This is a genomic window from Scytonema millei VB511283, assembly GCF_000817735.3.
In the GTDB taxonomy this organism is placed as follows: Bacteria; Cyanobacteriota; Cyanobacteriia; order Cyanobacteriales; family Chroococcidiopsidaceae; genus Chroococcidiopsis; species Chroococcidiopsis millei_B.
Genome location: NZ_JTJC03000002.1, coordinates 1 through 57,398 on the forward strand (window position 1 = coordinate 1; position 57,398 = coordinate 57,398).

Annotated in this window: 59 protein-coding genes and 2 pseudogenes (1 of these 61 running past the window's edge); 24 read left to right on the forward strand and 37 right to left on the reverse strand. The window is 43.2% G+C overall.

What is annotated here, in order from left to right; all coding sequences use genetic code 11:
- Nucleotides 1-94: 94 nt before the first annotated feature.
- From arsB to QH73_RS07650, 6 genes and pseudogenes are all read right to left on the reverse strand, one after another.
- Nucleotides 95-979, reverse strand: a pseudogene (gene arsB, locus QH73_RS07625) (ACR3 family arsenite efflux transporter); the annotation flags it as partial.
- Nucleotides 980-1,127: 148 nt separating this feature from the next.
- The gene (gene arsJ / locus QH73_RS07630) at nt 1,128-2,387 is read right to left on the reverse strand and encodes an organoarsenical effux MFS transporter ArsJ (protein ID WP_039716894.1); all 1,260 of its coding nucleotides are present in this window, start codon (nt 2,385-2,387) and stop codon (nt 1,128-1,130) included.
- A 15-nt stretch (nt 2,388-2,402) separates the two neighbouring features.
- Nucleotides 2,403-3,410 carry an ArsJ-associated glyceraldehyde-3-phosphate dehydrogenase gene (locus tag QH73_RS07635; protein WP_039716893.1) on the reverse strand — a complete coding sequence of 336 codons (1,008 nt, stop codon included), beginning with the start codon at nt 3,408-3,410 and terminating at the stop codon, nt 2,403-2,405.
- A gap of 18 nt (nt 3,411-3,428) precedes the next feature.
- Nucleotides 3,429-4,490: a PstS family phosphate ABC transporter substrate-binding protein gene (locus tag QH73_RS07640; RefSeq protein ID WP_039716892.1), complete on the reverse strand. Its 1,062-nt coding sequence runs from the start codon at nt 4,488-4,490 to the stop codon at nt 3,429-3,431.
- Between the two features lie 96 nt (nt 4,491-4,586).
- Complete coding sequence (locus QH73_RS07645) at nt 4,587-4,922, reverse strand: ArsR/SmtB family transcription factor (RefSeq protein WP_039716891.1); 336 nt, start codon at nt 4,920-4,922, stop codon at nt 4,587-4,589.
- A gap of 33 nt (nt 4,923-4,955) precedes the next feature.
- Nucleotides 4,956-5,108 (reverse strand): hypothetical protein, encoded by a 153-nt coding sequence (locus QH73_RS07650; RefSeq protein WP_165587638.1) that lies wholly within the window; start codon nt 5,106-5,108, stop codon nt 4,956-4,958.
- A gap of 344 nt (nt 5,109-5,452) precedes the next feature.
- Between QH73_RS07650 and QH73_RS07655 the strand changes: the two genes are divergently transcribed.
- On the forward strand, nt 5,453-5,824 hold the full coding sequence (locus QH73_RS07655; protein ID WP_309476460.1) for a hypothetical protein: 372 nt from the start codon (nt 5,453-5,455) through the stop codon (nt 5,822-5,824).
- A 96-nt stretch (nt 5,825-5,920) separates the two neighbouring features.
- On the opposite strand, the gene QH73_RS07660 is transcribed toward QH73_RS07655, so the two are convergent.
- From QH73_RS07660 to QH73_RS07670, 4 genes are all read right to left on the reverse strand, one after another.
- Nucleotides 5,921-6,553, reverse strand: a complete 633-nt coding sequence (locus QH73_RS07660; RefSeq protein ID WP_039716889.1) for a TenA family protein — start codon at nt 6,551-6,553, stop codon at nt 5,921-5,923.
- On the reverse strand, nt 6,522-6,656 hold the full coding sequence (locus QH73_RS28690; protein WP_286194071.1) for a hypothetical protein: 135 nt from the start codon (nt 6,654-6,656) through the stop codon (nt 6,522-6,524). The genes QH73_RS07660 and QH73_RS28690 overlap by 32 nt, the downstream gene beginning before the upstream one ends.
- 15 nt (nt 6,657-6,671) lie before the next feature.
- Nucleotides 6,672-7,436: a pentapeptide repeat-containing protein gene (locus tag QH73_RS07665; protein ID WP_039716888.1), complete on the reverse strand. Its 765-nt coding sequence runs from the start codon at nt 7,434-7,436 to the stop codon at nt 6,672-6,674.
- 91 nt (nt 7,437-7,527) lie between these two features.
- Nucleotides 7,528-8,775, reverse strand: coding sequence for a hypothetical protein (locus QH73_RS07670; protein ID WP_132866794.1), 1,248 nt, complete (start codon nt 8,773-8,775; stop codon nt 7,528-7,530).
- 66 nt (nt 8,776-8,841) lie between these two features.
- Between QH73_RS07670 and QH73_RS07675 the strand changes: the two genes are divergently transcribed.
- Nucleotides 8,842-9,093 carry a hypothetical protein gene (locus tag QH73_RS07675; protein ID WP_132866796.1) on the forward strand — a complete coding sequence of 84 codons (252 nt, stop codon included), beginning with the start codon at nt 8,842-8,844 and terminating at the stop codon, nt 9,091-9,093.
- An 88-nt stretch (nt 9,094-9,181) separates the two neighbouring features.
- On the opposite strand, the gene QH73_RS07680 is transcribed toward QH73_RS07675, so the two are convergent.
- Nucleotides 9,182-9,466, reverse strand: a complete 285-nt coding sequence (locus tag QH73_RS07680) for a DUF427 domain-containing protein (RefSeq protein ID WP_039716886.1) — start codon at nt 9,464-9,466, stop codon at nt 9,182-9,184.
- Between the two features lie 121 nt (nt 9,467-9,587).
- Between QH73_RS07680 and QH73_RS07685 the strand changes: the two genes are divergently transcribed.
- Entirely contained in the window at nt 9,588-9,815 is a 228-nt protein-coding gene (locus QH73_RS07685) for a hypothetical protein (protein WP_132866797.1), read from the forward strand.
- Here the strand turns inward: QH73_RS07685 and QH73_RS07690 are convergent.
- From QH73_RS07690 to QH73_RS07700, 3 genes are all read right to left on the reverse strand, one after another.
- Nucleotides 9,775-10,356 carry a hypothetical protein gene (locus tag QH73_RS07690; protein WP_052290196.1) on the reverse strand — a complete coding sequence of 194 codons (582 nt, stop codon included), beginning with the start codon at nt 10,354-10,356 and terminating at the stop codon, nt 9,775-9,777. The genes QH73_RS07685 and QH73_RS07690 overlap by 41 nt on opposite strands.
- Nucleotides 10,310-10,660 carry a YtxH domain-containing protein gene (locus QH73_RS07695; protein WP_039716885.1) on the reverse strand — a complete coding sequence of 117 codons (351 nt, stop codon included), beginning with the start codon at nt 10,658-10,660 and terminating at the stop codon, nt 10,310-10,312. Before QH73_RS07695 ends, QH73_RS07690 begins: the two co-directional genes overlap by 47 nt.
- A 186-nt stretch (nt 10,661-10,846) precedes the next feature.
- Nucleotides 10,847-12,349 (reverse strand): phenylacetate--CoA ligase family protein, encoded by a 1,503-nt coding sequence (locus QH73_RS07700; RefSeq protein ID WP_039716884.1) that lies wholly within the window; start codon nt 12,347-12,349, stop codon nt 10,847-10,849.
- Nucleotides 12,350-12,661: 312 nt separating this feature from the next.
- On the opposite strand from QH73_RS07700, the gene msrA reads away from it, so the two are divergent.
- From msrA to QH73_RS07725, 5 genes are all read left to right on the forward strand, one after another.
- Entirely contained in the window at nt 12,662-13,318 is a 657-nt protein-coding gene (gene msrA / locus QH73_RS07705; RefSeq protein WP_039717720.1) for a peptide-methionine (S)-S-oxide reductase MsrA, read from the forward strand.
- Between the two features lie 604 nt (nt 13,319-13,922).
- Nucleotides 13,923-14,720, forward strand: a complete 798-nt coding sequence (gene crtW, locus QH73_RS07710) for a beta-carotene ketolase CrtW (RefSeq protein ID WP_039716883.1) — start codon at nt 13,923-13,925, stop codon at nt 14,718-14,720.
- Nucleotides 14,721-14,797: 77 nt separating this feature from the next.
- Entirely contained in the window at nt 14,798-15,634 is an 837-nt protein-coding gene (thiD, locus tag QH73_RS07715) for a bifunctional hydroxymethylpyrimidine kinase/phosphomethylpyrimidine kinase (RefSeq protein ID WP_039716882.1), read from the forward strand.
- Nucleotides 15,635-15,769: 135 nt separating this feature from the next.
- On the forward strand, nt 15,770-16,297 hold the full coding sequence (locus QH73_RS07720; RefSeq protein ID WP_132866799.1) for a hypothetical protein: 528 nt from the start codon (nt 15,770-15,772) through the stop codon (nt 16,295-16,297).
- 252 nt (nt 16,298-16,549) lie between these two features.
- On the forward strand, nt 16,550-16,888 hold the full coding sequence (locus tag QH73_RS07725) for a P-II family nitrogen regulator (protein ID WP_039717719.1): 339 nt from the start codon (nt 16,550-16,552) through the stop codon (nt 16,886-16,888).
- A gap of 68 nt (nt 16,889-16,956) precedes the next feature.
- On the opposite strand, the gene rdgB is transcribed toward QH73_RS07725, so the two are convergent.
- The 3 genes from rdgB to QH73_RS07740 form a co-directional block, all read right to left on the reverse strand.
- A complete protein-coding gene (rdgB, locus tag QH73_RS07730; RefSeq protein ID WP_039716880.1) occupies nt 16,957-17,568 on the reverse strand; it encodes an RdgB/HAM1 family non-canonical purine NTP pyrophosphatase in 612 nt (203 codons plus the stop codon).
- A gap of 14 nt (nt 17,569-17,582) precedes the next feature.
- On the reverse strand, nt 17,583-17,810 hold the full coding sequence (gene nrtS / locus QH73_RS07735) for a nitrate/nitrite transporter NrtS (RefSeq protein WP_039716879.1): 228 nt from the start codon (nt 17,808-17,810) through the stop codon (nt 17,583-17,585).
- 180 nt (nt 17,811-17,990) lie between these two features.
- The gene (locus QH73_RS07740; protein WP_039716878.1) at nt 17,991-19,427 is read right to left on the reverse strand and encodes a phosphoglucomutase/phosphomannomutase family protein; all 1,437 of its coding nucleotides are present in this window, start codon (nt 19,425-19,427) and stop codon (nt 17,991-17,993) included.
- 106 nt (nt 19,428-19,533) lie between these two features.
- On the opposite strand from QH73_RS07740, the gene QH73_RS07745 reads away from it, so the two are divergent.
- Together QH73_RS07745 and QH73_RS07750 are read left to right on the forward strand one after the other, a co-directional pair.
- The gene (locus tag QH73_RS07745; RefSeq protein WP_039716877.1) at nt 19,534-20,118 is read left to right on the forward strand and encodes an LOG family protein; all 585 of its coding nucleotides are present in this window, start codon (nt 19,534-19,536) and stop codon (nt 20,116-20,118) included.
- 127 nt (nt 20,119-20,245) lie between these two features.
- Entirely contained in the window at nt 20,246-20,818 is a 573-nt protein-coding gene (locus QH73_RS07750; protein WP_132866801.1) for a GNAT family N-acetyltransferase, read from the forward strand.
- 43 nt (nt 20,819-20,861) lie between these two features.
- Here QH73_RS07750 and QH73_RS07755 read toward each other — a convergent pair whose 3' ends face one another.
- From QH73_RS07755 to QH73_RS07765, 3 genes are all read right to left on the reverse strand, one after another.
- Nucleotides 20,862-21,533: a haloacid dehalogenase type II gene (locus QH73_RS07755; RefSeq protein WP_039716875.1), complete on the reverse strand. Its 672-nt coding sequence runs from the start codon at nt 21,531-21,533 to the stop codon at nt 20,862-20,864.
- Between the two features lie 90 nt (nt 21,534-21,623).
- Nucleotides 21,624-22,310, reverse strand: coding sequence for a GntR family transcriptional regulator (locus QH73_RS07760; protein ID WP_063777350.1), 687 nt, complete (start codon nt 22,308-22,310; stop codon nt 21,624-21,626).
- Between the two features lie 183 nt (nt 22,311-22,493).
- Complete coding sequence (locus tag QH73_RS07765; protein WP_039716874.1) at nt 22,494-23,618, reverse strand: hypothetical protein; 1,125 nt, start codon at nt 23,616-23,618, stop codon at nt 22,494-22,496.
- A gap of 184 nt (nt 23,619-23,802) precedes the next feature.
- Between QH73_RS07765 and mnmG the strand changes: the two genes are divergently transcribed.
- From mnmG to QH73_RS07780, 3 genes are all read left to right on the forward strand, one after another.
- Complete coding sequence (mnmG, locus tag QH73_RS07770; protein ID WP_039716873.1) at nt 23,803-25,725, forward strand: tRNA uridine-5-carboxymethylaminomethyl(34) synthesis enzyme MnmG; 1,923 nt, start codon at nt 23,803-23,805, stop codon at nt 25,723-25,725.
- Nucleotides 25,726-25,740: 15 nt separating this feature from the next.
- Nucleotides 25,741-26,346 (forward strand): TIGR04376 family protein, encoded by a 606-nt coding sequence (locus QH73_RS07775; RefSeq protein WP_132866803.1) that lies wholly within the window; start codon nt 25,741-25,743, stop codon nt 26,344-26,346.
- Between the two features lie 315 nt (nt 26,347-26,661).
- Nucleotides 26,662-26,979 (forward strand): hypothetical protein, encoded by a 318-nt coding sequence (locus QH73_RS07780; protein WP_039716871.1) that lies wholly within the window; start codon nt 26,662-26,664, stop codon nt 26,977-26,979.
- Between the two features lie 99 nt (nt 26,980-27,078).
- Here the strand turns inward: QH73_RS07780 and QH73_RS07785 are convergent, their stop codons facing one another.
- Entirely contained in the window at nt 27,079-27,324 is a 246-nt protein-coding gene (locus QH73_RS07785; RefSeq protein WP_039716870.1) for a hypothetical protein, read from the reverse strand.
- A 455-nt stretch (nt 27,325-27,779) separates the two neighbouring features.
- Here QH73_RS07785 and QH73_RS07790 point away from each other — a divergent pair, with 455 nt between their 5' ends.
- Entirely contained in the window at nt 27,780-30,194 is a 2,415-nt protein-coding gene (locus QH73_RS07790; protein ID WP_052290195.1) for an ATP-binding protein, read from the forward strand.
- 84 nt (nt 30,195-30,278) lie between these two features.
- Here the strand turns inward: QH73_RS07790 and QH73_RS07795 are convergent, their stop codons facing one another.
- The gene (locus QH73_RS07795) at nt 30,279-31,538 is read right to left on the reverse strand and encodes a glycerophosphodiester phosphodiesterase (RefSeq protein WP_201278045.1); all 1,260 of its coding nucleotides are present in this window, start codon (nt 31,536-31,538) and stop codon (nt 30,279-30,281) included.
- A 450-nt stretch (nt 31,539-31,988) separates the two neighbouring features.
- On the opposite strand from QH73_RS07795, the gene ligA reads away from it, so the two are divergent.
- The 5 genes and pseudogenes from ligA to QH73_RS07820 all read left to right on the forward strand — a co-directional run bounded on the left by ligA (nt 31,989) and on the right by QH73_RS07820 (nt 37,598).
- Nucleotides 31,989-34,097 (forward strand): NAD-dependent DNA ligase LigA, encoded by a 2,109-nt coding sequence (gene ligA, locus QH73_RS07800; protein WP_374189017.1) that lies wholly within the window; start codon nt 31,989-31,991, stop codon nt 34,095-34,097.
- Nucleotides 34,098-34,354: 257 nt separating this feature from the next.
- The gene (locus tag QH73_RS07805) at nt 34,355-34,570 is read left to right on the forward strand and encodes a hypothetical protein (RefSeq protein WP_132866805.1); all 216 of its coding nucleotides are present in this window, start codon (nt 34,355-34,357) and stop codon (nt 34,568-34,570) included.
- A 31-nt stretch (nt 34,571-34,601) separates the two neighbouring features.
- Nucleotides 34,602-35,528, forward strand: a pseudogene (locus tag QH73_RS07810) (LysR family transcriptional regulator); the annotation flags it as partial.
- Between the two features lie 202 nt (nt 35,529-35,730).
- A complete protein-coding gene (locus QH73_RS07815; protein WP_039716867.1) occupies nt 35,731-36,831 on the forward strand; it encodes an anthranilate phosphoribosyltransferase family protein in 1,101 nt (366 codons plus the stop codon).
- Between the two features lie 155 nt (nt 36,832-36,986).
- Nucleotides 36,987-37,598 (forward strand): hypothetical protein, encoded by a 612-nt coding sequence (locus QH73_RS07820; protein ID WP_039716866.1) that lies wholly within the window; start codon nt 36,987-36,989, stop codon nt 37,596-37,598.
- Nucleotides 37,599-37,620: 22 nt separating this feature from the next.
- Here the strand turns inward: QH73_RS07820 and QH73_RS07825 are convergent, their stop codons facing one another.
- Complete coding sequence (locus QH73_RS07825) at nt 37,621-38,457, reverse strand: carbonic anhydrase (RefSeq protein ID WP_039716865.1); 837 nt, start codon at nt 38,455-38,457, stop codon at nt 37,621-37,623.
- Between the two features lie 6 nt (nt 38,458-38,463).
- Here QH73_RS07825 and QH73_RS28695 point away from each other — a divergent pair, with 6 nt between their 5' ends.
- Nucleotides 38,464-38,592, forward strand: a complete 129-nt coding sequence (locus QH73_RS28695; protein ID WP_286194072.1) for a hypothetical protein — start codon at nt 38,464-38,466, stop codon at nt 38,590-38,592.
- 125 nt (nt 38,593-38,717) lie between these two features.
- Here the strand turns inward: QH73_RS28695 and panD are convergent, their stop codons facing one another.
- From panD to QH73_RS07845, 4 genes are all read right to left on the reverse strand, one after another.
- Nucleotides 38,718-39,104, reverse strand: a complete 387-nt coding sequence (gene panD, locus QH73_RS07830; protein WP_039716864.1) for an aspartate 1-decarboxylase — start codon at nt 39,102-39,104, stop codon at nt 38,718-38,720.
- Nucleotides 39,105-39,162: 58 nt separating this feature from the next.
- Nucleotides 39,163-39,705 carry an inorganic diphosphatase gene (locus QH73_RS07835; RefSeq protein ID WP_039716863.1) on the reverse strand — a complete coding sequence of 181 codons (543 nt, stop codon included), beginning with the start codon at nt 39,703-39,705 and terminating at the stop codon, nt 39,163-39,165.
- Nucleotides 39,706-39,886: 181 nt separating this feature from the next.
- Nucleotides 39,887-40,075, reverse strand: coding sequence for a TLTLP motif-containing protein (locus QH73_RS07840; RefSeq protein ID WP_132866807.1), 189 nt, complete (start codon nt 40,073-40,075; stop codon nt 39,887-39,889).
- A gap of 141 nt (nt 40,076-40,216) precedes the next feature.
- The gene (locus QH73_RS07845; protein WP_309476461.1) at nt 40,217-40,711 is read right to left on the reverse strand and encodes a MarR family winged helix-turn-helix transcriptional regulator; all 495 of its coding nucleotides are present in this window, start codon (nt 40,709-40,711) and stop codon (nt 40,217-40,219) included.
- A 127-nt stretch (nt 40,712-40,838) separates the two neighbouring features.
- Here QH73_RS07845 and QH73_RS07850 point away from each other — a divergent pair, with 127 nt between their 5' ends.
- Nucleotides 40,839-41,078 (forward strand): hypothetical protein, encoded by a 240-nt coding sequence (locus QH73_RS07850; RefSeq protein ID WP_015154818.1) that lies wholly within the window; start codon nt 40,839-40,841, stop codon nt 41,076-41,078.
- A 727-nt stretch (nt 41,079-41,805) separates the two neighbouring features.
- A complete protein-coding gene (locus QH73_RS07855) occupies nt 41,806-43,062 on the forward strand; it encodes a glycoside hydrolase family 16 protein (RefSeq protein ID WP_165587639.1) in 1,257 nt (418 codons plus the stop codon).
- A 126-nt stretch (nt 43,063-43,188) separates the two neighbouring features.
- On the opposite strand, the gene QH73_RS07860 is transcribed toward QH73_RS07855, so the two are convergent.
- A complete protein-coding gene (locus QH73_RS07860) occupies nt 43,189-43,956 on the reverse strand; it encodes a WecB/TagA/CpsF family glycosyltransferase (protein WP_039716861.1) in 768 nt (255 codons plus the stop codon).
- A gap of 1,158 nt (nt 43,957-45,114) precedes the next feature.
- Between QH73_RS07860 and QH73_RS07865 the strand changes: the two genes are divergently transcribed.
- Together QH73_RS07865 and QH73_RS07870 are read left to right on the forward strand one after the other, a co-directional pair.
- Nucleotides 45,115-46,281 carry a glycosyltransferase family 4 protein gene (locus QH73_RS07865; RefSeq protein ID WP_039716860.1) on the forward strand — a complete coding sequence of 389 codons (1,167 nt, stop codon included), beginning with the start codon at nt 45,115-45,117 and terminating at the stop codon, nt 46,279-46,281.
- A gap of 63 nt (nt 46,282-46,344) precedes the next feature.
- Nucleotides 46,345-47,511, forward strand: a complete 1,167-nt coding sequence (locus QH73_RS07870) for a glycosyltransferase family 4 protein (protein ID WP_039716859.1) — start codon at nt 46,345-46,347, stop codon at nt 47,509-47,511.
- Here the strand turns inward: QH73_RS07870 and QH73_RS07875 are convergent.
- From QH73_RS07875 to QH73_RS07915, 9 genes are all read right to left on the reverse strand, one after another.
- The gene (locus tag QH73_RS07875; protein WP_039716858.1) at nt 47,504-48,478 is read right to left on the reverse strand and encodes an RsmB/NOP family class I SAM-dependent RNA methyltransferase; all 975 of its coding nucleotides are present in this window, start codon (nt 48,476-48,478) and stop codon (nt 47,504-47,506) included. The two genes, QH73_RS07870 and QH73_RS07875, sit on opposite strands and share 8 nt — an antisense overlap.
- A 181-nt stretch (nt 48,479-48,659) precedes the next feature.
- Nucleotides 48,660-49,463 carry a glycoside hydrolase family 16 protein gene (locus tag QH73_RS07880; RefSeq protein WP_052290193.1) on the reverse strand — a complete coding sequence of 268 codons (804 nt, stop codon included), beginning with the start codon at nt 49,461-49,463 and terminating at the stop codon, nt 48,660-48,662.
- A 549-nt stretch (nt 49,464-50,012) separates the two neighbouring features.
- Nucleotides 50,013-51,575, reverse strand: coding sequence for a glycosyltransferase family 39 protein (locus tag QH73_RS07885; protein WP_039716857.1), 1,563 nt, complete (start codon nt 51,573-51,575; stop codon nt 50,013-50,015).
- On the reverse strand, nt 51,541-51,747 hold the full coding sequence (locus tag QH73_RS07890) for a hypothetical protein (protein WP_132866811.1): 207 nt from the start codon (nt 51,745-51,747) through the stop codon (nt 51,541-51,543). Before QH73_RS07890 ends, QH73_RS07885 begins: the two co-directional genes overlap by 35 nt.
- On the reverse strand, nt 51,737-52,783 hold the full coding sequence (locus tag QH73_RS07895; RefSeq protein WP_039716856.1) for a glycosyltransferase family 2 protein: 1,047 nt from the start codon (nt 52,781-52,783) through the stop codon (nt 51,737-51,739). Before QH73_RS07895 ends, QH73_RS07890 begins: the two co-directional genes overlap by 11 nt.
- 95 nt (nt 52,784-52,878) lie before the next feature.
- Nucleotides 52,879-53,904, reverse strand: coding sequence for a glycosyltransferase family 2 protein (locus QH73_RS07900; protein ID WP_039716855.1), 1,026 nt, complete (start codon nt 53,902-53,904; stop codon nt 52,879-52,881).
- A 93-nt stretch (nt 53,905-53,997) separates the two neighbouring features.
- Nucleotides 53,998-55,275, reverse strand: a complete 1,278-nt coding sequence (locus QH73_RS07905; RefSeq protein ID WP_039716854.1) for a lipopolysaccharide biosynthesis protein — start codon at nt 55,273-55,275, stop codon at nt 53,998-54,000.
- A gap of 286 nt (nt 55,276-55,561) precedes the next feature.
- A complete protein-coding gene (locus tag QH73_RS07910) occupies nt 55,562-56,536 on the reverse strand; it encodes a glycosyltransferase family 2 protein (RefSeq protein ID WP_039716853.1) in 975 nt (324 codons plus the stop codon).
- A 3-nt stretch (nt 56,537-56,539) separates the two neighbouring features.
- A protein-coding gene (locus QH73_RS07915) for an O-antigen ligase family protein (RefSeq protein ID WP_039716852.1) crosses the window boundary here: on the reverse strand, nt 56,540-57,398 show its 3' portion. Its footprint extends 446 nt past the window's final position; the window shows 859 of its 1,305 coding nt (coding positions 447-1,305); its start codon lies beyond the right edge, outside the window — the gene reads right to left on this strand; it ends in the stop codon at nt 56,540-56,542.

Below are 57,398 nucleotides of genomic sequence, written 5' to 3' on the forward strand. Positions count from 1 at the left end.
TTTACTCATGTCGCTCTCTCGGTGCTGTGTACTAGTTATTCGCAGCTTACACCGAGTGAGCTTTTTTACTACCCAACCCACTTTTCAAACACCCTCTTAGTGCTGCTACGTAAGAAATGAGAAAAATAAAATTTGTTTGGATAAATAATGGCACGGCAATTAAGACAATATGCAGGGGATTGTTGACAATTAGCTCTCCTTTAAAGGCAAACAGAAGCACGAGAGTAATTAAAAGTGCAGCGATCGCAACGGGACTGAGATATTTCAAAAACCGCCGTTCAAACCACTCTCTGCCCTTATGTTTCAGTATCCAATAACGACTGTACATTCCCGCAGCTAAAGGTAAGCCGACATAAATCAGCACCGATAATACAATGGTTTCCCAAGGTACGCTGAGATCGTTTGCTGCTAACAACCATCTTCCTAGTGGCGCATATAAAAACAGCATGGCTAGAGAATTGACTGCTACCATCACCAGTGTATGTCCTTGGTTGCCATAAGAGAGATAACCCCACATTAAAACCATTGCCGTACAAGGTGCTATGCCTAGTAAGATTGCCCCAGCAATGTAGGAATTCGCCAACACAATTTCGCTACCTCGGATAATTTCCGTACCAGATAGCAAAGGACGAAATAACCATCCCAAAAAAAACTGCGCGAAGACTACCATCGTAAATGGTTTAATTAACCAATTCACTACCAAAGTGAGAATTACGGGTTTGGGCGATCGCATTGCATTTGTTGCCTGAGTGAAGTCGATTTTCACCATGATTGGGTACATCATGAAAAATAGGCAAATAGCGATCGGAATCGACACCTGATAAATACTCATGGCATCAAGAGCCACTGCTACACCAGGAAATAACCTACCCAAAAGAATTCCGGCAATAATACACAGAAAAACCCAGACAGTCAGGTATTTTTCAAAAAAACTCAGACGGTTGACAATCGGCTTTGATGCAGAACGATTAATACTCATTTTTGCTTTAACAAAATCACTGCTTCTTGGGTAAAAACCGAAATTCCTGTAAGGGCGGGTTTATTGAGATCTTGGTATGGAAGTAAAGTTTGTTGGTGAACCCGCCCCTACGGTGCGTGACGAATGACAAATGACCAATGGCAAATAACTAATCATCTCCAGCTTTCCAGGCGATCGCTTTTTGGGGTTGCGGATCGGGTAATTTTAAGGAAATTGCCCCAGCAGCAAGTACGAACGCCATCGACACCCACAGACATCCTACTAAGCCAAACAACTGAAATATCAAACCAGATAGCACTGTACCCGCTAAGCGCCCACCAGAGTTAGCCATATAGTAGAAGCCAACATTTAATGCCACCTTGTCATCATCGGTGTAGGCAAGGACGAGATAGGAATGAATTGCTGAATTGAAGGCAAAGATAACCCCAAAAATTGCTAGTCCTACCACAATTGTTGAAGCTGGAGATACCCTAAGTTGAAGGGAAAGGGCGATCGCGGCGGGAATCCCACTCAGCACAAACGTCCAAATTTGAATCGTCCTTCCTTGGGGAGCCGCTCCCGAACCCAGCCAGCGCAGCAGATTGGGCGCTAAAAACTGTACTGTTCCGTAGCCAATCACCCAGCAAGCCATGAATCCCCCTACCTGCTCGAACGTCCAGCCAAGCGTGCTGTAGAGAAACACGGGGAGGGCAACTACAAACCAAACATCCCTCGCACCGAAGAGAAAGAAACGAGCCGCAGAGAGAATGTTAATCTCCCTACTTTTAGAAAAGAGTTGGGTAAATTTAACTTTCGCCTTAATCTTACCCATGCCTTGCGGCAGTAGTATACCCGTACCTAGAATGAGGCAAAGCCCACCTGCCATTATCAGTAGGGCATTGACAAAGCCAAATTGAGCCAGCAAAACGCTACCAACAAAAAAGCCAACTCCTTTCAAGGCATTTTTGGAGCCAGTTAATATAGCCACCCATTTAAATAGTGACGACTGTGCTTCCTGGGGTACGACTAAGCGGATCGCGCTCTTAGAACTCATCTTGGTTAAGTCCTTGGCAATCCCAGAAAAGGCTTGGGCGACCATAACGTAGGTGACTTGCATCCACACAGCCCATTCTGGATTGAGCAGCGCTAGCATAGCTAAAGCAAAAACTTGTAACCCGATCCCGCCGTAGAGAGTTAGCTTCAGACCAAATTGAGAACCGATCCAGCCTCCGAACAAATTGGTGACAACGCCAAAAATTTCGTAAAACAGAAACAGCATGGCGATTTGCAAAGGAGTGTAGCCCAGCAGATGAAAGTGCAGTAGCACCAACATCCGCAACGCTCCATCGGTAATCGTAAAGCCCCAGTAGGCAGCAGTCACGAGGGCGTAGTTACGCAAATTAGCTTTATTTCCAGCAGTGGAAGTCATGGTTGTTATGTGAAGTTAATAGCAACGGGCAATCTTGCGGGCAAGTTCAACCATGCGATTTGCATAGCCCCATTCGTTGTCATACCAGGCTAAAACTTTGACTTGTGTTTCATCGACGACCATTGTTGATAGTGCATCCACAACAGCCGATCGCGGGTCGTCTTTGTAATCTACAGAAACTAAGGGGCGTTCTTCGTAGCCGAGAATGCCTTTAAGTTCTCCTTCAGCCGCAGTTTTGAGCAAACCGTTAATTTCTTCTACTGTGGTGGGACGCGCGACTTCAAACACGCAATCGGTGAGGGAAGCATTTAATAACGGCACTCGCACTGCCAAACCGTTGAGCTTACCTTGCAGTTCGGGATAAATTAACCCGATTGCTGTAGCGGAACCCGTTGTCGTTGGAATTAAAGATAAACCCGTCGCTCGCGCCCGTCGCAAGTCTTTATGCGGCGCGTCTACGATTGTCTGCGTGTTGGTGTGGTCGTGGACTGTGGTAATGACTCCATGTCGAATTCCCAATCCTTCATGGATGACTTTTACAACTGGAGCCAGACAGTTTGTGGTACAGGAAGCCGCTGTGAGTAAGTGGTGCTTGTCATGTTCGTAGAGGCGATCGTTGATTCCCATAACGATGTTTAATGCCTCTTCCTTAACGGGTGCAGCCACGATGACTTTTTGCACTCCCCGCTTAAAATAAGATTCGAGTAAAGTTGGGGTGCGGAATTTACCAGAACACTCCAATACGAGATCGACTCCCAACTCATCCCACGGGACTTCTCCTGGTGTGGGGGACTCGCTGAAACTCAAATACTTGCCGTCAACGGAAATGCGATCGCCCTCTGCTGCTACTTCTGGTGTCCAACGACCGTGAACCGAATCAAATTTAAGTAAATGGGCAGCAGCGACTGCACCACCTTTAATTTCGTTGATATGTACGAAGTCTAGTTCCGACCATCCCCAGGCAGCCCTTAATGCTAATCGCCCAATTCTTCCAAAACCGTTGATGCCAACTCGAATTCCCATTACTTTACCTGGTTGTAGTTAAAATTTTGCTTGTCTGCGTAATAACTGCCCAATTGTCAAACCAATTTGGGATTTGCCTTCAAAGACAGTTCCCACTTTGCCTCGATTGAAGTAGATATAAGTCAGGCGATAGCCTTCCGCAGGTAAAGGGATGTAACCCACGGAGCTAACTAAAGTTGGCGCACGTTGAATATAGAAATCGACAAAACGCCGCACCGTAGGTTTAAGCTGAGCAGATCTGGCATTGACGTAGATAAACAAAGGTCGAGACAGAGGTTCGTACTGTGCCTTTTCTACTGCCTGTCGCGATGGTGAAACCGCACCTCTACCGCTATCTACCGCTAGAGCCTTCAGCTTATTCTGGTTTGCCTCATAATAAGCAAAGCCAAAGTATCCCAAAGCATTTGGATCTTTACTAATCCCTGCTACTAGTTCATCGTCATTTTCACTAGCTGTATAATCCTGGCGGCTGGCTCTGGCTTTACCGACTACTGCTTCAGTAAAATAATCAAACGTACCAGAATCTTTTCCAGCACCGTATAACTTTAAAGGGCGATCGCTCCATGCAGACCTGATTTGCTGCCAATTCGTAATTTTTCCCTCTGCCACTGGCTCCCACATCTTTTTCAGTTCGGCTACAGTAATATCTTTAGCCCAGGTATTTTGAGGATTAACAGCGATCGTCAGCGCGTCGTAGGCAACGGGTAGTTCGATATATCTAATTTTGTTGTTGTTGCAAGCTTCCATCTCGTCAGTGCGGATCGGTCTGGAAGCATCGCTAATATCTGTTTCTCCGGCACAAAACTTTTTAAACCCAGCACTCGTACCAGAAAAATTCACGAGCATCTGTGCGTTTTGACCCGCCTCAGTGGTTTTAAACTCCTCTGCTATCGCTTTGGTGATGGGGTAAACCGTGCTAGAACCATCTGTCTTAACTGTAGCTGCGGGTTCTGAATTATTCGCTTGAGCTAGCCTTAGCGGTTGTTTGGTTGGACTGACTGCGTTGGGCATTGCCATAGCAGTTGCGATCGCAACACCAAATCCTGCCAGGAAAATAGAAATACTGGCTATCGTTTTCATATGCCTCACCCCTACACTTGAAATCAATTTGCGATAGGGGAGTCTACCTTTCTATCATTTCAAAAAAAATTGATTTGTCAAGAGGGGTTATTTAACTCAAGCTGAGGGTGTATCCTCGCAGGGACGGGCAGGGAGCAATTGACTGAAGCGGCGATATTCTGATAAATATTGTTCTAATGCAACGAACTGCGATAAATTCAAGCTGTAGTAAATCCAGCGTCCTTCCTGACGCGATCGCACCAAATTTGCTTCCTTTAAGGTTTTGAGGTGAAAAGATAGCTTAGATTGAGCAATTCCCAGTGCCTCCGACAATTCACACACGCAAAGCTCTGAGGAGCGTAAAAGTTCTAGTATCCGAATGCGTAACGGCTCAGACAAGGCATGAAAACCAGATGCGATCGCGTCGGAGGTGACTGAGAAAGAAACTTGCATCAAATTTTATTGAAATTTACGTCTGATTATATGCTATTCTCTTTCGCGCAACACAGCTAGCATTTGTTGCTTAACGGCTCTTGCCCACAAGTCAAAGTTAAAATCTTCTCTATCGGCGATCGCTTGGTTGGCTAGACGATCGCGGTCTTTCTGGTGGTACTTGGCTTCGACTTTTGTATCTTTCATGATGGCAAACAAAATTGTAGTTTTATGAGTAATTTTACTTATGCATAAATTACTGTAATAAATCTTTACTGAAATGTAATTTATGCATTAGCATTGGTAAAAATAAACTATCAATGCCTTGGCGAAAAAACTTCTCTCCCTTGGCTGAGATCGCTGCTAGTATTATCAAATACAAAGTTATTGAGATCGACTGCTAACTCTCAAATTCCACTTTTAAGAAATTGCCTTTGCTCAATCAATGTAAAAAAAACTATAAAAACAATTGTTAATATTTTCTCCCAATACGTAGAACATTCAAATAATCAAAAATCAAAATAAATTATTTTGCAAAACATGAACTTATTGTGTCATCAACCCATACAGCTTTGAGCCTCATGGTTACGATTGTTGTTGCCATAAATTTGATTTTATCTGTGCTGCTTTGCTATCTAGCGCGACGAATTTGGCAAATTCGCTGCAAATTAGCACGGACGGCTGATACACTAATCGCGATCGAGCGTTGCACTCGTACCGTACTGCGCGACGCACCAGAAATAATTTATTGCGGACAAGACAGTATTTATCGCTTGAGGCAGAGTGGCGAACCATTGCAAATACAACTACAACAACTCAGGCAATTGATATCACTCTCGGTTATCGGATGGCAAACTTGGGCTAGAGTTCGGAATTCGGAATATCCCTTTGGAGCAGCAAGCTACAAAATTCGGAAGTCATAAATGCTTATTTATTAAACTTACTCATTGAGCCAAAGTAAGAACTTCATCGTACAGCATTTCACCCCAGCAGTGGCAAGAAAACCCAACAAACGATTGTTATGGTCGATCGCCCGATTCCCAAGCTGCTTGAAAGAAATCTCGTTCGCACAACATAGCATAGCGATAAGTTTTTTGTACGGTATCGGAGTTGCTAGTGTAGCGATCGCTCAATTTTTCGAGTTGTTGCGCTAGCTGCTCGAATTCTGGGCTGTTGTAGGTCCGAATCCAATCGCTGTACTGATGTGTGAGAATACTCTTAGTTGCCAACTTCTGTCCCAAATAAGCATAAAGTCTCATACAAGGTGACATAGCCACAGCCGTTAAACCCACATCTTGACTCCAAGCAGTAGCCGACAAAAAATCGATATAGCGACGAGTGGCTGTACCTGGTTCGACAGAATTAATATTGACTCCCCACGTGGCTGCATACCCTGCATGAAGCTGAAGTTCTTGCAGTACGCCCCCAGCTAAGCCGTGAAACAAATTAAATCCTTCCCAATCAGGTGCTTTAGCAGCGGCGATACTGTAGGCACGGGCAAAGGCTTCAAGGAAAAATGCATCTTGCCCGACATAGTAAGCAAACTTTTCTCGCTCCAAGCTTCCATCGGCTATACCCTGAACAAATGGATGATTTAGACAACCTTGAGCTAAATCCTCATTAATTTGCCACAATTCGCTGGATAGAGACATATAGGGAAGTTGTAAGTCGTAAGTTAGCGGTGATGGTAGTTGGTTGACAGTTGACGGTTGATGGTTGACGGTTGACGGTTGATGGTTGATGGTTGATGGTCACTGGTCACTAGTTAGGTTACAACAAAAACCTTAATAAAACTGAAGTTACACCACCGAGGAAGTTAAAGAAATTGGGTTTGCTCTTGGGTGTTTCTGTTTGCGGTGCTTGCAGTTGGTTTACAAAAGCTTGGGCGGTGTCATAGCCTTCATTATTTCTCTGTCGTAAAAATAACCATTTGGCGCGTTGAGCATCCTGCATCGCTCCCATTCGGTCTAGAAGTTGGTAGCGGGCAATACCTCGCGCCATGTAAGCTGGGGCGTATTTGTCGTTTAAGCTCAGAGCTTGATTGAAATAGCCAATTGCGCCTTTGGGGTCGCCTTTTTGTCCTTGAGCAATACCCCAGCGATAAAATTCTTCAGGCTTTGCTGCTTGGGTAGGAATGGCGATCGCTCCCTGCAAACTAGTACCGCTAAGATTAGCTGTCTCCAAGTCTACATTAGCTAAATAGGCATCGCGCAGATCGGCTCCACTCAAATCGGTTTGCTCCAACTTAGCACCACTCAGATTTGCGCCATACAGAGAAGCACCACTAAGGTTTGCACCGCTTAAGTCAGCTTCGCTCAAATTCGCCCGACTCAAATTAGCACCACTTAAATTTGCCCCCCGCAGATTCGCCCGACTTAAATTAGCTAAGACCAGACCCTCACCACTAAGATCGCATTCCTCGCACTGTTTTGTTGCCAGAAGTTGTCTAGTATGTTCTAGATCTCCCGCACGAGCTGGAGGCGCAAGGTGCAAAGCAGTCAAAACAGCAGTTATAGCGATGAGTTTAGCTTTCATAAGCAAAGGGATAGCGGAGCACAAGAGCGATCGCAGATGGACAATACATCTTAACCGAGAAATTCCCACACTCCACACTCCACACTCCTCACTACCCATTACCCCTTTTCAAAGTTTTCAAACTCAGCGTATAACAGCCCAGTCTACCTGGAATGCGCTGCCATCGTCCTTGGGTTGCTCCTCCCCAGAGGGTTTTACCAATCCGGTCTTTAGCTTTGACCAAGGCGCGTCCGTCAATGTCATCGCCGTATAACACTTTGGCAACTTTCTCAGTGGTAATCACTTCACCAGGATGCTCGTTCACCACCACTTCCACAGCCGCAGTCAAACTGAGATGATTGTATCGAGGCAGCATATCATCGCTTCTACCATGCCGCGACGGTCGCCGACGAGAACTTACGGGTAAGCGGGAGGTGTTAGCCGTGGCAGATTCGGAATCTGCTGTAGGTTCTACTAGGCTCAACTTGTAGGTATAGCAGGCTGGTTGATCTGGGACTTTTTCCCAAATCCCTTTATCCGTACCTTGTCCGAGGGTATCGTAGATCCTGGGTTTTTCTGCTTTGACTGCTTCTGCATCCATGTCACCATACAATGACCAGATGATATACTCTACAGTTAAAATCTTGCCCTGGTTTTCCTGCAACAGCTTTTCCACTGCTTGAATTTTCGTCAGATTCTGATATTCTGCCTTCATTGGAGTTTTAATAGCCGAGGGAGATCTGGCAGTATCCTCGCTCGTCTCTCCTACTTCCAGAGGTGTTTCGGCAACTTCTGTTTGGGGCTGTGGTTGGGCAAGTTCAGCTTCTGTTTGGGGCTGTGGTTGGGCAAGTTCAGCTTCTGCTTGGGGCTGTGGTTGGGTAAGTTCAGCTTCTGCTTGGGGCTGTGGTTGGGTAAGTTCAGCTTCTGCTTGGGGCTGTGGTTGGGTAAGGTCGGATAGAGGCTGGGAGAATGATTCGGGTTCGGGTGCAGTTATACCAGATAGGGTTTGCCGTGGCTGTTCTTCAAAAGCAGTCGTTGGCAGCTCAAATGCATGTTGCATTGGAGGTAAGCTCACTTGGTCTGCGAGGAGAGCATTAACGTGAGTTATTTGTTCTCTGGCGTGGGCTGCTTGGCGTTGGTTCGCTTCTAGTTGAGCATGACATTGCGATCGCATATTGACTAGGCTTTGTACAAACTGTTGATTTTCTACCAACTGTGCTACTAGTAACCCGTTGACATGCGACAATTGCTCTTTGAAGCGAGCTACCTGTTTCTCAGACTCTACGAGCTGGGTGTGGTAAAGCTCTTTCAGAGCAATTAAGTTTTCGATTAAGTGTTGAAGTTGTCTATGAAGAGGCATTTTTTTCAGTATTGAACTCCTTTCTAGTTAGCATATTGGATACACCATAGCCAGGTTTTGTTTGTCATGCCATCCAAAAAGGTTTTTGTTCGAGAGTACACTGTCCGCGCCCACGAACGTACAATTCATACTCGGTTATATAAATTCATCTGCCAGCAATGCAGTCAACCCACGGAACGGGAGAGTTATGGTCCTAGACCTCTGTATTGTGAAACTTGCCGTCCTCCCATGTCTCGTATGGTGGAAGACCCGAAACACAAAAAGAAAAAACCCAGACCCGTTCTGGTTAAGCAGGCAAAAAAAGCTCGGGCTAGGTAGTTATCAGTTGTCAGTTATCAGTTGTCAGTTGTCAGTTGTCAGTTGTTGATTTTCGACTAACTCCTAACTACTGACAACTAACCGCTAACTATGATTCGACTTTGACTCCACGCCAGAAAGCAATGTAACCCTCAATATTTTTTGCCTTCTCTTTGGCTGTGGGATAGTACCAAGCAGCATCTTTGTTGACCTGTCCATCAACGACAACATTGTAGTAACTGGCGGTTCCTTTCCAAGGGCAAGTCGTATGGGTGGAAGATTCTTGAAAATACTGCTTGTCGATCGCATCGGGAGGGAAGTAGTGGTTGCCCTCAACGATCTCTGTTTTGGAGCTTTCAGCTAAGACAGCTCCATTCCAAGTTGCTTTTGCCATAGTTAATTATTTTGCTTCAATTCACAAACTCTTCAGATCTCATTATGACTCCATTGAGAACGGTTATCAGGGAGTAGGGAGTAGGGAGTAGGGAAGCAGGGAGGAAGAGAGAGTCGCCCAGATGAGGGAGCGATCGGGAGCTGAGGGAGCAAGACAATTCACGCATTCACGCATTAATTCCGAATTCCGAATTCCGAATTCTCTCCACTACACCCCACACCCTACACCCTTTCTTCACTGTCAACCGTCAACTGTCAACCGTCAACTATCAACCGTCAACTGTCAACCGTCAACTAACAACCAACAATTCATTCCTCTTCGTCATCGAAATAAAAAGGAGGTGATTTGAGACGATTTTCTTCTGGGATGACTGTATCTTTGTTGAAGTCGCTATCTGAATTTTTGTTGAAGTATGTGGGTAATGGCTGTCTTGATTCTGCTGGAAGGCGATCGCGACTATGGCGATTAGGGGTGCTACGGGTGAAATTTTTCCAGGCTGCTTTTACACCTGTGAAGACGCTACGAGTATTCACCTCAACGCTTCTTGCTTGTTCCTTGGCTCGATCTAAACTGCGATCGACTTGTTTTGCAATTTGTGCCGCACTTTTTACCCCGTCACTCACATCATCGGTTAAATCGCTAATTTCTAACCCTGTCAAGCGAATGGCTTCTAAAGTTGGAGGCAAATCTCGTTTGAGCGTATCGAAGAGTTTTTCGGCACTGCGGGCTGCCCGTGCTAATTCATGAAAAGCTGGCACGGCTGCCACCAAAACTGCTGTAAGGCTAATAGCAACTAGCAGTAGTGACAGTCCGAGCCAAAATAGAGGATCGATCGCAGTAGCACTACGGGCGATCTGTATAAGCAGTACGGGAATCGGAAGTAATCTCATTATTTTGCCGTTTGATGGCTTGACGCTCTTGCTGACTGGCTTCAACCCCAGCCGCGATCGCCTCTCGCAATCGTTCTAATGTATCATCCCAACTACGTAATGCCGATCCTGAAAGACGGTCTGCCTGGAGTTGCACGCTAGTCGATAAGTCTTCTGCTAGTTCTGGGATAGCATTAGCAGATTTTTTCAACAACTGTCGCGCTTCTCGTCCGCTACGTGGGGCGATTAACATTCCAGTTAAAGTGCCGACGGCAGCACCTAATAAAAAACCGCCGATAAAGACTCCTGAACGGTTGTTAGGCATATATGAGGGTTTTCTCTCTACACTCATTGTAAGGTCAGTTGTCAGTTGTCAGTTGTCAGTTATCAGTTATCAGTTGTCAGTGGAGAGTGACTAGTAGCTAGAATTGCTCCGCGACTCTCCCTCAGCCTCCTCAGCTGGGCGACTCTCTCTTCTTCCCCTCACTCCTCACTTCTCACTCCTTGCCCCTCATCTCGTATATCGATGCTTGACTCCTATAGGGAAGTACTCTGGATCTCCGGTGGGGGCGAGGGAGATTTGGGGGATTTGATATTCAGGGGGGACGTAGTTAGCAAATTCGCTGTTGAGTCGGAGCAATTGCGCGTGAATTGAAGTGGCGATCGCATTTCTTTTTGCTTCATTTCCCTCTACTCCTGGTGCTAACTCTACCACTATAGAGAAGAAACGGTTTCGATCGGCATCTTCCTTAATTTCCATGACGAATTTACCTGTCACCCATTCTTGAATCTGCGGTTGTTCTAAGCCAACGATGACATTTTCGGGATAGATATTTGCGCCAAAGTAAGAAATAGTAAAATTGGCACGCCCAAACACGTAGACGAAAGGTAGAGCATGGATGCCTCTCGTTCCTTGTTGCTGTAAAGTAGCGATCGGGTCGAATCCGTGCGATCGCAAAAATTCCAGCATGGCATCGTAAGCAATGATTCCACCTGTATCGGCAATGTGATATCGCACGAGGGGAATGCCATTATCGCCTGAAAATAGCAGCGTGCCGTCCTGTACTTCAAAAAAGCGGCTGAGCGGATCGTATTGTACTAAGGTGGGTAAGCGGGATTCGCCAAATAATGTACGGGCTACTTCTGGATTCTCTGCTAAAAATCGGCGGATGCAGATACTCAAAGGTGTTTCATTTCCTAACACGCCAGCATCAGCCGTGCCGTAGAGTGAAGCAGAATCATAGTAGGGATTGTTTGCTCCCACTCGCTCCCCTACTAAACTCCGCCACTCTTCGCTGAAGACTTCTCCTGCTAGAACTAATTTGATTTGGTAGCGCTGCCACTCTATGCCGTTAGCTTTGCCAGTATCAATCACATCTTTGAGAAAGGGCGGATATCCCAACAATACTACTTGCTCGAATAAACTACCCAGTTCTTGCACGACACGGCAGATTTCTGTTTTGTTATTCCCTGGAGTGACAACAGTGATGGGATAACCCTTACTTGCCAAGTGGCGACAGCAATCAGTTGTAAACATCCCACCTACCCAAGTTCCCAACGTAAAACAGACAACTGCTAGAGTGGGGCGGGTGTCAGCAGAAAAGCTATCGTGGAATATTTGTTCAAAGCGGGTAGCAATTTGCAATTCGTCGGTTAGGTATCGCAACCAATACGTTGGTTTCCCCGTAGAACCCGATGACGCGGCTACCATATCGCATCTTTCTAGTTGTCCGTGCCGACAAAAACTTGGTAGGGAATGACAGCGCAGGTAGTTATCTTTTGTCAGTAGTGGCAGTTGTTGAAAGTCTGCCAAAGTTTGAATTGCTGTTGGCTCGATTCCCCGTCCCGTCAAAAAAGTTTTGTATGCTGGTACAGTTGCAGCCACATCGCGAAATAACTCTAAGGCAGCAGCTTGAGGAGAAACTTGTTGATGCTTGCTTAGTTTCGTTGCTAGAGGTGTAGTGAAAAACTCTTGCAAGGCGGTTAATACGCGATCGCTTTGTTCTTGCTGCATTACCTGTGATTGTTTTTGACCAACCGGATTGGGACGATCTTATCAAGACTATTGGATCAAAGTCGATTTAATCGATCTTGCTCTGTTATAGCGGTTTTCAATTGGGTAAAACACGCAATCTGTAGGGGGCGCACAGCTAGCTGTGCGCCCCCTACAAACGTCACGCACGCAATCGAGAATTGCTATGATTCTATTCTCGCTGCTGTTCTATACCTGTCTACCTCTCTAACTGGTAATGTTGTTCCTTACCAAAATCTCTACAATGTTAAGTAAGGTAAAGCTGTTGTTTAGAGATTGAGAGTTAGGAAAACAATAATGATATTCGGATTTGGTAAAAAAATCGCTATGCCTTCTCCCCAGGAGGCTTTACCCGGACGGTCGCAAGCAATGCCCGTGCCTCAGACTCACTACACAAATGGAAATCCTCTCAAGCCGCCATATCCTGCTGGTATGGAGACAGCAATGTTCGGTATGGGCTGTTTTTGGGGTGCAGAACGCAAGTTTTGGCAGCTAGATGGCGTTTTTATCACTGCTGTTGGCTACGCGGCTGGCTACACGCCCAACCCCACTTATAAAGAAGTTTGTTCGGGGATGACGGGTCACAATGAAGTTGTGTTTGTCGTCTACGATCCCAAAGTCATCAGTTACGAACAATTGCTGAAAGTTTTTTGGGAAAACCACGACCCAACTCAGGGTATGCGACAAGGAAATGATGTCGGAACCCAATACCGTTCGGGAATTTACGTCTATTCTGACGAACAGAAAGAATTAGCGATCGCAACGCGAGATACTTATCAGCAAGCCTTGACTCAGGCGGGATATGACAAGATAACCACTGAAATTATCGATGCTCCTGAGTTTTATTGGGCAGAGGAATATCATCAACAATACTTGGCAAAGAATCCAGGTGGCTATTGTGGTTTAGGTGGTACGAACGTGGCTTGTCCAGTGGGATTGATGGCAGGTTAGTACAACATAGGGGTGCGTTAGTAACGCACCCTATCTATAGAGAATCTTTATAGAAATATCTAAAAATAAAGTTAATAAGTACTCAACTAATTTTATTTTTCTTGACGCGATCGCAATAAATATCTTTAAAGTTTCATTTCAATAACAGATAAAGTTTTTCTTAAAATTTCTTGACTCCGCTCTCTACCCTTAGGTCTTTGTTCGTAAAGCTTTTTACCAACAAGTAATCTATCGCGAGTTAGATGAGAATTTTTCCCCTTCTCGTTTGAATTGCAATAGTCAAAGACTTCCACTGTCTGAATAATAGCAATTCTCGATTGCGTGCGTGACGTTTGTAGGGGGCGCACATCTGTGCGCCCCCTACTACGGATCGTGTGTTTTACCCAATTAAAAAACGCTATAAAAACTAATTTCACACAGACCTTGCTGCACGAATAACTATTTCAAATCTAACCATAGAGCTATTTTATATTTACTGAAAACACATCTATCTTTGGAGGATTAACAAAAATTAACAAACTCGTATATGATAAGGGAGGTTTGCTTAAAATGCCCTCAAGTTTGGCTTGTCTACTTCTACGTTTGCTAAGGATTCTACTCTGACATGGTTGCATCGATTCCGAACCCTTTACAACAAAGTGCTTTAAACCAAAGTGAAACGGGATTGAATATTAGTTATTCATATAACTACAAGGGAATTGTAATTGCCTTAACGATTATCGTGACTTGGATAGCTAGCTTAGGCTTTCTCCTCTCAAGTCATCTAGAAAAACTGGGAATCTGGGGAATTCTATTGGCTATAGTTTGGCAAACATTTTTGTATACAGGCTTATTTATTACCGCCCATGATGCCATGCATGGACTAGTCGCTCCAAATCATCTCCACATAAATCGCTGGTTTGGTAGAGTAGCTGTAAATTTATATGCTTTATTTCCTTACAATCGATTGCTGCAAAAACACTGGGCGCATCACCGACATCCAGCCAGTCAACTCGATCCCGATTTTCACAACGGCAAGCAGAAAAACTTTTTTGCTTGGTACTTATACTTTATTAAAAATTATTGGTCCTGGAGACAGATCGTTGGATTAACCATCCTTTTTCACAGCGCGAACGTATTTTTAAATATATCTAGAACCCACCTCATTTTATTTTGGGCGTTACCAGCAATTCTCAGTTCGGTACAGTTGTTTTACTTTGGTACGTTCTTAACTCACAGAGAACCAAGAGCAGGCTACGAAAATATTCATCGCGCCCAATCAACTCATATAGTGCCTTTCTGGTCGTTTCTTGCTTGCTACCACTTCGGATATCACGAAGAACATCACGAATATCCCCAAGTTCCTTGGTGGAAATTACCAGAAGTCTATAGGATGAAAAGAGAAGAATCAGTTGTCAGTTAACAGTTATCAGTTATCAGTTACTAGTGACTGGTGATTGGATAAGGGTTGAGCTCTCATCGCCACTATCTAGATTGCTTATGACCACGCACCACGCACCATGCACCACTCACCACGCGCCAGTGGCGCTGACAATTGCTGGATCGGATAGCGGTGGCGGGGCTGGAATTCAAGCAGATCTGAAAACTTTCGCCTTCCATTGCGTACACGGTACGAGTGCGATTACTTGTATCACGGCTCAAAATACTCTGGGTGTTACGCGAGTTGATGCTTTACCTCCTGCTGCTGTTGTCGCTCAAATTCAGGCGGTGGTTGAGGATATCGGGGTTCAAGGTGTAAAAACTGGGATGTTGCTCAACCGGGAAATTATTACAGCTGTATCTCAGCAAGTTGAGAGCTTAAGTATAGACAAATTGGTTGTCGATCCCGTAATGGTGTCGCGCACGGGAGCGCAGTTAATTGACGATGCAGCGGTAACAAGTTTGCGATCGCAACTCATTCCTCTAGCAACCATAGTTACCCCTAACCGCTATGAAGCACAAATTTTGAGCGGGAGAGAAATTCATAGCTTAGACGATATGAAAGCTGCGGCTGAGGACATTTTTCGCCGGACGGGAGCAAAGGCTGTGTTAGTTAAGGGTGGAGGAATGTTAGGAGAGGCGCGCGGGGTTGATGTTTGGTTTGATGGCGATCGCTTGGAGATCATCACGACAACCCAAGTCGATACAAAGAACACCCACGGTACGGGTTGTACCCTAGCCGCCGCGATCGCCGCCAATCTCGCTTTGGGGAAAGAGCCATTAGCCGCTGTACGACAAGCAAAAGAATACGTTACCACAGCCTTGAAACACGCCCTCAACATTGGCAAGGGACAAGGACCTGTCGGGCATTTCTTTCCCCTGAAGGAGAATTGGTAATTGGTAAGTCGTAAGTCGTAAGTCGGAATTAACTGACAACTGATAACTGATAACTGAAAAATATTACAAATTAGCTGTGAAAGTAGCAAAATCTGGCTAAACTGGTGGCGAATATTTCTTTTGACGGCGCTAACCATGCGATCTAGCTCCAGCTCTGCTCATCATCATCCAACATCTCATAACTATATGCCCTCTGTGCCACTTTCGGTCTATCGGGAATTGGCATTGGAGTTGCAAGCTACCCAGGAGACAATTGACGCTCTCAAGTCGCAAAATCAGCAGCTAGCCAGACAAAATCAACACCTCCGCCAAGAAATTGAAAAAGTCGTACAGCACGTTTCCTATCTACAACAAGTGGTTGATACGACTGTGGCGAACCAAATAGAAAACGATCGCCCCGAACGAGAGGAGCGAGTCAAACCAAAGCGATCGCCGTCTGGTCGTGCCGGACACCAAGGCGGTGTAACAATGAAAACTGGCGGCGGACATGCTTCAGAATTTGTCGCAGTTGAAGAAGTTGACGCGGATAATCACTATCACCGTTCCCAATCGGACGCAGCTCGAATGAATGGCTGGGGATTAGCGATCGCAGTTTCAATCGTAGTCGTGACAGCATTTAGTACTGGATTTCTCCTGGTTCGCCCTCTAACATCCAATCGTTGAGCGATCGCACTGACTGCCTTCTTCTAAAAAATGTATTAATTAATACGATACTTCACACTAGAGGATGATACGACAAATAAGTTCCAGCTATTGCATTTGGGATCGATCGAGTGTAGAAAAACAGGATGGAGGCAATCTACGCAGCAATTCAAACAGTGCGATCGCACTCAAACTAAGAGATAATTTTCCTTTGGTGAATCACAGCAGTAAAACACACCAATATAAAACGATAAACAAACGGGAGTGAGAAAATTGAAAAAGGTAGAAGCAATTATCCGACCCTTTAAACTCGATGAAGTGAAAATTGCCCTGGTTAACGCTGGTATTGTGGGCATGACGGTTTCAGAAGTCCGAGGCTTTGGACGACAAAAAGGACAAACAGAACGCTATCGCGGTTCCGAGTATACGGTAGAGTTTCTGCAAAAACTCAAAGTAGAGATCGTCATCGAAGACGCACAGGTAGACATGGTAGTAGACAAAATCATCGCCGCCGCCCGTACAGGGGAGATTGGCGATGGCAAGATCTTTATCAGCCCTGTAGAAGAAGTTGTCCGCATTCGGACGGGTGAAAAGAATCTGGAGGCAGTTTAGGCAGTTATCAGTTATCAGTTATCAGTGACTAGTGGCTAGTGGCTAGTGACTAGAAAAGAGTCTAGCCGCTAGTCACTATCCACGCACCACTCTTGCAACTGGGGAATCAGGGCTTGAAAGGCTCGTCCGCGATGGCTGATTTCGTGTTTCAGTTGGGGTGGCATTTCGGCAAATGTCATTTGCCGCTCGGGAACGTAGAAAATCGGATCGTAGCCAAAGCCTCCTATCCCCCGTGGTGCAGTCAAAATTTCACCGCGACAAATGCCTTCGGCTTGCAGGACGATCGCACCATCGGGACGGGCGATCGCGATCGCGCAGACAAATTGCGCCTGTCTATTTGTCGCTTCTCCTAGCTCCTGTAGAACCCGTTCGATCCTCTCGGCATCGGTTTTAGCATAACGGGCAGAGTAGATCCCAGGAGCGCCACCTAAAGCATCGACTTGTAAACCAGAATCGTCAGCGATCGCCCATTTTCCAGTTGCTTTTGCTACCTGAGAAGCTTTTAAGCAGGCGTTGGCGACAAAAGTATCGCCTGTCTCCTCAACTTCTAGATCTTGCGGTTTGAGGGTCAATTCCCAGTCTAAATCGGTCAGGTAAGCTTGCATTTCTTTTAACTTACCTGGATTACCAGTTGCAACTACTAGGGATTTTAAATTTTGGATTTTGGATTTTGGATTCATTTACTTTTATCCGTCTATAGCCTACGGCGAGCGATGTATTGACCGTGGACGTTGACGCAATAAGGCATTAGGTAGGTCAGCACTCCAGACATCCAGCGTTCTCGATCCATTTCTCCACGCAGCAATGCTCCGCCATGATTAATCGTAAACAAGATCGTGCCTACAAATAGAGCCGTCTTCAAACCCGTAAAGACAAATTTCCGATCGAACAAACTGCGGAGGTATCCTGCGATCGCTTTCATGGGAAAGTAGCGAATGACTAGTGAGGGAATTTTAAATTGAAGGGTGAAGAGTGAAGAGTGGCGAATGCAACCATTTTGAATTGATAATTGGTAAAAGGCGAGAGGTAAGTTCTCCCTCTGCTCCCCTGCTCCCTCTGCTCCCTCAACTCTCTCTTCCCCCAGCTCCCGACTCCCGACTCCCTATCCTTCCGCCCAATCTTTCGCCCAATTCAGGGTTTGATGCACCTGTTCGATTGTCGGTGCTTCGCAGTATAGTCTTAAAACAGGTTCCGTACCGCTAAAGCGAATCATCAGCCAGCTATCATCATTTAAGCGGAATTTGTAGCCGTCAATGGTTTGACAATTGACTACGGCTTTTCCAGCAATTTCTTTGAGGGGCTGAGTTTGCAACTGTTCCAGCAAGCGCGATCGCACTTCCATACTTGCTAAGGGTAAATCGATGCGATCGTAGGCAGAATGAAAGTTAGTTTTTGACTGGAGTTGCTGGTAGAGGGCGCTTAAATCTAGTCCAGATTGAGTCACCGCCTCCAGCACATATAAAGCAGAAAGTAAAGCGTCTCGTTCGGGAATATGCGTTCCGTAACCGATCCCGCCTGACTCTTCCCCCCCAAGCAAAACTTGAGTTTCCAACATGCGATCGGCAATATATTTGTATCCTACCGGAGTTTCGGAAACTGGGATTTGGTGTAAAGCTGCAACGCGGGGCATTAAGTCAGAACCGCTGACAGTTTTGACAAGTTCGCCTGTCATACCGCGATTTACTGCCAAGTGTTCGATCAAAATGGGAATCAAGACTTGGGAACTGAGAAAATTACCTTGTCCGTCTACAGCCGCAATCCGATCGCTATCGCCATCAAAGACTAAGCCTACAGCCAAATTGCCTTTTTCAGCACTATGGGTACGGATGGTTTCAAATAAACCAGCAAGGTATTTTGGTAATGGTTCTGGCGCACCGCCGCCAAATAATGGATCGCGATCGCTGTTTAGTTCGTTTACTGGTACTTCTAATATTTGTGCTAATCCCCCTGCGGCTGCACCGTGCATCACATCAGCGAAGACTGTCAGTTTACCTTGAGTAATATACGAGCGAATGCGATCGAGATCGACTTTTGCCCGTAAAGTTTTGCAATAACTAGACCAAGGATTGAATGTTTCAATTTTCCCAGGATTGGCACTGGTAGGGGGCGGATAATCTAATAAAGATTCAATATTCTTTGTCACCTCGGGCGGGACAGAACCGCCAAAAGCGCCTTTAACTTTCAAGCCTGAATAGCTCCCTGGGTTGTGACTAGCAGTAATGACTAAAGCACCCAGAGCATTATGCTGTTTTGCCGCTAGACTAAAAGCTGGAGTGGGAGCGTAAGTTTCTGATAACAGTACATCAAACCCCACCGCTGTCACGGCTTGGGCGGTTGCGCGGGCAAAATCTTCTGACATGAAGCGGCGATCGTAGCCCACAATAATCGTATTACTACCTGTAGTATTACCGTACGTTCGTGCTAAAACTTGAGCGGCGATCGGTGCAACTAAGGCTAAGCGTTCAAATGTGAACTCATCGGCAATGATACCGCGCCAACCATCCGTACCAAACTTGATTTTGTTGCCAATTCCTGGCATGGTATTTACCCCAGAACCCTAACGCTGGATCTTAACATCTCTGGTTTAATAAGCAATGAAGAAGTTTGCGCCTCTGGATTACGTTTGATGAATGTGAGGAACTTTTATGGAATCTATATGCATATTTTGCGGTTCCAGTACGGGTAATCGTTCTATCTACCAAGAAGCTGCCCAAGCAATGGGTGAGGCGATCGCGCGTCGAGGATTAAGCTTGGTTTATGGTGGTGGTAATGTAGGTTTAATGGGTATGGTAGCCGATGCCGCTTTAGCCGCAGGTGGTGAGGTAATTGGGGTCATTCCCAAGTTTTTGGTTGACAAGGAAATTGCGCACAATGGATTGACACAACTACATGTTGTCGATTCCATGCACGATCGCAAAGCTTTAATGACAGAATTAGCTGACGCATTTATTGCCTTACCTGGGGGATATGGCACGTTGGAGGAATTTTGTGAGATTCTCACCTGGGCGCAGTTGGGATTGCATCAAAAACCCCAAGGTTTATTAAATGTTGAAGGCTATTATAATCCGCTATTACAGTTATTCGATCGCGCCGTCACGGAAGAGTTTTTAAAATCGGAATTACGTTCTTTGGTACTAGAATCATCGGTTCCAGAAGACTTACTTAATTTATTAGCTAGCTATCAACCGATAACTGTTGAAAAGTGGTTGAGGCAAGATACTGAGGCATAACCTTTCTATTCAACGATACATATCTTAAATTATTGCTAAAGTCTGTTCGATATAAGTGTAGTAAGTCATTGAGTATTGGATGAATAAAATTCGCGTCTACACAAACTAAGTCCGCCTGCGCGGACTCATGGAAAATATGTTTTCTCTTATAGAAATTCAGACATCTCGTCTCAAATTGCGTCCTTACGTAGAAGAAGATTTAGAGGCATTACACCGCATTTTCATCGATCCTCAAGTCAGAAGATACTTATGCGACGATAAAATAATGCCGCGAGAGTGGGTTGCATCAGAAATTGAAAATAATACCAAGTGTTTTGAACAACACGGTTTTGGTCAGTGGAGTATTTTTTTTAAAGACAATTCAGAATTAATTGGGTTCTGTGGCTTCCGATTTTTCTACGACAATCCCCCAGAATTACAACTAATCTATGGTTTATCACCGCAATATTGGGGTCAAGGACTAGCAACAGAAGCTGCAACAGCCATGATTCAATATGGGTTTACAGAACATAAATTTCAGCAGATTATTACTAATACTGATGTTGAAAATATTGCTTCGGTGCGAGTCATGGAAAGAATAGGTATGAGATTTGTTCAGCGCGTTAATAAAGAAGGATTAGACGTGCTGTATTATGCTATCTCTCGCGAAGAATATCAATTCGATCGCTCTTTGTATAGCCTGCATATAAAAACTGTATAAAATTAAATTTATTCTTAATAATAGGGTGGCATTGTCCACCCTACTAACTAACAATACTAGCTAGGGTTTTCAAATCCGGTACTTCTAAATCTGCGCCAGAATCTTGCTTAACTCCGCGCCGATTTACCCACACCGCAGTCATACCAAGAGCTTTGGCGGGTACAATATCATGATACACGCTAGCTGCGACGTGTAAAATTTTCTCTTTCGGTAAACCGATTCTATCAAATGCTGCGTAGAAATTATTATGAGAGGGCTTGTAACTTTTTAGCTGTTCTGCTGTAATGACATAATCAAAATTAACTTGTAAATGTTTCACTGTTTCAGCAAACAAATCGTTGTCCACGTTAGAAATTACAGCTAGTTTAAATTTCTGTTTTAAGACTTTTAGCGCCTCTACACTATCAGAAAAGGGTTGCCAACTAGTTAAAGACTTGGCTAGCGCATCTACTTCTGTAGGATTTGGTATAAAGTTGAAGCGATCGCCCATTTTTTTGACAACATTTCTCAGCACTTCTCGGTACTTAATATATTCGCCCGCTTCTATTTCATTTTCGATTTCACCAAAAGCATCAAATATTTGTGCGTTAGTTAGTTGTATATTATGGTTAGAAAGAATGGGGGCGATCGCAGTTAAAACTCCAGTTTCCCAATCAATCATCGTACCGTAACAGTCAAAGGTTAAGACTTCATAGTTGTTGAAATCGATTGTCATGATGGCTCCTTACACTTAATCTTCGCGTTGTGTGGGGGCGGGTTTAGATAGATTTTTTGTTTTTCATTGATTTTGCTAGTGAACCCGCCCCTACGAATCTTGGGTTTCTAATTTTTGTAAATGTTTAATTAATTCTTCACCGTCTGCATTATGTTCCTTAGCAATTTGTTCGGCAATAACTGTGTTTCCAGAACAAATTGCTTCAATTAATGACCTATGTTGCTTGATAATCTCTTCGACATCGGGAATTAATGTATTACAAGAGGCAATATACAAGCGAATTTGTTGCCCGACAATTTGATATTGTTGTTGCAATCTTTGATGCCCTGATAACTGGACGATCGCTTGATGCAAGGCAAAGTCTGCATCTGCAACTTTACCACGGCGATCGCTTTTTGTTGCTTCAATCAGTTGTTTTAAACTACTATTTAAAATTTCAGCTTTATCGGCTGTCATTGCAGCAGCAGCTAATTTGGCGGCTAAACCTTCTAATGTACTGCGTAATGTATACAATTCCCAAGCATCTTGAGAACTCAGTTCTAATACAGCACAACCTTTGTAGGGAATTTGTACCACCAAACCCTCGTAAGTCAGCTGTTGTAATGCAGAACGGATCGTTCCCCGGCTGAGATTGAGTTGTTCTGATAGCGGAATTTCTAGCAGGCGCGAACCAGGTGGAAATCCACCGCTAAGAATTTGTTCTCGAATCGCCTCAGCTGCTTGAATGTCCAAACTTTTGGCGACTATTGCCAGGTTCGAGTGTCTGCGTTCCACCACTTCGTACCTCTTCGTACCTCAAAGGGTTAGCACTAAGAAGAATAATAGATTGTAGATTGTAGATTGTCAACAATCTACAATTTGTAGTCACAGTCACGGAATCTTGCCCCACCATAACTTGTAGGGGCGCACAGCTGTGCGCCCCTACAATGTATACCTACAACGTAAACATATAATATACACTTACTTGGAAATGCGATCGCCAATTTCTCCCGCCCAAGTTGCTAATTCATCTGTGTTAGCTGGGGGGATGGTAGCTGGATTCTCAGAATGGCGTTGCTGCTGATCGATTTCTATACGTAACTGGGTAATCCTAGCTGATAAACTACTCAAAATTGCTTGCGTTTGTTTGCGTAAAGAGCTAACTTCTTTAGCAAGACGCTGAGTCATTTCAACATTTTGCTCGTAGCTTGCTTGTCGTTCTGAAGATGGCTGGCGATCGCAATTTTCAGTTTGTGCAGTTGAGGCTGTGGCAATTATACATTGAAGTTTTTGACTGACCGATTCAACCTCTCCTTTCAAAGATTTTGTGACACGCTTAGATTCTGTTAAACTATTTTTAACTTGTTCGTTAAGTTCTTCTAGTTGTGCTATCCGATTTAAGAATTCAATAAATGGTAAACCATTAAACTGTCGTTCTAACTTTTGAACTTTTTCATTAATTTGCGACTGTTGAATTCGCTCTTCAGCTTGAATATCTGAGTAATTTGTTACCTGATAACTTAAATCTTGAATCTGCCGATCCAACGTCAGAAGGCGATCTTGAAAGTCGTCGTGGGCTGGTGCATAGTTGGAATTTTCTGATAATTGTTCCTCTACATGATTAATTTGTTCTTGTAAAATCATCTGCATTTCTAATATTTTACTCTGAGTGTACTGTCGCTCTGTTCTTTTAATATTTGCTTCTAGACCGTTTAGAAGTTGCTGCAAATTTAAGTTTTGAGCATTAATTCTGTATGGTTTTAAAAAATCTTCTATAAGAATAAATCGCTGTTGAATTTGAGAGAACTCTAAATATAGCTTATCAATTTCGGATAATGTAGCTTGGATGTCAGCAAGATTGGCATCGCGAGATAAGACGAGCTGTTCTAGTTGAAAAACTCGATCTTGTGACTGACGGCTTTCATTTGACTGCTTGTGTTTGGATATATTAGCGTGCAGAGATAAGAATAAAAAAATCGGCGTTAGAATAGTAAAATTATTATTGCCTGAGAAAGAAGCAATAAAACTAAGAATAGAAATTGCTATGAGTAAGTATTCTAATTTACTCAACCATTTGCGATAGAGAAGACTGAAAACACCAGACATAAGTGAACTTTTGTCAGATTCCGAGCTATTCACATCTAAATTAGAGTATTCTCTCAGCAAACTTCCTCAGTAAAACTGCTGGATAGTCGGCAAATAAAGTGTGAAGCGATCGCCAAAATTTCGGAGACGGTCGAAACGGTTACAATCGAGATTGGTAACTACTGCTTTCAAGTCAAGCAAGACCATGCGATCGCACACCTCCGTTCAATTTCTCGATGCCTATGATGTCGTTGTCGTCGGCGCAGGGCATTCTGGTTGTGAAGCTGCCCTAGCTGCGGCACGCCTGGGTTGTAAAACTTTGCTGCTGACGCTGAATCTCGATAAAATTGCTTGGCAACCTTGCAATCCCGCAGTCGGAGGTCCCGCTAAATCCCAACTCGTCCATGAAGTGGATGCTTTGGGTGGAGAAATTGGCAAAATGGCAGATCGCACGTATCTACAAAAGCGGATACTGAATGCTTCTAGAGGACCTGCTGTCTGGGCGCTACGGGCGCAGACAGATAAGCGGGAATATGCGGCTGTGATGAAGCGCATCGTAGAAAATCAGGAGAATTTGACGATCCGCGAAGGGATGGTGACGGATTTAGTCCTGGGTGCGAACGATGAAGTTATTGGGGTAGAAACTTACTTTGGCGTGGCGTTTGAGTGCAAAGCTGTTGTACTGACAACAGGGACGTTCCTCGGCGGGCGGATTTGGGTAGGTAATAAGTCTATGCCAGCTGGACGCGCCGGAGAATTTGCCGCAGAAGGATTGACGGATACTTTAAATAAGTTGGGTTTTGAAACTGGACGATTGAAGACAGGAACCCCCGCCAGAGTAGACAAGCGATCGGTAGACTATAGTAATTTAGAAATTCAGCCAGGGGATGAACAAGTCGGCTGGTTTAGTTTCGATCCTCAAGTGTGGGTAGAACGGGAACAAGTGCCTTGCTACCTGACTCGCACGACGGCAGAAACCCATAGAATTATTCGGGAAAACTTACACATGTCGCCCGTGTATGGCGGTTGGGTGGATGCGAAGGGACCTCGCTATTGTCCCAGTATTGAAGATAAGATCGTCCGGTTTGCCGATAAGGAAAGCCACCAAATCTTTATCGAACCGGAAGGGCGGGATATTCCCGAACTTTATATTCAAGGCTTTTCTACGGGACTACCAGAAGCGATTCAGTTACAAATGCTGCGATCGCTACCTGGTTTGGAAAACTGTGCTATGCTGCGTCCTGCATATGCGGTGGAATACGATTATTTACCCGCAACGCAGTGCTATCCCACATTGATGACAAAGAAAATTGAAGGCTTATTCTGTGCGGGACAAATTAACGGGACGACGGGTTACGAAGAAGCCGCCGCCCAAGGTTTTGTCGCCGGGGTAAATGCAGCGCGATTTGTCCGTCACCAAGAATTTATCGTATTTCCCCGCGAACAGAGTTATATCGGCACGTTAGTTGATGACTTGTGTACCAAAGACTTACGCGAACCATATCGGATGCTGACCAGTCGCTCGGAATATCGGTTATTGTTGCGATCGGATAATGCCGATCGCCGCTTGACTCCCATCGGTAGGGAAATCGGCTTAATTGACGATCGCCGTTGGGAATTGTTTACGCGCAAGCAAGCAAATATCGCCGCTGAAAAAGAACGGTTGCATACGACACGGCTGAAGGAACACGACGAGATCGGCATTGCGATCGCCACTGCAACTCAACAAGCAATTAAAGGTTCGATTACTTTAGCCGATCTGTTGCGTCGTCCTGGTTTCCACTACACCAATTTAGAAACTCACGGATTGGGCAATACTCATCTAAGTCTGGTAGAAAAAACAGCGGCGGAGATTGAAATTAAGTATTCTGGCTATTTACAACGCCAGCAAAATCAAATCGACCAAATCGCCCGTCAAGCAAATCGTCCCTTACCTCCAGATTTAGATTATGGGGCAATTGACACCCTCTCGAAAGAAGCGCGGGAAAAACTGGCTAAAGTCAGACCATTGACGATCGGACAAGCAGCGCGAATTGGTGGCGTAAACCCAGCGGATGTCAACGCACTGCTGATTTACTTGGAGGTGCGTTCTCGTCGTACCTCTACTGAGGTGACAGTATTAGCATAGACAGTAGGGTGGGCAATGCCCACTCTACATTTATTATTTGGAGTTCTCACAGTGGGTTTATTTGACGATTTCAGCCGTTTTTTAGAAAGCCGTTTAGAAGAATTCTTGCGGAACAATCCCCATCTAGAAATAGAAGCGCTATCGGAACAGTTGCGGCAACAAGAGGAAGATACTTTAAAGTTAATTGCAGAACTCCAGTTACAAGAAAAGCGATCGCAAGACGAAATTCTCACTACAGCACAAGAAATTCAAAAATGGCACATTCGGATTGAGAAAGCAAAAGCGGCTAATCGGCTTGACTTAGCAGAACCAGCACAGCAACGAGAAGCAGCGTTATTGCGCGAAGGAAATCAACGCTGGGGACAAATGCAAGGAATTAAGGAACGGATTAATCAAGCGAAAGAATTACTCAAAAAAGTGCAGCAACGCCGTCAGGAGGTACAAGCAAAAGCCGCGCAAGTGCAGGCTAATCGTACTACTCAGGCTTCTCAACGCTTTGATACGGCTGGCTGGAATCAAAGTCGCAGCTTCTCCAGCGGTGCAGACGATTTGGATGCAGCTTTTCGCCGTTGGGAAACTGACGATGAGTTGGAAAAGCTGAAGCGAAATATGGGTAAATGAGCAAGGCAAAAGTTAAAAGGCAAAAGTCAAAATATTGACAACAAGATTTTTCAGATTCGAGCGTTAAACTCGGTTACTGATGTGGTGAGAGTCAATGTCTCTTGCCCAACAGTAAACAAATTTTGAGGTGATATCTTTGACGTGCGATCGCGAAAGCATTTTGTCTTAAGAGCGGTCAAATGAATGGTAAAATAATGCCGTTTGGTAATTAACAGATGTATTATTGTCAAAGTCGTGGATTTTATCTTATTAACTTAAGCTGTCAAAATTTGGTTGCAAGCGAAGATGAGAATATAGTTAAAGAGTATTGTAAAAATGAAAACTAAAAAAAGATTCAATCAACAAGAATTTCAAAAAATCCTCTCTGGATTATTTTTTCTACTAGGAATTCACCTAGCTATTTTAACAGTATTAAAAGTTGCAGCATTTTTTATTAGTACGTTTAATACTCTGTTAGCTGCCAATACTATTTTAGTTGGTTTTTACATAGGGATATGGCAATTATTTTATGCGATTCCTATTATTCTGTGGTTAAAACGCACGCAACAATGGGGCAGAATGAAAGGAGTCATTATTGGTACTGTAGTTACATTTATGACAAATATTTCTATTTTTCTGAGTTTTTTAAACTGATAGAGACAGCGAGTAACAAGCCAAAGAGTGGTGTGTGGTACGTAGCTGAATTCTTAGTATCTAGTCACCAGCCACCAGCCACTAGTCACTAACAACTGATTACGATTTCGTTTCATCCAAAAAACGATCGCCACTATCCGATCCCGATCGATCGCTAGGATAGCCAGCACCAGCTAGTAGATCGTCAATAACTTTACCAAAAATGCTTTTATTGGAATTTGAGCCGATCGCTAAAAACAAGCCGCCTAATATATAAATAGGCAATGGTAAGGACAAGTGTTTCATCCAGTCGAATAACTGAGCGATCGCAAATAGGATAAAAAAGCAGGCGATCCAGATTCTCATCTTCACTTCCTCACAATTGTGGCTAGATAGAGGATAATCGATTTATCACATAAATGACAGCTTTTATAGCGATCGCGTCCAGAGTAGTAATATTTACTGAGTATAATGTCACGCAAAGACGCAGAGGCGCAAAGGAAACTTCACATCTTGGGGCGATCGCCAGATTCATTTAGCATTGTTCCATTTTGATTCAATAAATGTCATTTTTTATACAAAATATTGCAAAATCTTGACGTTATCAGAATTTTATCCATTACACGCCAAGAGAAATGATTACTTAATGTAATATTAACTAGTGTAATAAAATATATGTTAAGAAAACTACTGTTTCTATAATTATTATCAGTCTAGTTATCAACTGTAAATCTTAAGAAGAGTAAGTCAGCAATGCAATTGTGAATGAGGATCGCCACAGCGCGATCGCGGCTTCGATCCGGCAACCAGCCTAGAAACCTATGCGATTTCTGTATAAATTCCCTACCCAAGTCTTAGGTAAGACTTCTTTACAAAATCTACTTCTAACTGCTTTTGTGTTGCAAGTTATTGCAGTAGTAGGATTGGTAGGAAATCTTTCGTTTAAAAATGGACAAAGGGCTGTCAACGATCTTGCCGAACGATTGCAAACTCAGATTGCCGAACGCCTTTACTTACAGCTAAAAACTTATTTACAAACACCACATCTACTCAATCAAGTCAATCAAAACGTCATTGAAGAGAGTTTACCAAAAGCATCTTTAGATGAATTTGAAAGCTTATTGCTAAACCAAATGCAGTCGTTTGAGATCGTTCCCTATACAGCGTGGGGAAATCAGAAAGGAAAGTATGTCGGAATCGATCGCCTCAGGGATGGCAGGCTGCATATTGAAGTTGTCAACGATCCATCTCATCCTAAATATTATACATATACAGTCAACAGTCAAGGACAGCGCGGAAAACTCGTTCAAGTCACTCCATATTACGACCCAAGAACTCGCCCCTGGTATAAAGAAGCAGTTCAAAAGGGTAAAGCTGCGTGGAGTCCTGTTTATATTTGGTTCAATCAAAAAGAGATGGCGATCGATGCAGTCTTACCAGTTTACGACCAAAAACGAAATCTAATTGGAGTCTTAGATACTCCTTTAAAACTCTCAAGAATTAGCGATTATCTAAAATATATTCCCATCAGTAAATCGGGACAAATTTTTATCCTCGATCGCTCTGGTTTACTGGTAGCATCTTCAGACAGTTATCAACCATTCTCGATGGCGCCAGGAGGCAAATTGCAACGCCTCAAAGCATCAGAAAGTAAAAATCCATTGGTTCGATCTACGGCGCGATATTTAACTGCAAACTCAAACAAATTAACAAATACCGATCTCCCACAACGGCTAGCTTTTAACCAAGATCGCCAGCGATATTTTGTAGACATACATCCTTTTCGGGATAGTTGGGGGATTGATTGGCTGATAGTTGCGGTGATTCCAGAAGTTGATTTCATGGAGGATATCTACGCGACGACTCGGACAACAGTTCTGCTGTGTGTTCTGGCTTTACTCGTAGCAGTCATCATTGGAATTTTCACAACTCGATGGATTGCCAAACCAATTCAACGCTTAAACGCTAGTGCTAAACATATCGCCAACGGAGAATGGGATAAAACTGTAGAAGAACTCGGACGTTCGGATGAAATTGGGGAACTGGCTAAATCCTTCAACAGTATGGCGGTGGAATTGCAAAAGTCTTTTGCCGAGATGCAAGACTTGAACGCAGCGCTATCAGCCAGCGAACGGCAACTGCATCAATTTTTAGAAGCCGTACCCGTTGGCGTAATCGTTCACAATTCAACTAGTAAAATTTCTTATGCCAATCAGACAGCACAGCACCTACTCGGCAACATTATCTCAGATGCTACATCAGAGGAATTAGTAAAATTTTATCAGCTCTATCGCGGCGATCGCCCCTACCCGACTGAGGAATTACCAATGATGCGGGCATTAAAAGGCGAAACTGTTATTGTTGACGATTTGTCACTGCATCAAGATGGCAAAGTTCTTCACCTTGAAGTCCGTGCTACGCCAATTCGAGAGGATTGCGGCAATATTGCCTATGCTATCGTTGCCTTTACTGATATTAGCGATCGCCGACGAGCCGAGCAAGAAATCAGAGAATTAAATCAAAGCTTAGAACGCCGTGTTAGCGATCGTACAGCCGAACTTGAAGCCGTTAACAAAGAACTAGAAGCATTTTCTTATTCAGTCTCCCACGACCTGAGAGCGCCATTACGACAAATTGACGGCTTTAGTCAGATCTTACTCAGTCGTTACACAGACAAGCTAGACGATCGCGGTGAAAACTACCTTCAGCGCATTTGCGGTAACATTCAGCAGATGGGCGAACTCATAGATGGCTTGCTAGCTTTGTCGCGGGTGAATCGTAGCGAGTTGCAACGCACGGAAGTCAATTTGAGTCAATTAGCCACCGAAATCGCCGCCAAGCTTCAGGAAACGCAACCAGAAAGACAAATTGAATGGGCGATCGCGCCAGAAATAATTGTTAGTGGAGATGCTAGATTGTTGGGCGTGCTGCTAGAAAATTTGCTGAATAATGCCTGGAAATATACAGCGAATCAAACCCAACCTCGGATTGAATTTAATGTTTTACACCAAGAAAACGGTCAAGTCGTGTATTTTGTCCGCGACAACGGTGCGGGCTTTAATATGAATTATGCTGACAAACTCTTTGTAGCTTTTGGGCGCTTGCATTCACCTGCTGAATTTCCAGGTACGGGGATTGGACTAGCCACAGTTCAACGGGTCGTTCACCGTCATAGGGGACAAATTTGGGCGGAAGGAAAGGTGGGAGAAGGCGCAACTTTCTATTTCACACTTTAGAAATAGCCGTCAGGTTAAAACCTGCGGCTACACAGACAAAGTTCGCGCAGGCGAACTTATTTTACGTTCTTCCCGACTTCCGCATTACTCACAAGGGTATCCCCGTCGATTTCCCGTACCCCCAGGATTCCAAACGCGGCGATTTCTCCCTTGTTGGCTGTACTTCGGATTTTGCGTTCCACAGGCGATGCGGTTGCGGACGACAAAAGCGGTATCTGGGTTGTCGCTGAATAAGCCATCTACACCCAAGCGGTAAAATTGCTCGTATTCTGCTTCTGGGTTATTGGCGTAGTCGATCGCTAAAAAGAAAGATTCGTTGCGGAAAGTATAAGGATGGACGAGTAAACCTGCAGCGTGTGCGTCATCTATTAAAGATGTTGGTTCTGCTGCTAAGCGCCTGTCGGCTTCGCTAAGTTGTCCGTCACCGTTTACATCATCTGGCTTGCCATCTCCATTTTCATCCACAGATTCACTGGGAATAATTAATCTTTTAAAAGGTCCAATTCCATCGGCATATTCGGCAATTTTTGCTAGTTCTTTAGGAGATGTCAAATCGCCATAGGTACGCGAATCGCCGCTGACGACAAAATCATAGGGTTGGGCATCAGCTTCATCGAATAATTGTACCAGAGGTACATTAACTAATTTGTTTAGTTGCTTTAAATTTGCAGTTTCAAAAGATTGAATAAATACTGGATCGTCGGCATCATCTAAATTATTCTGTCTTAAGACTTTGGCTAGAGGTTCTTCTAAAGATAGATCGATATAATCGAAGTAAGTTGGATGTTTTGTTTCAGGATAAATTCCAATGACTCTTCCAGTTTCAATACTTTTGCGCTTAGCTAAGTCGATAACTTCTTGCAAAGTTGGTACTTCATAAAGTCCGTCAAATTGTGCCGAACCTGGACGCAATTCGGGTATGCGTTCTTTAGCTTTAAGAGTTTTAATTTCTGCTAGTGTAAAGTCTTCAGTAAACCATCCAGTAATTTCTGTACCGTCAATAGTTTTAGTCGTTTTGCGCTTGGCAAATTCAGGGCGATCGCTGACATCTGTTGTTCCGGTAATATCATTTTCATGCCGTGCAATCAGAACCCCATCCTTAGTAGAAACCAAATCCGGTTCGATATAGTCAGCACCCATGGCGATCGCTAACTCATAAGCTGCTAAAGTGTGTTCTGGACGATAACCGCTTGCACCTCTGTGTCCGATAACAATTGGCGGCTTACCTGTTAACGTATCAGCTTGCGATCGCTGTGCATCCACCCTATCTGCACCAACTAGTGCTGCAACTGCTGATGCTAGCACGATTAAGCGAGAAAGACGCAACATATTTTCACTCCTCATGACAAAGTGGTAATTGGTAGTTGGTAGTTGGTAGTTGGCTATTAATTCTTAGTAGAACTGGCTGGTAATTCAACTATTAAGTTAGCTATACCTCAGTGAATATACGGTTTTGAAATTAAGAACTGATTAACTGAGAATTAAATTATTTATTGTAAATAAGTCAACTACTTTTAGGAAATCAACACCTAAGAAATTGAGTGAAGATTTTCCTGTAGAGACAGTACATGTACCGTCTCTACAGGGGAAACGATTTCAAAATTTATCAATTCATCTAGAATTGCAACATCTGAATTTACTAGAAAAAACAATCAACATTTAGTGAGATTTTCCACAGTTTATTGCGTAAAATAGTACAAAAAAACTAACATCAGTCCTCCATAGAGGCGACGATATGGATTAAACTCAGTAACCTAGAAAAGAACGCTAAGTGCGATGTAGAAGGAGATGTTGGTGGAACAGCGAGTACGGGAATTGCAGCAGTTATTGCAAAACGCTAGCTATGCTTACTACGTCCTAGACAACCCGATAATGGAAGATTCGGTCTACGATCGCCTTTATCGAGAGTTACAGGAACTTGAAACCCAATATCCGCACTTAGTCACGCCCGATAGTCCAACACAACGGGTGGGAGAAAAACCCGCTACCCAATTCTCCTCAGTGCGTCATAACATCCCGCTTTACAGTCTGGAAAATGCCTTTAACATCGACGAATTGAAGGCTTGGGAACAACGCTGGCGGCGAAATGCTCCTGGTTTTGTGTTGAAAGCTTTGGAAAAGGACAAGGGGAACAAGGGAGACAAGGAAGCACAGGAGCAATTCAAAACTCAATATTCCCCGACTCCCAACTCCCAACTCCCGACTCCCCTGTATGTATGCGAACTCAAAATCGATGGTTCGGCGATCGCCTTAACTTATGAAAATGGATTACTCGCGCGCGGGGTGACTAGGGGTGATGGCGTGATGGGTGAAGATATTACCCAGAATGTCAAGACAATTCGTTCGATTCCTCTGCGGTTGCAGGTGGAAAATCCTCCCCCAAGGGTAGAAGTTAGGGGAGAGGCATTTTTACCCCTAGATGTATTCGAGCAAATCAATCAAGAGCGATCGCAAAAGGGCGAACCCCCATTTGCTAATCCTCGTAATGCGGCGGCGGGAACGTTGCGCCAACTCGATCCTCGCATTGTCGATAAACGGCGATTGGATTTCTTTGCTTATACGTTGCACGTTGCTGGTAGAGATGATGCGAGCGTGTATCAGACGCAGTGGGAAGCTTTAGAGTTATTACAGCAGATGGGGTTTAAGGTGAATCCCCATCGCCAGTTATGCCCTACAGTGCAGGAAGTTGCCGAATATTATCGCTATTGGGATACTGAAAGGTTGAACTTACCCTACATGACAGATGGGGCAGTGGTGAAGATAAATTCTTTATCCCTACAAGAGCAATTGGGATTTACGCAAAAGTTTCCCCGTTGGGCGATCGCCTTGAAGTATGCAGCAGAGGAAGCTCCTACCCGCGTCGAAGAGATTGCGGTGAACGTAGGGAGGACGGGGGCGCTGACTCCAATGGCAATTATGCGTCCGGTGCAGTTGGCAGGAACGACGGTTTCTCGCGCGACTTTACATAATAGCGATCGCGTGGCTCAGTTAGATATCCGCGTCGGCGATACGGCAATTGTCCGTAAGGCTGGGGAAATAATCCCTGAAGTCGTGCGGGTATTGCCAGAACTACGCCCCGCAGGAACCCAACCTTTTCAAATGCCTACCCACTGTCCGACATGCAGCCAACCCGTCATCAAAGAAGGGGCGGTTACGCGCTGCGTCAATGCTTCCTGTCCGTCAATTCTCAAGGGAGCCTTGGAACATTGGGTAAGTCGAGATGCTTTAGATATTAATGGCATGGGGGAAAAGCTAGTTCACCAATTAGTCGATCGCGGCGTGGTTGATTCTGTTGCCGATCTCTACAATCTGAATGCTGAAAAATTGATGCAGTTAGAACGCATGGGGCAGAAATCAGCCGAAAAATTGGTGCAGGCGATTGCTGCTTCTAAAACTAAACCTTGGTCGCGGGTATTATATGGTTTGGGTATTCGTCATGTAGGTAGTGTCAACGCCCAGGTTTTGACGCAAAAGTTTTTTACAGTCGAGCAGTTAGCAGCAGCAAAAACCACAGATATTGAATCAGTTTACGGAATTGGAGCAGAAATTGCTCATTCGGTCTACGATTGGTTCCGCATTCCGGCAAATCAGTCTTTAATTGCTCGACTGCAAGCAGCTGGTTTGCAGTTAGCTGGGGAAGCGGTTGAGGAGTCTCGACAAAACGATGCATCCTTACCACTAGCGGGTAAAACTTTTGTCATTACTGGGACTTTACCCACACTGAAGCGGGATGAGGCAAAAGAATTGATTCAAAAGGCTGGGGGTAAAGTGACAGATTCAGTCAGCAAGAAAACAGATTACCTCGTCGTTGGCGAAGAAGCTGGCTCTAAATTAGACAAGGCACAAAAACTAGGAATTTCTATACTGAGCGAAGCACAGTTGTTGGAAATGGCAAGCAGTTGACAGTTATCAGTTATCAGTTATCAGTGTATAGACGTTACATGTAACGTCTGTACAAAGCGATCGGTTATCAATGAAGACTGATGCGTAGCGAGTGGTTGAGAAGGACTCACAAAAAAATTAATGAATTTTTTCGTATTAATACTGAGGTTAGTTAAAAAAACTTGCCCTTCTAATAGTGAAGGTACAAAGTATAAAAACTAGACATCTTACTTGATACTTTGACTTTTAGAAAATGAATAGAAATAACACTTATTATTTTGGTTGCAGCTTTATGCAATATTTACATTGGCATACTTCTGCATTACAGTCAGTCCGATCGCACGCTAGCACCCAGTCATCCACCAATTGCCATTCTCAAACCAACAGCATCGCCCAAACGGAAAGTTGAACTCACGACTCAATCTCCAACGATGGCTGTTGAGCTGTATCAAGTTCTACTAAACCTGGAGCCGAGATCGGTTAATTTAGATTGATGCCTTAAATTGTAATTCAGGCTACATCATCATGCGGCTAGAACAGTTGCAAGCCTTTTTGGCGATCGCGGAATCAGGTAGCTTTCAGCAAGCAGCACGCAAATGTGGAGTTACCCAATCGACAATTAGCCGGCAAATTCAAGCCTTGGAAGCCGACTTAGAAGTGCAGCTATTTCATCGGACAGCGCAGGCTAAGCTGACTTTGGCAGGAGAGAGACTGTTACCCCGCGCCCGTAAGATTTGCCAGGAATGGCGCTACGTTACGGAAGAGCTAGCAGATTTGATGGCGGGGAAACAACCGGAACTGTGTGTTGCAGCAATCCATTCTTTGTGCGCCCACTATTTACCTCCAGTGCTACAACAATTCTGTCGCAATTATCCCGATGTCCAATTGCGCGTCACAGCGTTGGGGAGCGATCGCGCTTTAAAAGTCCTCAAGGATGGATTGGTAGATCTGGCGATCGTCATGAATAATCGTTTTTTGACGACCAGTCCCGAAATGGTGACGGAAGTGCTATACGATGAACCCATTGAGGTTTTGGTGGGAGCGAATCATCCATTGGCACAATACGAGCAGATTCCCTGGTTAGAACTCATCCGCTATCCTCAAGTTGTATTTAAAGACGGTTATGGAATGCAGCGTTTAGTACAAGAGCGTTTCGATCGCCTGGGTGCTACGCTCCAAGCCGTGCTGGAAGTGAATACTCTCGATGCCTTTCGCGGAGTAGCGCGACAAGGAGAACTGATCGCCCTATTGCCGCAGTCTGCCCTAGTAGAATCGCGTCTCGATCCTACTCTTGCCGTTCGTCCAATCGCTAACACTGACAACAATGGTTCTCTTGCACCAGGTTCTAGCTTATCGCGTCAAGTCGTCATGGTAACGAGTCAGGATCGACTCAGCATTCCACCGATTCAATATTTCTGGCAACTGGTGCGAGAACTCGTACCACCTAAATTGAGTGTAGGAGAAGAGGAGACGTGGGGAGACAAGGGAGACAAGGGAGAGGGGAGAGACAAGGAAGCTGAGGGAGCTGAGGGAGCTGAGGGAGCTGAGGGAGCAAGACAATTCACGCATTCAAAATTTTCCTACACCCCACACCCCACACCCTACACCCCACACCCCACACCCCACACCCCACAACCTATTCACTAATGAAGTCATGAGCAACGCATTTAGGGATTTACTGCGGAAGGTAGGAAGCGGTAATCATACAGGAGAGGATTTAACTCGCACGGAAGCAGCCGCAGCAACCCGAATGATGTTGTTGGGGGAAGCAACCCCTGTTCAGATTGGTGCATTTCTGATTGCCCACCGGATTAAACGTCCTACAGGGGCAGAACTGGCAGGCATGTTGGATGTTTACGACGAACTGGGACCAAAGCTAAAACCTATCGATAGCCCCCGTCCGGTGATGGTTTTGGGCATTCCCTACGATGGACGCGATCGCACCGCGCCGATTAGTCCTCTCACTGCCCTATTGCTAACGGCTGCGGGGCAACCTACGATTATGCATGGTAGCGATCGGATGCCGACTAAGTACGGCGTGCCACTTGTGGAGATCTGGCAAGGTTTAGGAGTCGATTGGACGCAACTTGGATTAGATCGAACTCAGCAAGTTTTTGAGACTACTGGTTTGGGATTTGTCTATTTACCACAGCATTTCCCTCCAGCTCAGAAAATATTTGAATATCGCGATCAGATTGGCAAGCGTCCGCCTTTTGCCACGATGGAATTAATGTGGTGTCCCTATGCCGGAGCCGCGCAGATTGTGACGGGATACGTCCATCCTCCCACAGAGCATATGTTTCAAGTTGCCTTGTCTTTACGCGGTACAAGCAACTTTACGACAGTCAAAGGATTAGAGGGTAGTTGCGACTTACCCCGCGAACGGACAAATATTATCGGTTTATCTACACCCGACACAACCGATGAATCGGGGTTAATTGCGATTGAACGTTTGCACCTTTCACCCCGCGATTATGGTTTTAGCAGCCACAACGTACCCTGCGATAGGACCGAACATTTAGTAGCAGATATGCGATCGGTCTTGCAAGGAAAACCCTCAGAAATGATGCAATCTGCGATTTGGAATGGCGGGTTTTATTTATGGCGGGCTGGGATTTGTCCCAATATTCAGGCGGGAATCGATCGCGCAGCAGCAATGTTTGCTAGTGGAGAAGTAGCGCAACAACTAACGCGAATTATTCAAGCAATTGAGTCAATTCAAACTCGCGATCGCTCCTACAGCAAACTTTTATAGTAGTTATTTGTCATTTGTGAGCAAGTAGGTGGGCAATGCCCACCTAACCATTATTTGTATTACGCAAATTTACTGTTGACCGAGAGATTTTTTCTTAAGTAGAGTAGACAGCGATCGCTTTACAGGTATCTACTTTTGTATAACTTCTCATCCATATGAAAAAGCCTCAAACAGTTGAAAGTTTGGAAAATCTCGGTCGCATTCGCTTGTCAAAGAACTTCTTTTTTAGAGATTTTTTATATAGCGAAGTTGCTAACTTCTACGGAAAATCAAATATTCCCGATAATCCCGATCTGGCTATTGAAGCAGGTAAACGTTTATGTGAAGAATTGCTCGAACCATTACAAGCAACTTTTGGTAGGATTACCATTCGGTCGGGTTACAGATCGAAAGAACTTAATCTATTCTGTAACGAGAAAGGACATAATTGCGGTAAGGACAATGCGGCTAGCCATACATGGGATGAGTTATACGAAGGCAAAATGGGAGCAATGACTTGTATAGTCGTAAATTGGTATTCAGATCGTTACGAACAAACTGGTGATTTTCGACCTCTAGCATGGTGGATTCACGACCATTTACCGTATTCCTCGATGTATTTTTTTCCTAAACTTTGTGCTTTTAATCTTGGTTGGTACGAACAACCATCAAGAAGAATTGATAGTTATATTTCACCTAAAGGTTGTCTGACTAAACCAGGGATGGATAATCATACAGGCGACTATAGTAAGTGGTATAAAGATTTTCCCAAATTAATATCTATATAAGGTGGGCAATGCCCACCCTACGTTATTTCCTACCATTAGATCCCCGATAAATCCGCTCTGCTTGTTCCGGTGGTAGCCATGATATAGATGAAGATCCTTGTAAACCTCCATTATCTGCACTACTAACAACTTCATAGTGCTGGCGATGGGGGAAATCGCAGGCGATGGGAGGAGGAGGAGCATTACTAACTGTAAACTCGCCTGCGACCGGTCCATCTAGAGGATCGTATTCGCCAAGTTGGGATTGAGGATGGACGTAGGAGTGGCTGTCTGGGTCATATGCCAAAACTTCCCCAGTTTCGAGGTGATAGATCCAACCGTAAATTTTCAGCTTCCCTTGATATAGTTTGGAGTGAACTACAGGATAGGTTCTGAGATTTTCGATCTGAGTTAAAACATTTTCCGCGATCGCAATTTCTAATAATTCTTCTGTGTTATAGGACTTATAGTTTTCCTTTACCAGTCGCCTAGTGGCTTCAGCATGTTTCAGCCAATCGTGAACTAACGGCATTTCTTCTTTCAGCGTGTCTAGATGCAGCAACCCTTTCATTGCGCCGCAATGGGAGTGTCCGCAGACCACAATTTGCTCGATTCCCAAGGCATGAATTGCATATTCTACCGCTGCGCCTTCGCCACCATTGGCTGCCCCATAGGGTGGGATAATATTTCCAGCGTTGCGGATGACAAATAATTCTCCAATGTCTGTTTGGGTAATCAAGTTAGGATCGACGCGCGAATCGGAACAACTGATAAATAAAACCCTCGGTTTTTGCCCGTGGGCAAGCTGTTCAAACAGTTCCGTGTGAGTTGAAAAGTAATTGGTCTTGAACTCCCGCAGCCCTTTAAGTAGTTTCTTCATAACTCCATGCCCTTGCTATTTCCCTGTTCGATCGCCTCACCGCAGCAGAACCGCGATCGCTCTAATTGGTGTAAATCTTCTGACTTTATGAGTCTACCGAAAGCATTATCAGAAAGAAAGTCATCTTATACATAAATCACAAAATATCTATGCGAATTTCACTAGGTAGACATCAAGAAATTTTATACTGAGTTGCGAAACAGCGAAGCAACTTTTTCACAACTTCACGCGATCGCGAGAGTCAAATAATTCTGCTAAAACTAGACTTGAGCTAATAATAAATCGTCGTAGCGGCGTACTTCTTGTAACTGATTGCGATCGCCTACCAAAACAACTTTAGGACAAAAGGCTTCGAGTTCTGCCGGAGTTAATTGAGCGTAGGTCATAATAATCACCCGATCGCCACTCACCCCCAATCTCGCTGCTGCACCGTTTAACTCAATTTTTCCAGAATTTGGAGGAGCAGCGATCGCATAAGTAATTAATCTTTCACCATTATTTACGTTGACGACTTGCACTTGTTCGTAGGGTAATATCCCAGCAGCATCTAACAAAGCGCGATCGATACTGATGCTACCCACGTAGTTAAGATTTGCCCCTGTTAAAGTGCAATTGTGGATTTTGGCGAGGAGAAATGTGCGTTGCATGGGTGAAAATTGGGTTACGTGTAGAGACGTTATATGTAACGTCTCTACATTTAGGAATTTAAACGGTTTCCGAGTCTGACTCGCGACCTTTTTCGCTACCAGCCTTAATACACTGTTCTACTAAGGGCATGACGCGATCGACATCTTGCCAACCGCGAATTTCCGTGACCTTCTTTTCTAAATTTTTATAGCTGCGGAAGAATTCGGCAATTTCGTCTAAACGGTGAGGCGCAATATCATTGAGAGATTTGATGTTTGCGTAACGCGGGTCTTTATCGGGGACGCAGAGAATTTTTTCATCGCGATCGCCACCATCGATCATTTCTAGCATCCCGATTGGTCTGGCGGCGATGATGCAGCCTGGAAAAGTTGGTTCGTCCATTAATACCATTCCATCCAGTGGATCGCCATCATCAGCTAAGGTATTAGGCACAAAACCGTAATCGTATGGATACTGCACTGAGGAATATAACACTCTATCTAAAGCAAAAGCTTGCAGATCCTTGTCGTATTCGTACTTATTTTTGCTGCCAGCAGCAATTTCAATCAAAACGTTAATTAAACCTGGCTTTGGTTGAGCCGGAATGCGGGATAAGTCCACAATAATTCTCCAAGATGACAGCTAATAGCGATCGATGCGCGATCGCTTCACCTGTAGCATTTTAGGCTAATATGGACGGCTTGGAACAGTGACCAGTGACCAGTGACCAGTTATCAGTGACCAGTAAACAAAAAATGTGAGTGTAGTAAGCAATTTAAAATTCTCTAGCCACTAGCCACTCTTAGTTATCAGTCCTTTGTAGCGAATAGGAAAGGGGCTGCTCTAGCTGCACGTCATTTGACGAGTAGTGAGCGATCGCCAGTAGAGGTACGATGAGCGTCAACACCGCGATCGCCGTTCCTACAATTTCTGCCAACCTATGGGGTGATTTCTCACCAGGGCTGACAGAATTACTACTACTTGATTCCATAAAAAATGTTCAAAACCTAGCTTTGGGAGAGTTCAAAGAACTTTATACGTCGATTAGGGCAAACTTATGCTCTATCTATTTCTATTCTAACTGCTCTCCCCAGAAAGACTGTTTGCTATTCAACAATCTCAAAACAAGGAACTAGGAACTGGGGATACTCCTACTCGCAGGGATATCTCTCGTTCCCAATCCCAGCTGTTTGCACATGCGTCCCAACTCTGTTAGCTCTGTTGGGGTGAGAACGCTCATTTCTTCAACGACAGCCGCAACGTGTGTCGGAAAAATCTCGCCAATCAGTTGTTTGCCTTTTTCCGTTAGATGTACCTTGATGCAACGGCGATCTCCGACTTCTCGTTCCCGTCTTACCAGCTGCCGCTTTTCTAAATTATCGATCACTAAAGTCATGTTACCACCGCTTTTGAGCAGTTTCTCGGCTAAATCTCGCTGATGGAGAGGTCCCAGGTGATAAAGTGCTTCTAGCACCCCAAACTGACTTACGGTCAAATCTACATCGATCAAATGACGGTGAATGCGATTCGATACCGATTCTGCCGCTCGAACTAACTTGACTAACGTATCTAAGGCGAGAACCTCCTGTTGTGTGCCGAGGTGTTTTGTACCCATTAATTGTTTCACATTAAATAATTCAATATTACCTTATTCAGAACAGCTCGACTTATCGAAAAATTCGCTATTGCATCTAGCCGCCAAGCAAGTAAGATAGTGGAGAAAAATCATTTATTAGAAAATTTAGCATCTATCTATGGATAGAAAAACAAAGCGTCTTACACTTCTGATTGTGTCCTGTAGCGCAGCCGGAGTGATTTTGGGGGGTACGTCCAGCTGGGCGGAAAGTAAACAGTGTTTGCAAGCTAACAATGTCACCAGCGACTGTTTGACTCAAAATTCTGTCATGAAAACTTTACAAGGCATGAGTACGGGATTAATTGCAGGTGCAGGTGCAGCGTTTGGCGCAGCATGGCAGTTAAGAAATGAAGATTGAGCGAGAGAGGCTAGGGTTGGTTCTCAGTTGAGCTACTAACCGTTAGCTACTCGCTAACTATGAGTTCATCTTTGTCAGTAATATTACTACATATAAGCACGTCGTGCGTATTTTTAGGTGCGATCGCAGATCTATTGCTACTATTAAAGGTTGATTTTTTATTGAGTTATTTGTTTTTGTTGCTACAAATTTGTAAGTAAAATTTTGATACGAGCTAGTTTTTTTAAAAGATTACGTAAATTTTGTATTGCAAAACACTACTTTATCAAAAGTTTTTAAAGAAACAATAAAATTTCATCTTACCTCTCAGTAAAAACTCTCTGTTCGCAATTTTCCGTGAAATCTCGATTGAGTCATAATAAAGAAATAGTTAAATTTGTATATAGATTGCTAACGCTAATAACGTTTAAATCATTCAAAAGTCTAGCTCAAACCAACAGGATTATTCAAACATATCTATCAATTTATAGGTAGATTATGTGGTAATCAATAGCCTTTTATTAATAGCTATTTGTACATTTATTGTTCTAATTTATGTGCTTGAGCAAATCGCCGTAGTTACGCAAGTATCTTCGTAAATTTGTCATGCCAGCTTCCCACAATTTAACTTCAGGCGAAATGACTGAAGTATAGGTTGGCTCGTGCAAATTTTTTCAGCAAATAACTTGTCTATCTGGAATTCATTTGAGATTCCATCATCAACCTAATTATTTATAGGACACATATTGTGAAGCAATATCCTCATCTTCTTAAATATACTAAAAAAATCCTGCAAGGATTGAGCCTAATAGCTGTACTGTGCAGTCCTAGTAGTGCCTTAGCCGACCCTGTTGGCGATGGTTGGGCGCTCGTGTTCAGCGATGATTTTAATGGTACGCAACTTGACAAAAAGAAATGGAGTACTTGTTATTGGTGGGGCAACACTGGCTGTACGAATGGCGGTAGTGGAGACGTGCAGTGGTATCAGCCAGATGATGTGTTTGTGAACAATGGGATTCTCCGTTTGAGAGCGCAAAAACGCAAAATGAATGGCTATGAATATACCTCTGGAATGGTGTCCTCGCACGATAAGTTTGCTTTTCAGTATGGTTATGCCGAAATGCGAGCAAAAATGCCTAACGGTCGGGGTTTTTGGACAACTTTCTGGCTAGCGTCTCAACGTAGAGCTTGGCCTCCAGAAATTGATATTGCTGAGTATTTAGGTAGCGAACCCAACAAAATGCATATGACCTACCACTATTCCACTCCAACTAGCAAGCACCTAAGCTCTCCTTGGGGACATACCGGAGTTGATTATTCTGCCGACTACCATACGTATGCTGTGGAGTGGAATCCGAAAGAAATCATTTGGTATATCGATGGTATAGAACGGCGGCGCTACACGGCTACAGAACATATTTCTGCGGAAGCAATGTATGTGATGGCAACATTTGCCCTTGGCAAGGCTTGGATTAATACCCCACCAGATGAGACAACTCCATTTCCCAGTTACTACAACGTCGATTACATCAAGGTGTGGCGACACAAAGATAGTCCCTCAACACGCGCAGTCACGCCGATAATTTCTGAAACTGAAGGGTTAAAAGTAGCAGCTAAATTCAACGTGGCTCATGTAACGTTTTTAGGGAACGCCAAAGCAGATGCTAAGTTAAGCAATCACATGGGAACGATGCTTGACTCGAATAAAGTCGATGATTCTGTCACTTATACAGTCAACGTACCAGAAGCCAGAACTTTTAATGTCAGAGTTGGAGTCAAACGATATCACAATAGAGGCAAATTTCAACTTTCGATTGGTGGTACTAATTGCGGCGATCCTCAAGACCTCTATGCTTCATCTTCTGATTATGTAGAGCTAGATTTAGGAAACATTACCTTCGATACGTCTGGCAACAAATCGTTTAAATTCACTGTAGTGGATAAAAACGCCCAAAGTAGCAGTTATAAGCTAGCGTTTGACTACATCAAATTGACTCCAAAATAATCGTAGAAGTGGTGAGTGAGAACTAGAAGAAATGTCTTTTGACTAAAGTTGTAAGCTACTTATAGAGGCGCGAAATATCGTGTCTCTATACAGCTTTCAACCAAATTCAATCAACTGCTAGTTACCTTACTTATAGGCTCGCTTCTCTCTGTGGGGAATTGTATATATGTTGAACTTTTGCTTAATAATTAACCAGAAGAAGGGTAGATCTTCTACCAAATATCTTTTCCACAATCTATGAGGTTCTAACAAAAGTCTATACAACCATTCAAAGCCTACTTCGCTCATCCATTTCGGCGCTCGCTTGACATTTCCTGCTTCAAAATCAATCGTTGCACCTATAGCCAAAAAAAAATCAATCTTAGGTAGCTTGTTTCGATACTGATAAATCCATTTTTCTTGTTTTGGCGCTCCCACTCCGATTGCTAATACTGTAGCTCCCGAGCGATTAATCATTTCAACTATTTCCGCGCATTCTAGTTCGTTACGGTCAAATCCCAAAGAGGGAGAATGAGCGGCAACTACTATATTTCTACCTATTTTTTTATTGATCTTTTCTTGTGCCTTAGCCGCAGTTTCTTTTTGTCCACCTAGTAAGAAAATCTTGATTTTTTCATTGTTTCTGTGATAGGCACAGAAGGCAGGAAAAAAATCTGAGCCAGAGAGTTTTTCTTTAATTGGCGTACCCAAAAATCGCGAGGCATAGACCAATATTTGACTATCACATAGTTTGTAATCAGCTATCTCGTAAGCTCGCAAAAACTCGCGATCGCATTGTAACTTCATCAGATGATCTACATTAGGCGTAAACACAACCCCTGACTTTAGCTGCCTCAGTAGTTCTTTGATACTTAAATTGTCAAAATCCAAGTTTAATAGATTAACTTTCCGCATTGATTTATTAGCTCCTCAATCGAGCCTTAAACTGAGACTGTCACTTAACGATCTACTGACCAGTTACACCAACTAGTTATAGCTGTATTTACCGACATTGCCATCCAAAACATATTGAGTAGCCAGTTTATTCCTCCTATCATTCCGGTAATCATGCCATGAAATTGCCATAGTATACTATTAGGTGTGCAATCTAGTTGTCAACCCTTGGAAAAACTTTATATTTGTTTATTTAATAACACCTCAAGAGATAACAATTTCATAGAAATATGTCGCAATGCAGTAGTTTATATGTAAGTTGGTGGTATTTACGAACGTTATCAGCTTTATTTTTACTGTACTGACGAGATAGAAGTATCAAAAGAAACAGTCTACTTTTTCTCAGCCTGAGATGCTTCAGGTACAAATTTCTAATGTCTGCTTACCATCTGAGCAGAGCGCGTTGTTCGTTGCATGTATCAGAATTGCAGTTGTACGTACTCGCTCTCACGTAAAGATTGCTGACCGACAATAGAATCGGACTTACAGTTAAAAAGGCTCCGCAGCAAGAATCGTAGCTGGGTCTTCAATTACTTAATTGTCCTTCAACTATATTTCAGTTTTATGCTAGCTACAGGTAGCGGATAATAGCGTCTTCCTCTCGACATAGCTAGATTGCAGTATTTTGCGTAAATATTGGCATTGCCAAATACTGGAATACATAATGTGGTCTAATGAATAAAAACTGAGGCAGCAATGATGAGGGAACTTTTTTTAACCAAAAAAGTCAACGAGCATCAGGCATTAATAGATAAGATAATGTCTGTTTCATCACTCAGTAGTTTGGATCGCTGCTAAGTTTGGCATGGAACGATTTTGAGACCAGCCATTCTGCTGAAAATTGTAAAATTCAATACATAAAGTGTTATAAGTTGGTTCTGGGGCTTGATGTTTGTTAGTATGTTCCCGAGTTAAACATCATAATAAGTGGAAATTATAGATTCTGACACTGTTGAGCAAATGCTCGATAGATTGTACGCGATCGCCACCTTAGCAAACGATGCACGCTGTAGTATCTGCTTTTACCGTTTAAACATCCGTTCGTACCAAATATAGTTGGTGGTTCTACGATTCAGCATTCAGACAATTTAAACCTTACAGCCACTTATATCTGAAGTCATGAAAATAGCTTACCTCACTACATATGATGTTCTAAATCAGGCAAAGTGGCCCAAGTACCAATCTGGTTTATGTGCAGCAGGCTATTTCCTAGCAAGGACTCTAGAAGCACAAAACGTACAACTCGATCTCGTGGGACCTTTAGAGGCAAAAAATACGCTATCGACTAGAGTAAAACGGCGAATATATACTTCTGTGCTGAAAAAGCAATACTATCACTGGACCGATCCTGCTGTTTTGCGCAATTATGCCAATCAAGCCATACAGAAAATGTCGCAATTCAATTCGGATGCAATCTTGTGTCCAGAAAATTCTCTGCCAATTTCATATCTTGAGTCCGATCTGCCGATAATTTTATGGTCTGATGCGACACTTTATTCACTGATAAACTTTTATCCTTATCTCAGTAATCTCTGCCGAGAAAACTTTCATAATATTACGGCAATGGAAAAAGCAGCACTCGATCGCTGTGAGATGATGATTTATACCTCTGACTGGGCGGCTCAAACTGCAATTGACGCTTACGGTGTCGAACCATCAAAAGTCAGAGTCATTCCTTGGGGTGCAAATATAGAATGCGATCGCAGCCTTGATGATGTGAATCATATCGTGGAAGCGAGGGATAACAAAACTTGCAAACTGCTATTTTTCGCCGTGGAATGGTTGCGTAAGGGTGGAGATGTAGCTTTAGCAGTAGCCAAAGCATTAAATGAGGCTGGTTTACCAACAGAATTAACTGTAGTAGGATGTCATCCACCTGAGTCGGAAACCTTACCGAATTACGTTAAAGTTATTGGCTATATTAATAAATCAACAGCAGATGGTCGAACTGCGCTCGATCGAATTTTAGCTGACTCGCATTTTCTGATCCTACCTACCCGCGCCGATTGCGCTCCTCATGTTTTAATTGAAGCTAACTCTTTTGGCGTTCCTTGTTTAACTACAAATGTAGGTGGAATTAAAACACTTGTTAACGATGATGTAAATGGAAAAGTCTTCGACCTAGATACAGATATATCCGAGTACTGCACTTACGTAACACATTTATTCGAGCATTACGAGCGGTATAAAGCATTAGCCAATTCTTCTTTTTACGAGTATGAAATTCGGCTCAACTGGACTGTGGCAGCCAAGGAAGCAAAAAAGTTAATTATGGATTTAATATAGCAAGTCTAGTTTTTTGAGCAAGTTCTGTTATAATTTGCTAGATTTTGCTGAACTTAACTAAATATGAACATAGCTTTTGTGACTCATTATGATATTTTCAACAGCAATAAGTGGCATCCAAAAGCAATCGGGTTTAGTGGCACGAGTTACTACAAAGCCCAATCACTCAAAGATCGGTTTCCCGATTTTGAATATATTGGTCCGTTAACAGAACGGCATTCTCTAGGGACTAAATTCAAAAGACGTTTGTATAGATATTTGTCTACCAAAGCTTATTACGATTGGGCTGCAATCGATTTGCAAAAGAATTACGCTCGACAAATTAATACCAAATTGTCAAATAGTAACTCTCAGTTAGTTGTTTGTCCAGATATTTCTACAATTGCCTATGTCGAATGCCAGCAGCCAATTGTTTTATGGACGACAAATACTTATGGAGCTTGCATTGATTTCTACGATGATTTTAGCAATCTTTGCCGAGAAACGATTGACGATCTCGTAACGCTCGATCGACTTGCCCTTAGTAAAGTGCAACTGGCGGTTTTTCCCTCTACTTGGGCGGCGGAAGCGGCAATAAATAGCTATCAAATCGATCGTAGTAAGATTGAGATCGTACCATATGGAGCCAACATAGAATGCGATCGCACGATTAATGACATTCAAAACCTAGTAGAAGCAAGAACAACAGAGCGATGTAAGTTATTGTTTCTCGGAGTCAGTTGGTATCGTAAAGGGGGAGATATAGCTTTAAAAGTTGCTAAAAAACTCAAACAACTAGGTATCGATGTTGAGTTAACAGTTGTTGGTTGTCAACCTATAACCGACGAACCATTACCAGATTACGTGGTTAATGTTGGGTTTATCAAAAAATCCGATCCAAAGGGTAGCGATCGCTTAAATCAATTAATTTCTGAGTCTCATTTTCTAATTTTACCATCTAGAGCCGAGACTTATGGAAATGTGCTTTGCGAAGCTAATTCATTTGGAGTTCCTTGTCTGACAACTAAAGTTGGCGGGATTCCTAGTATTATTCAAGATAATGTGAATGGAAAACTATTTGCCTTAGACGCTGACGTTAAAGACTATTGCGAGTACATAGCCCATTTATTTACTAACTATGCCCAATACAAACAACTAGCATATAGTTCATTTCACGAATATGAAACTCGTCTTAACTGGTCAGCAGCAGGAAAATCGATGCAAACCCTCATTACAGAAAAATTTAGTTAATAAATTTAGGGAAAATTTGCTGTTGTTGCAGCATCTCTAAATTTAATAGTTGTTTATTTAATGATGTTTGATTCATGTTTTCCTGATTTTGAAACAAGGCAGTGAAAGCTCCTGCCCCCATACCATCTTGAGGGAATAGACGATAACAAGGAATGGTGGTTAAATGAGATTTATAACGCGCTAAATGAGAAATTTCAACAGGCTGAAATTGCGGAAATCTAGCCAAAAACCACTCACACACTTGCTCGTTTTCTTCGATTGAATAAGTACAAGTCATGTAGGCGAGATAGCCTTGAGGAGCAACAACTTGAGCCGAGTTAGCAATAATTCTTTTTTGCCTGCTAGCGTTTTTATTAATTAAAGCCGGATGAAAACATCCTAATGCTTTATCACCTTTAGCTAACAAAGATTGTCCGGTACAAGGAGCATCAACAATTGCAAGACTACAAGTATGAGGTAGGCGCTGGCTCCACATCTGCGGATCGAGATTGGTGACAGCAGTAGGACTAATTTGACAACGTTTTAAATTAGAAATTAGCATTCCCAAACGCTTGCCAATAACTTCATTACTTATCAGTAATTCTGGCTGTAATGCTTTCCAAGCGAAAATTCCTTTTCCTCCTGGTGCAGCACACATATCCAAAATAGTTGCAATGGGTTGAGAGATAGCTAGCAAGGTTGAAGCAGCAAATACTGAGGAAAAATCTAAGCAATAGTAATAACCGTCCTCATGTAAAGGAAACTGTCCTGGTTTTTCACCAGGTGATACGCAATCTATAAAATCAGGTTGCCATGTAGTTGCAGTTGTTACTGTAAATGGTAAAGATTCAGGCTTTTGCCGACACCAAATAATGCAGGTAGGAAAAGATTGCGGCTGAGTTAAGGCTTGAATAAATTGCTCTTGTGCTGTTGAATCGTCAAATAAACGCCGACTGAGCTTAAGTAACAAATTTGAAGGCTTATCCACTCAAGGAAAATCAAAGCTCTGCGTTTTCTATTGTAGTGGGAATGGGAAGTCAGTTATCAGTTATCAGTTATCAGTTATCGGTTATCAGTTACCGATTACCACACCACGCACCACGACGCAGCTAACATCGGTGAAGACGCTTCACCGTTCGCTGCTTCACCACGCAATTACCAATGACAATCTAATTGCGTTGCCAAACCTTAATATGGTCGATTTCTAGATTGTTTGGTAAAGGCGTAGAGTTGTCGGGAGGGCTATTCGTCCACGCTTTGCCGAGAGCAAGAGTTGCTGTAACGTACATTGCTTCGTCGGGAATATTACCACTATTGGTATAACGTCGTCGTTCGACACCATCTACGTACCAAACCAGTTTATCTGCTTCCCATAACAAGCCATAGGTATGATAGCCGCCAGAAAAATCAATTCCACCCCACCAGCCAGATGATGATTCGTGAGCGCCACTACCGTTTTTATAGTGGATCGTCATGTGGACGTTGTTTGTATTAGAACCTACGAATTCGGCAACATCTATTTCTGGGGGCCAGTTTTTATTTTGTGACAACAACCATAATGTGGGCCAGAAGCCATTGCCTTTAGGCACTTTAGCGCGAAACTCCACGTAACCGTACTGAAAAGCAAACTTATCGTGAGATGCAATCATTCCAGAAGTGTAGTTTAAACCGTTAGACGGCTTTCGCTCTGCACGCAAACGTAAGATTCCACCTCCTACTGATACATTATTCGGGCTAAACCATTGCAAATCGCCAGCACCGCCATTCGTACAGCCATTGGGAGCCCAATAAAAACAGGGAGTCCACTTACCAGTATCTAATCCAGAACCGTTGAAGTCATCACTAAACTTGAGTTGCCAGTTACCAGCAGGAGGATCGGCTAGTGCTGCTGTGGGGCAACACGCCATCATCAAGGCACTAAAAACCAGCAAAACCTTATCCTTCCAGCTACGCAACCGAAGGTTTTGTTGCATGTAAATATTTCCTTTTAATTCAATTTCAAGAGGAGATAGCAGTTGTTGATGAGCTATTGAGTGCCGAACAAACAAAGAGCTATCTCTTGACGCACCGTATTAATAAACCATTTCGATCGGTGTAGAGTCAAGAAAAAATTTTTTTTTGTGCAGTATTTGTGCAGCTAAAACGGAGTATTATTTCTGGCAAACGAAAATACTAAGTAGGTGATTTAGCTTGCAACCCTTTCGTTATAGTAGTTGTATCGATCGCTTGGTTTACGAAACGAGTCGAAAATATAACTTTAAATATCTAAATTACAAAATAGCCAATTCGCGATGTATTGATATTATAAAAATTTACCAAACTCTGAATAAAGCAAAGATTACTGAATAACCAAATACCGATCTATTCTTTTGTAAAGTTTTTCTTATTAAATTGATAAAATATTTGTAATATATTGAAATTTTGATCGCATCTGTGGCTTTAAAGGGAACAAGGGAGAAGTCGCAAGTCAAAAGCCTCTCACTTCTCACCTCTCACTGTTCCCCATACCCGCGAATCAAAAACTACTTCTTCACGTAATGATAGATATCAAAATTAGTCAGTGGCAGATGAGACTCTAGTTTGTAAGATTTAGCCATTGAGCTTTCTAAATCAAAATTTCTTTTCTTTTCCCAAAAAGCTTGGTCGCTAATGGCAATAATTGCCGTGTTTGCGTTTTCAGTAACGCGACTGACTTCTGCTGCTAATTTAGTTGTGTCTAGTCCTAAGCCGTCTATTGTTAGAGTATCGCCATAATAAGGTAGCAAGTAAGGCACGCCGTACAGAAGCACGGATTTGCTATCTTGGCTATTGTTCTTACTCAGATATTGGGCAATTTCACGGTAGTTTTCCCGCTGATATCTGGGTTCAAAATAATAGTTGTAGTTGGCATATAAATTGAGTAGTAGTAACACAATAAACGCCCATCGATACAAATGTTGCCAGTTCTTTTTTTTACTAGAAGAACTAAGTCTAAGCGCGATTGGTAATAGAAACGCTAGAGGAATATAAATATAAAAAGAATGGCGAGGGAGCCAATTAAATTTCGTCACAATTGCAAAGGCAAGTGCGATAATAAAAGCTGCTGAAAAGGTAATCAGAAAAAACCTGTCGATTGGACGATATTGTTTATATTCTGGCGATCGCGCTTTTAAGCCTCTGACAAGTCCGATAAAAATAATGCCAGCAACTAATACAAATAGTAAGAGAACAGGCAAATAGCTGAAAACGAGTTGCAGGCGATCGCCACCACGCATCTGTTCGATTGGTGGACCATAGGTTTCTCCAACTAATAAGCCATAGAAAACAAAAGCTATATTCTGAATAACTGACTGATTTGATGGCGTGACGTGAACTTTTGTCGGATCGGTAGCTACGGGGGAAGCTAGATAAAATATTGCCGCAGGTACACAGGCAATTGCTACAGGTAGCCACCATTGCAGCCAGCGCTTAATATTTCTAGAAACGAGGAAGTGAGCGACACACAGAGCAAGGGTATAAATTCCAATAAAAATGCTACAAAAAAGACCGATCGCTGTAGTTATACAAAATAGCACCTGTGCGATCGCCGTACCTCTAACATTTTTTTGCGGTAAGATTTGGCTGAGAAAATATAATTGCAGAGATGCTAAAAATAAGAGTAAAGTATACGCTCTCGTTTGCTGGCTGTAATAAACTCCGTAAGCACTAAACGATAGAAAGAGCGTCAACCATAGAGCATGTTTCCTACCGTAAAGTTGCCATGCAGTAGTACACAAAACAACGATCGTGCCAATTCCTAATAAAGCAGAAAGGGAGCGGACAGCAAACTCGCTACTACCAAAGATTTGTCGCCAGAAATGTAAGACTAAATAGTAAAATGGCTGAAAGCGATCGCCAGTATCTGTAGTCACAATTGTGGAAATAATAGCTTGAATGCTCGTGCCGTCAGAATAATATAAACTAGCACCTTCATCTAGCCATAAGCTCTTATCTTGCAAAAGGAAAAATCGTAGAAAGATGCCGATTACAAGAGTTAAGACGATCGGGAGATAAGACTTAAAATTAGAGGCTCTAATGCGTTCTAGTGACGTTCTTTGTAACAACATAAGATAAGTCGTAAGTTATAAGTTGTAAGTCGTAAGTCAGCAGCGATGGTAGTTGGTAGTTGGTAGTTGGTAGTTGATAGTTGGTAGTTGCTCCCTCAGCTCCCTCAGCCTCCTCAGCTCCCTCAGCCTCTTCTCTCTGCTCCCTGCTCCCTGCTCCCTGATTAGCTTCCAACTTCTATTTCTCGATCGCGGTGGATGCGGTTTTTTTGCCAAGCTCCCATTGATTGAGCTGCCAAAGCCTCAATCTGACGATAAATCGAGGTAGGGAGCAGCCATAACAGATAAGCAGCAGCCAGTGTCATCAGCGTGCGACGGGGATCTGACAACAGAATACCCCAGTGAGTTGCTAGAGCGCGATGCATGAGCTTTACAGCGATCGCACCCGCTTTGAGACGGACGGCACTACGAGCCAAATAACGCATGTGATACGCTTTGGCAGGTTTTTCCCATTCAGAAATAAATTCTGGTGCGTAGGAGCGGGTTTTTTCGATAACTTGTTCTAGATATTCTAGTTGCTTGAGCAGATTGGCTGAGAGTCCGCCAGAGTTGACGCGATACAAAGTAAGAGCTTCGGGAATGCCAGCAAATTGCCACTGAGTTTGGATCGCAATCCGCAGCCAACATTCAACATCTTCTGCTTGGCGAAAGCGCTCGTCAAAATAAAATATTTCTGGGAATTTTTCTGGAGTTTCGTGACGATAATCGGTAAAAGCGATCGCATCGAGAGTTTCTCGGCGCAACACCGCCGCCGAACCATTACCTACAGGATTATCGCACAGCAGGCACTCTGGGGAAATATTGTCTAGCTGCGGCATGAGATAAGTCCCCAAGCGATGCCCCGTTTCATCAATTAAAGCCGAACGACTGAAACTCACTCCCACATGAGGAAAGTTGTTTAAATGCTCGATATGTTTCTCTAACTTTTGCGGCAACCATAAATCGTCTCCGTCTAAAAAAGCAATATACTCTCCTTTAGCATGACGAATACCCGTGTTTCTCGCACCAGCCAAGCCTCGGTTGCGTTGGCGAATAATCTGAATTCTGGGATCGGTAAATTGCTGACAAATTTCTACACATCGATCTGGAGACTCATCATCAATTATCAGGATCTCTAGATTTTTGTATGTTTGGTCTAACACCGACTGGACTGTGGCACTGATATACTTCTCACAACGGAAAACTGCAATTACCACAGAAACTTTTTTCATATAACTCCTTTCAGTTATCAGTGACTAGTGACTGGTGAGCGCTCGCTAGTCATGAAAAATTAATTCACTAGCCACTAGCCACTAACTACTAGCCACTATTCTTTCACTTCTTGAAGAATTCTCCTTTTTTGATTCGAGCCTGTTATCTGAAGTGCTAGAGATTGGATCTGGTGATAAGTAGAATTAGGCAATAGCCACAGCAAATAAGCGGCTGCTAAAGTCATTACCGTTCGCCGTGGTTCCTCAAATAAAATTGACCTATATGTAGATAGAGCTTTGTGAGAAAATTCGACGGCAGTGGAGCCTGCGGATAAAGTGACAGCTCGACGTGCTAAATGCCGGAGTTGATAAGCCATAGCTGGTTTTTCCCACTCAGCCATCATCTCTGGTGAGGTGTAGGCGCGTGCTGTCTCTAACATAGTTTCCCAAGAGCTAAGTTTCTTATACAATTGGGCAGAAAATCCTTTTGGATTCACGCGGTACAAAGTTAAAGCTTCTGCTAATCCCTCAATTTGCCAGTCTGTTTTTAGCATCATGCGCAGCCAACATTCTACATCTTCTGATGGGTGTAAGCTGCGATCGCAATTGAAATAAGAGACTTCTCCCGATCCAGGCTCGACAAACTTAATTGCTTCTAACAATTCTTTACGAATTACGGGAACTGAGCCATTACCAATTGGCGTACGACACAACAGATCGAGGGGTGTAATATCTGTTAATTTGGACATTTGATAAATACTCAAAGGTTTGTCTGCTTCGTCAATAAAAGCCGAACGACTAAAACTGAGTCCCACGTTTGGCGATTTATCTAGATGTTCGACATGTTTTTCTAGCTTGTGGGGAACCCAAAGATCGTCTCCGTCTAAAAGCGCTACGTAATCACCTTGAGCCTGACGAATTCCCGTGTTTCGAGCTGCTGCAACCCCTTGATTTGGCTGGCGAATGATTTGAATTCGAGGATCGGTAAACTGTTGGCAAATTTCATAACTGCGATCGGTCGAACCATCGTCAATAATCAATAATTCAAAATTTTTGTATGTCTGTGCTAATACAGAGTTTATTGTCTTTGCAATGTATTTTTCGACTTGATAAACGGGAATGATGATAGTAACTAATTTCATATTTCAGAGCTTGGTCGTTGGTCATTGGTCATTTATAGAAACCATTAACTATTAAATACTAGCTATCAACTATCAGCTATCAACTATCAACCACTACGATTGGCGCAATACATGGCGGTTTGTCCAAATCGTAAACACGGGAAGGAAGAGCATGTGAACGATTAAAACTGCTGCTGCAACGCCAATAACCTGCCAATGGACTCCAATTAATAAAGAGAGAGCAAACACAGTCGTAAAAGCTAGATTCCAATATAAATCTAAATTGGGTTTGCCTACAGCTACTAATAATTGCGAAGCAGCATCGGCGAAGGGTCTGGGAATTGCTGACAAGCAAATTAATACCAGCACGGGAATAGCAACAATCCACTGATGACCAAAAACAATTGGTACATACCAATAAGCTAGGCTAGACTGTAGAATCACTAAGGGAAAGATAATTAGACTAATAATTTTAAGCGCGCTGTAATAAGATTGACTTAACTCCAACATGTTAGCTTTAGCTTTACATAAATGTGGCAAAATTGCTGTATTGATTGCTGTAACTATACTCAGGCTAATTCCCAATCCAGCATTGAACCCAAAAAAATAAATTCCTAATTCTTTAATACCTAAAAACCTACCAATTATTAAATAATCTAAGTTATTTCTCAGCGCCTTGAGAAATTGCACGCCACAGATATTTTTACCAAAATCTAAAATCGATCGCCAAGCTTTTGTCGTAAATTTAGCAGTAGGATGCCAAGCGTAACTTTTACGATAAATAATAATTTCTAGCGGTGTCACCAAAACCCAAGGTAAAACGAACGCCCAAATTCCCCAGCCGCGAATAGCAAATAGGGCAGATAATATATAACTAGCGAGATTTCTCACAACAGTAGCGATCGCGCACACTTTAAGTCGATTTTCGCGAACGATTAAGGAAGACTGGATAGCGGCAAAAGGCCACATGAGATAGGGTATACCAGCAATACAGATGGGGATAATTAAATCGATTTCGCGAGTCAGGCGATCGCGATAAAACCAAGCAATAGGAAAAGCAATTAGGCACTGAGCAAAAAACAAACCTGTAAAGATGCTCCAGTTTAACCAATAACCAGAGTTACAAATAGTATCTAATTCTTGGCGATCGCATTGAATAATTTTAGCACTTACCCCGACCTCCATAAAAACTCGCATAAACTCATTGACTGTAGACACAATTGCTGCTAAGCCGTAGTCATAAGGAGTTAAAAAACGAGCTAAAATTACTGTCAATCCGAGGCGAAAAATCCGCGAAATAATTTCTGCCGAACCTAACCAGCTAAGATTACGAACGAATCGATTGGAAAGTTTTTGAGGCAGCCTAGATAAAATAGCTGATAGGATAGGCATTGAGTTTATACATTGTTTTTCGTTATTCCAGCTCGAATCAGATTCAGTGCAGGCGATCGCTGGTTAGTCTCCTATTCAATATATAGTTGATGTAGCTATTATTGCCTACACTACCATCATCAATCTTAAAGAAAACTCGTATTTTCTTACACAAGTCAAGCTGGAAATTTCATCGCAGACAAATGCCAAATTCCCGCATTCTACTTAGGTTGATACGCTACATCAACGATCTAAGCATAACCAGGCGATCGCAGTTACGCAACGATACAGTTATGTAAAAACTTCCTTATGCTACAGAATTATCTTGAATGTAGTTAGCGCGAATTCGAGCGATCTTCTGAAGTAAATGATTAGCAAGTTTAGGCGATAGTAGTTGAATCAGCAGTAATTTTACGAGTAGTGTTTGGACTTTTCTATTCAATAATATTCGAGGTTGTAACTGAATAGCCATTTGTAATTTTTGCCAAGCCACTCCCGCTGCTGTTGCACCCGGAATTTTAGTTAAATATAAGTGGGATAAATAGCGATAAAGATTAGCCAAGCTTTGACTTTTCAGAAATTGTAACTGAGCCGGAGCCACTTGAAATGCTCGGTCGATAACTCGAATTGCATCTTTCTCCATCACCTCAATTTTGGCAGAAGCTGAACCAGCGGTTTGACGGTAAAAAATTTGAGTTTTAGGAACGACTACAAAATCATACTTAGCTGCTAAACGGAGATACAAATCCCATTCTTCTGCATGGGTTAGGGTTGGATCGAATTCGCCAACATCTGCTAAAGCAGTTCGGCGAATCAAAGGATTTGAACCGCTTAAGAGAAAATTAGTTTTTAATAATTCTGCATAGACATTACCCTCGAAATATATGGGGCGATCGTCATGAAAAAACTTGCCTTGCCGATCCATAAAACACGTCCAACTATAAGCAACTCCTGCGGCTGGATGTTGCTGTAATGCTGCGAATTGAAGTTCTAATTTATCTGGTGTCCACAGATCGTCAGCATCGATAAAGGTGATATATTCGCTGGTAGATAAAGAAATACCGCGATTGCGGGCAACTGATACGCCACCATTTTCATAGGAAACTACTTTCAGTCGAGGGTCTCGAACGGTTTGGATTAATTCGAGCGTGCGATCGCTAGACCCATCGTCAATAACGATTAACTCAAAATCTGTAAAAGTTTGTTTTTGAATCGAGGCAATTGTTTCTAGAATCGTATTTTGGGAATTGTATGCAGGCACAATAACTGAGATTGTAGGCATGTCTTAACTCTTAAATGAGAGGGTTCTTGTTTGGCGATCGGCAAAAATTGGTACGTCTTCCTTAAAAGCTATTCCCGTGAGAATTAACCCTTGCCAATAAAGATAGGATGCCAACTGAATATCCACAGCAGCTGTTGCAATCAGTAAGACCAAATAAATATTTAACGCAGTTTTAGCGATCGCGCTTTTCCTAGCTTTCAGAGTTAGCTCGACAAAACCCCAGACGATCGCAAATGTAAAGGCAAGAAAACCTACAACTCCATGCAAATAAAATAGATCGGGCCAATGATTGTGAGTGCCGATCGGCATATGTTCTGTATATTTTGGTCCTTTCTCTTCTACAACTCCATGACCCCAAATTGGTGCTTCCATCCAACGGTTCATCGTCACTTCAGCTAGGCGTTTTCTGACAACTTCAGAACTACGGCGAATGCCACTAATCGCTCGATCCCAAGCTGTTTGCATTAGCTCGATCAGTTGAGGTGCAATCATGCCTATCACAACACTGAATAAACCTACGATCAGTTGAATGTACCAACCAAAATTAGTCAACAACCAAGAGGCGATCGGCACGGCAACCAGACAAACAATTGTCGATCGCGAGCCAGAACCTACGACCATTGCCGCACCTCCGATCGTGCCAAGCCAACGCCATTTTTTATTGGCTTCTTGACTGGATAAAAAGAAATAAATATTCCCAATAATACCTAAATTATTCGCAAAGTTAGCAAACAAACGCAAACGAAATTGTCGAGCTTCACCAAAGTCTCCACCAACATCATATAAATTAACAGTATAAAAGCTGGCAGAACCGCGAAATGCAACTAGGGGAGAAACATAAGAAAAGCTCGGTATACGCAAT

Excerpts from the sequence above, each read along its gene's own strand:
- QH73_RS07790 (WP_052290195.1), top strand. The coding sequence starts at position 27,780 with ATGCGATTTCTGTATAAATTCCCTACCCAAGTCTTAGGTAAGACTTCT.
- QH73_RS07665 (WP_039716888.1), bottom strand. The coding sequence starts at position 7,436 with ATGAAAGCTAAACTCATCGCTATAACTGCTGTTTTGACTGCTTTGCAC.
- QH73_RS07905 (WP_039716854.1), bottom strand. The coding sequence starts at position 55,275 with ATGCCTATCCTATCAGCTATTTTATCTAGGCTGCCTCAAAAACTTTCC.
- QH73_RS07695 (WP_039716885.1), bottom strand. The coding sequence starts at position 10,660 with ATGCCTAACAACCGTTCAGGAGTCTTTATCGGCGGTTTTTTATTAGGT.
- QH73_RS07885 (WP_039716857.1), bottom strand. The coding sequence starts at position 51,575 with ATGTTGTTACAAAGAACGTCACTAGAACGCATTAGAGCCTCTAATTTT.
- QH73_RS07780 (WP_039716871.1), top strand. The coding sequence starts at position 26,662 with ATGAAAACTAAAAAAAGATTCAATCAACAAGAATTTCAAAAAATCCTC.
- QH73_RS07670 (WP_132866794.1), bottom strand. The coding sequence starts at position 8,775 with ATGCCTCTTCATAGACAACTTCAACACTTAATCGAAAACTTAATTGCT.
- QH73_RS07675 (WP_132866796.1), top strand. The coding sequence starts at position 8,842 with ATGCCATCCAAAAAGGTTTTTGTTCGAGAGTACACTGTCCGCGCCCAC.
- panD (WP_039716864.1), bottom strand. The coding sequence starts at position 39,104 with ATGCAACGCACATTTCTCCTCGCCAAAATCCACAATTGCACTTTAACA.
- QH73_RS07895 (WP_039716856.1), bottom strand. The coding sequence starts at position 52,783 with ATGAAAAAAGTTTCTGTGGTAATTGCAGTTTTCCGTTGTGAGAAGTAT.
- QH73_RS07815 (WP_039716867.1), top strand. The coding sequence starts at position 35,731 with ATGAGCAACGCATTTAGGGATTTACTGCGGAAGGTAGGAAGCGGTAAT.
- nrtS (WP_039716879.1), bottom strand. The coding sequence starts at position 17,810 with ATGAAAGCGATCGCAGGATACCTCCGCAGTTTGTTCGATCGGAAATTT.
- QH73_RS07900 (WP_039716855.1), bottom strand. The coding sequence starts at position 53,904 with ATGAAATTAGTTACTATCATCATTCCCGTTTATCAAGTCGAAAAATAC.
- QH73_RS07755 (WP_039716875.1), bottom strand. The coding sequence starts at position 21,533 with ATGACAATCGATTTCAACAACTATGAAGTCTTAACCTTTGACTGTTAC.
- QH73_RS07870 (WP_039716859.1), top strand. The coding sequence starts at position 46,345 with ATGAACATAGCTTTTGTGACTCATTATGATATTTTCAACAGCAATAAG.
- QH73_RS07765 (WP_039716874.1), bottom strand. The coding sequence starts at position 23,618 with ATGTCTGGTGTTTTCAGTCTTCTCTATCGCAAATGGTTGAGTAAATTA.
- rdgB (WP_039716880.1), bottom strand. The coding sequence starts at position 17,568 with ATGAATCCAAAATCCAAAATCCAAAATTTAAAATCCCTAGTAGTTGCA.
- QH73_RS07685 (WP_132866797.1), top strand. The coding sequence starts at position 9,588 with ATGAGGGAGCGATCGGGAGCTGAGGGAGCAAGACAATTCACGCATTCA.
- QH73_RS07650 (WP_165587638.1), bottom strand. The coding sequence starts at position 5,108 with ATGAAAGATACAAAAGTCGAAGCCAAGTACCACCAGAAAGACCGCGAT.
- mnmG (WP_039716873.1), top strand. The coding sequence starts at position 23,803 with ATGCGATCGCACACCTCCGTTCAATTTCTCGATGCCTATGATGTCGTT.
- QH73_RS07840 (WP_132866807.1), bottom strand. The coding sequence starts at position 40,075 with ATGGAATCAAGTAGTAGTAATTCTGTCAGCCCTGGTGAGAAATCACCC.
- QH73_RS07720 (WP_132866799.1), top strand. The coding sequence starts at position 15,770 with ATGCGATCTAGCTCCAGCTCTGCTCATCATCATCCAACATCTCATAAC.
- QH73_RS07880 (WP_052290193.1), bottom strand. The coding sequence starts at position 49,463 with ATGCAACAAAACCTTCGGTTGCGTAGCTGGAAGGATAAGGTTTTGCTG.
- QH73_RS07700 (WP_039716884.1), bottom strand. The coding sequence starts at position 12,349 with ATGCAGCAAGAACAAAGCGATCGCGTATTAACCGCCTTGCAAGAGTTT.
- QH73_RS07910 (WP_039716853.1), bottom strand. The coding sequence starts at position 56,536 with ATGCCTACAATCTCAGTTATTGTGCCTGCATACAATTCCCAAAATACG.
- QH73_RS07690 (WP_052290196.1), bottom strand. The coding sequence starts at position 10,356 with ATGAGATTACTTCCGATTCCCGTACTGCTTATACAGATCGCCCGTAGT.
- QH73_RS07635 (WP_039716893.1), bottom strand. The coding sequence starts at position 3,410 with ATGGGAATTCGAGTTGGCATCAACGGTTTTGGAAGAATTGGGCGATTA.
- QH73_RS07745 (WP_039716877.1), top strand. The coding sequence starts at position 19,534 with ATGGAATCTATATGCATATTTTGCGGTTCCAGTACGGGTAATCGTTCT.
- QH73_RS07740 (WP_039716878.1), bottom strand. The coding sequence starts at position 19,427 with ATGCCAGGAATTGGCAACAAAATCAAGTTTGGTACGGATGGTTGGCGC.
- QH73_RS07750 (WP_132866801.1), top strand. The coding sequence starts at position 20,246 with ATGGAAAATATGTTTTCTCTTATAGAAATTCAGACATCTCGTCTCAAA.
- QH73_RS07820 (WP_039716866.1), top strand. The coding sequence starts at position 36,987 with ATGAAAAAGCCTCAAACAGTTGAAAGTTTGGAAAATCTCGGTCGCATT.
- QH73_RS28695 (WP_286194072.1), top strand. The coding sequence starts at position 38,464 with ATGCCCTTGCTATTTCCCTGTTCGATCGCCTCACCGCAGCAGAACCGC.
- QH73_RS07825 (WP_039716865.1), bottom strand. The coding sequence starts at position 38,457 with ATGAAGAAACTACTTAAAGGGCTGCGGGAGTTCAAGACCAATTACTTT.
- QH73_RS07660 (WP_039716889.1), bottom strand. The coding sequence starts at position 6,553 with ATGTCTCTATCCAGCGAATTGTGGCAAATTAATGAGGATTTAGCTCAA.
- QH73_RS07775 (WP_132866803.1), top strand. The coding sequence starts at position 25,741 with ATGCCCACTCTACATTTATTATTTGGAGTTCTCACAGTGGGTTTATTT.
- QH73_RS07785 (WP_039716870.1), bottom strand. The coding sequence starts at position 27,324 with ATGAGAATCTGGATCGCCTGCTTTTTTATCCTATTTGCGATCGCTCAG.
- QH73_RS07865 (WP_039716860.1), top strand. The coding sequence starts at position 45,115 with ATGAAAATAGCTTACCTCACTACATATGATGTTCTAAATCAGGCAAAG.
- arsJ (WP_039716894.1), bottom strand. The coding sequence starts at position 2,387 with ATGACTTCCACTGCTGGAAATAAAGCTAATTTGCGTAACTACGCCCTC.
- QH73_RS07860 (WP_039716861.1), bottom strand. The coding sequence starts at position 43,956 with ATGCGGAAAGTTAATCTATTAAACTTGGATTTTGACAATTTAAGTATC.
- QH73_RS07645 (WP_039716891.1), bottom strand. The coding sequence starts at position 4,922 with ATGCAAGTTTCTTTCTCAGTCACCTCCGACGCGATCGCATCTGGTTTT.
- QH73_RS07850 (WP_015154818.1), top strand. The coding sequence starts at position 40,839 with ATGGATAGAAAAACAAAGCGTCTTACACTTCTGATTGTGTCCTGTAGC.
- thiD (WP_039716882.1), top strand. The coding sequence starts at position 14,798 with ATGACCACGCACCACGCACCATGCACCACTCACCACGCGCCAGTGGCG.
- crtW (WP_039716883.1), top strand. The coding sequence starts at position 13,923 with ATGGTTGCATCGATTCCGAACCCTTTACAACAAAGTGCTTTAAACCAA.
- QH73_RS07640 (WP_039716892.1), bottom strand. The coding sequence starts at position 4,490 with ATGAAAACGATAGCCAGTATTTCTATTTTCCTGGCAGGATTTGGTGTT.
- QH73_RS07680 (WP_039716886.1), bottom strand. The coding sequence starts at position 9,466 with ATGGCAAAAGCAACTTGGAATGGAGCTGTCTTAGCTGAAAGCTCCAAA.
- QH73_RS07795 (WP_201278045.1), bottom strand. The coding sequence starts at position 31,538 with ATGAGGAGTGAAAATATGTTGCGTCTTTCTCGCTTAATCGTGCTAGCA.